General features: G+C 71.6%; 53 protein-coding genes and 2 tRNA genes (2 of these 55 only partly in view). 28 read left to right on the top strand and 27 right to left on the bottom strand.

The genetic code is table 11. The features are described 5' to 3' along the window. On the bottom strand, nt 1-1,030 hold the 5' portion of the coding sequence (locus ACZ5AJ_RS09405) for a sensor histidine kinase (RefSeq protein ID WP_464133318.1). The gene continues 614 nt to the left of window position 1, outside the view; 1,030 of the gene's 1,644 nt are visible here — the first part of the coding sequence; the start codon lies at nt 1,028-1,030; the stop codon falls past the left edge of the window. After that, nucleotides 1,027-1,770, bottom strand: coding sequence for a response regulator transcription factor (locus tag ACZ5AJ_RS09410; RefSeq protein WP_464133320.1), 744 nt, complete (start codon nt 1,768-1,770; stop codon nt 1,027-1,029). Before ACZ5AJ_RS09410 ends, ACZ5AJ_RS09405 begins: the two co-directional genes overlap by 4 nt. Before the next feature lie 225 nt (nt 1,771-1,995). On the opposite strand from ACZ5AJ_RS09410, the gene ACZ5AJ_RS09415 reads away from it, so the two are divergent. Both ACZ5AJ_RS09415 and ACZ5AJ_RS09420 read left to right on the top strand, forming a co-directional pair. Beyond that, on the top strand, nt 1,996-2,232 hold the full coding sequence (locus tag ACZ5AJ_RS09415; protein ID WP_464133323.1) for a hypothetical protein: 237 nt from the start codon (nt 1,996-1,998) through the stop codon (nt 2,230-2,232). 182 nt (nt 2,233-2,414) lie between these two features. Next, nucleotides 2,415-2,687 (top strand): 2Fe-2S iron-sulfur cluster-binding protein, encoded by a 273-nt coding sequence (locus ACZ5AJ_RS09420; protein ID WP_464133325.1) that lies wholly within the window; start codon nt 2,415-2,417, stop codon nt 2,685-2,687. Here the strand turns inward: ACZ5AJ_RS09420 and ACZ5AJ_RS09425 are convergent. Further along, nucleotides 2,633-3,727: an N-acetylglucosamine kinase gene (locus ACZ5AJ_RS09425; RefSeq protein WP_464133328.1), complete on the bottom strand. Its 1,095-nt coding sequence runs from the start codon at nt 3,725-3,727 to the stop codon at nt 2,633-2,635. The genes ACZ5AJ_RS09420 and ACZ5AJ_RS09425 overlap by 55 nt on opposite strands. An 89-nt stretch (nt 3,728-3,816) precedes the next feature. Between ACZ5AJ_RS09425 and ACZ5AJ_RS09430 the strand changes: the two genes are divergently transcribed. From ACZ5AJ_RS09430 to ACZ5AJ_RS09455, 6 genes are read left to right on the top strand one after another with little or no spacing between them, the layout of a single operon-like run. Beyond that, nucleotides 3,817-5,115 (top strand): sugar ABC transporter substrate-binding protein, encoded by a 1,299-nt coding sequence (locus ACZ5AJ_RS09430; protein ID WP_464133330.1) that lies wholly within the window; start codon nt 3,817-3,819, stop codon nt 5,113-5,115. Between the two features lie 11 nt (nt 5,116-5,126). Beyond that, on the top strand, nt 5,127-6,092 hold the full coding sequence (locus tag ACZ5AJ_RS09435) for a carbohydrate ABC transporter permease (RefSeq protein WP_464133334.1): 966 nt from the start codon (nt 5,127-5,129) through the stop codon (nt 6,090-6,092). After that, a complete protein-coding gene (locus tag ACZ5AJ_RS09440) occupies nt 6,089-6,913 on the top strand; it encodes a carbohydrate ABC transporter permease (protein WP_464133337.1) in 825 nt (274 codons plus the stop codon). Before ACZ5AJ_RS09435 ends, ACZ5AJ_RS09440 begins: the two co-directional genes overlap by 4 nt. Continuing rightward, entirely contained in the window at nt 6,910-8,526 is a 1,617-nt protein-coding gene (locus ACZ5AJ_RS09445) for a glycoside hydrolase family 3 N-terminal domain-containing protein (protein WP_464133342.1), read from the top strand. Before ACZ5AJ_RS09440 ends, ACZ5AJ_RS09445 begins: the two co-directional genes overlap by 4 nt. Further along, complete coding sequence (locus tag ACZ5AJ_RS09450) at nt 8,526-9,494, top strand: N-acetylmuramic acid 6-phosphate etherase (protein ID WP_464133344.1); 969 nt, start codon at nt 8,526-8,528, stop codon at nt 9,492-9,494. Before ACZ5AJ_RS09445 ends, ACZ5AJ_RS09450 begins: the two co-directional genes overlap by 1 nt. Then, on the top strand, nt 9,491-10,447 hold the full coding sequence (locus ACZ5AJ_RS09455; protein ID WP_464133350.1) for a MurR/RpiR family transcriptional regulator: 957 nt from the start codon (nt 9,491-9,493) through the stop codon (nt 10,445-10,447). Before ACZ5AJ_RS09450 ends, ACZ5AJ_RS09455 begins: the two co-directional genes overlap by 4 nt. Nucleotides 10,448-10,493: 46 nt before the next feature. Here the strand turns inward: ACZ5AJ_RS09455 and ACZ5AJ_RS09460 are convergent, their stop codons facing one another. The 3 genes from ACZ5AJ_RS09460 to ACZ5AJ_RS09470 all read right to left on the bottom strand — a co-directional run bounded on the left by ACZ5AJ_RS09460 (nt 10,494) and on the right by ACZ5AJ_RS09470 (nt 12,813). After that, nucleotides 10,494-10,751, bottom strand: coding sequence for a hypothetical protein (locus ACZ5AJ_RS09460; RefSeq protein ID WP_464133354.1), 258 nt, complete (start codon nt 10,749-10,751; stop codon nt 10,494-10,496). Nucleotides 10,752-10,894: 143 nt separating this feature from the next. After that, nucleotides 10,895-11,227 (bottom strand): hypothetical protein, encoded by a 333-nt coding sequence (locus tag ACZ5AJ_RS09465; RefSeq protein ID WP_464133358.1) that lies wholly within the window; start codon nt 11,225-11,227, stop codon nt 10,895-10,897. Continuing rightward, complete coding sequence (locus tag ACZ5AJ_RS09470) at nt 11,224-12,813, bottom strand: PspC domain-containing protein (protein WP_464133361.1); 1,590 nt, start codon at nt 12,811-12,813, stop codon at nt 11,224-11,226. Before ACZ5AJ_RS09470 ends, ACZ5AJ_RS09465 begins: the two co-directional genes overlap by 4 nt. Before the next feature lie 147 nt (nt 12,814-12,960). Here ACZ5AJ_RS09470 and ACZ5AJ_RS09475 point away from each other — a divergent pair, with 147 nt between their 5' ends. Beyond that, nucleotides 12,961-14,421, top strand: a complete 1,461-nt coding sequence (locus tag ACZ5AJ_RS09475) for an ATP-binding protein (RefSeq protein WP_464133364.1) — start codon at nt 12,961-12,963, stop codon at nt 14,419-14,421. Beyond that, complete coding sequence (locus ACZ5AJ_RS09480) at nt 14,418-15,155, top strand: LuxR C-terminal-related transcriptional regulator (RefSeq protein ID WP_464133368.1); 738 nt, start codon at nt 14,418-14,420, stop codon at nt 15,153-15,155. The genes ACZ5AJ_RS09475 and ACZ5AJ_RS09480 overlap by 4 nt, the downstream gene beginning before the upstream one ends. Here ACZ5AJ_RS09480 and ACZ5AJ_RS09485 read toward each other — a convergent pair. Genes ACZ5AJ_RS09485 through ACZ5AJ_RS09500 form a run of 4 tightly spaced genes read right to left on the bottom strand, consistent with a single transcriptional unit; the run spans nt 15,121 to nt 19,191 of the window. Next, nucleotides 15,121-16,992 (bottom strand): ABC transporter ATP-binding protein, encoded by a 1,872-nt coding sequence (locus ACZ5AJ_RS09485; RefSeq protein ID WP_464133370.1) that lies wholly within the window; start codon nt 16,990-16,992, stop codon nt 15,121-15,123. The two genes, ACZ5AJ_RS09480 and ACZ5AJ_RS09485, sit on opposite strands and share 35 nt — an antisense overlap. Continuing rightward, nucleotides 16,992-17,765: an SDR family oxidoreductase gene (locus ACZ5AJ_RS09490; RefSeq protein WP_464133374.1), complete on the bottom strand. Its 774-nt coding sequence runs from the start codon at nt 17,763-17,765 to the stop codon at nt 16,992-16,994. The genes ACZ5AJ_RS09485 and ACZ5AJ_RS09490 overlap by 1 nt, the downstream gene beginning before the upstream one ends. A gap of 38 nt (nt 17,766-17,803) precedes the next feature. Further along, nucleotides 17,804-18,751, bottom strand: coding sequence for a cation diffusion facilitator family transporter (locus ACZ5AJ_RS09495; RefSeq protein ID WP_464133376.1), 948 nt, complete (start codon nt 18,749-18,751; stop codon nt 17,804-17,806). Next, a complete protein-coding gene (locus tag ACZ5AJ_RS09500; RefSeq protein WP_464133379.1) occupies nt 18,748-19,191 on the bottom strand; it encodes an ArsR/SmtB family transcription factor in 444 nt (147 codons plus the stop codon). Before ACZ5AJ_RS09500 ends, ACZ5AJ_RS09495 begins: the two co-directional genes overlap by 4 nt. A gap of 99 nt (nt 19,192-19,290) precedes the next feature. On the opposite strand from ACZ5AJ_RS09500, the gene ACZ5AJ_RS09505 reads away from it, so the two are divergent. From ACZ5AJ_RS09505 to ACZ5AJ_RS09525, 5 genes are all read left to right on the top strand, one after another. Next, complete coding sequence (locus ACZ5AJ_RS09505) at nt 19,291-20,085, top strand: ABC transporter permease (protein WP_464133382.1); 795 nt, start codon at nt 19,291-19,293, stop codon at nt 20,083-20,085. A 22-nt stretch (nt 20,086-20,107) separates the two neighbouring features. Further along, nucleotides 20,108-20,893 carry an ABC transporter permease gene (locus ACZ5AJ_RS09510; protein WP_464138741.1) on the top strand — a complete coding sequence of 262 codons (786 nt, stop codon included), beginning with the start codon at nt 20,108-20,110 and terminating at the stop codon, nt 20,891-20,893. Then, nucleotides 20,890-21,945 (top strand): ABC transporter ATP-binding protein, encoded by a 1,056-nt coding sequence (locus ACZ5AJ_RS09515; protein ID WP_464133385.1) that lies wholly within the window; start codon nt 20,890-20,892, stop codon nt 21,943-21,945. Before ACZ5AJ_RS09510 ends, ACZ5AJ_RS09515 begins: the two co-directional genes overlap by 4 nt. A 250-nt stretch (nt 21,946-22,195) precedes the next feature. Then, nucleotides 22,196-23,530 (top strand): hypothetical protein, encoded by a 1,335-nt coding sequence (locus tag ACZ5AJ_RS09520; protein WP_464133388.1) that lies wholly within the window; start codon nt 22,196-22,198, stop codon nt 23,528-23,530. Nucleotides 23,531-23,681: 151 nt separating this feature from the next. Then, nucleotides 23,682-24,740: a lipoyl protein ligase domain-containing protein gene (locus tag ACZ5AJ_RS09525; protein WP_464138742.1), complete on the top strand. Its 1,059-nt coding sequence runs from the start codon at nt 23,682-23,684 to the stop codon at nt 24,738-24,740. A gap of 32 nt (nt 24,741-24,772) precedes the next feature. On the opposite strand, the gene ACZ5AJ_RS09530 is transcribed toward ACZ5AJ_RS09525, so the two are convergent. Then, on the bottom strand, nt 24,773-25,531 hold the full coding sequence (locus ACZ5AJ_RS09530; RefSeq protein WP_464133391.1) for a metallophosphoesterase family protein: 759 nt from the start codon (nt 25,529-25,531) through the stop codon (nt 24,773-24,775). 109 nt (nt 25,532-25,640) lie between these two features. Between ACZ5AJ_RS09530 and valS the strand changes: the two genes are divergently transcribed. Continuing rightward, entirely contained in the window at nt 25,641-28,316 is a 2,676-nt protein-coding gene (valS, locus tag ACZ5AJ_RS09535; RefSeq protein ID WP_464133395.1) for a valine--tRNA ligase, read from the top strand. 128 nt (nt 28,317-28,444) lie between these two features. Next, nucleotides 28,445-28,924 carry a hypothetical protein gene (locus ACZ5AJ_RS09540; RefSeq protein ID WP_464133398.1) on the top strand — a complete coding sequence of 160 codons (480 nt, stop codon included), beginning with the start codon at nt 28,445-28,447 and terminating at the stop codon, nt 28,922-28,924. A 104-nt stretch (nt 28,925-29,028) separates the two neighbouring features. Here the strand turns inward: ACZ5AJ_RS09540 and ACZ5AJ_RS09545 are convergent, their stop codons facing one another. From ACZ5AJ_RS09545 to ACZ5AJ_RS09565, 5 genes are all read right to left on the bottom strand, one after another. Beyond that, entirely contained in the window at nt 29,029-30,345 is a 1,317-nt protein-coding gene (locus ACZ5AJ_RS09545; protein ID WP_464133401.1) for a WXG100 family type VII secretion target, read from the bottom strand. 192 nt (nt 30,346-30,537) lie between these two features. Continuing rightward, nucleotides 30,538-30,903, bottom strand: coding sequence for a chorismate mutase (locus tag ACZ5AJ_RS09550; RefSeq protein ID WP_464133404.1), 366 nt, complete (start codon nt 30,901-30,903; stop codon nt 30,538-30,540). Further along, nucleotides 30,903-32,246, bottom strand: coding sequence for an ATP-dependent Clp protease ATP-binding subunit ClpX (clpX, locus tag ACZ5AJ_RS09555; RefSeq protein WP_464133407.1), 1,344 nt, complete (start codon nt 32,244-32,246; stop codon nt 30,903-30,905). The genes ACZ5AJ_RS09550 and clpX overlap by 1 nt, the downstream gene beginning before the upstream one ends. 183 nt (nt 32,247-32,429) lie before the next feature. Next, entirely contained in the window at nt 32,430-33,059 is a 630-nt protein-coding gene (locus tag ACZ5AJ_RS09560) for an ATP-dependent Clp protease proteolytic subunit (RefSeq protein ID WP_464138744.1), read from the bottom strand. Between the two features lie 118 nt (nt 33,060-33,177). Next, nucleotides 33,178-33,777, bottom strand: a complete 600-nt coding sequence (locus ACZ5AJ_RS09565; RefSeq protein ID WP_464138745.1) for an ATP-dependent Clp protease proteolytic subunit — start codon at nt 33,775-33,777, stop codon at nt 33,178-33,180. A gap of 444 nt (nt 33,778-34,221) precedes the next feature. On the opposite strand from ACZ5AJ_RS09565, the gene ACZ5AJ_RS09570 reads away from it, so the two are divergent. Further along, nucleotides 34,222-35,076, top strand: a complete 855-nt coding sequence (locus ACZ5AJ_RS09570; protein ID WP_464133409.1) for a C40 family peptidase — start codon at nt 34,222-34,224, stop codon at nt 35,074-35,076. A gap of 391 nt (nt 35,077-35,467) precedes the next feature. Here ACZ5AJ_RS09570 and tig read toward each other — a convergent pair whose 3' ends face one another. After that, entirely contained in the window at nt 35,468-36,832 is a 1,365-nt protein-coding gene (tig, locus tag ACZ5AJ_RS09575) for a trigger factor (RefSeq protein ID WP_464133413.1), read from the bottom strand. 90 nt (nt 36,833-36,922) lie between these two features. Beyond that, nucleotides 36,923-36,996 (bottom strand) — tRNA-Pro (locus ACZ5AJ_RS09580). A gap of 197 nt (nt 36,997-37,193) precedes the next feature. On the opposite strand from ACZ5AJ_RS09580, the gene ACZ5AJ_RS09585 reads away from it, so the two are divergent. Then, nucleotides 37,194-37,267, top strand: a tRNA-Gly gene (locus ACZ5AJ_RS09585). Between the two features lie 108 nt (nt 37,268-37,375). On the opposite strand, the gene ACZ5AJ_RS09590 is transcribed toward ACZ5AJ_RS09585, so the two are convergent. The 4 genes from ACZ5AJ_RS09590 to ACZ5AJ_RS09605 are packed head-to-tail and all read right to left on the bottom strand — an operon-like array spanning nt 37,376 to nt 39,627. Then, nucleotides 37,376-37,822 (bottom strand): hypothetical protein, encoded by a 447-nt coding sequence (locus tag ACZ5AJ_RS09590; RefSeq protein ID WP_464133416.1) that lies wholly within the window; start codon nt 37,820-37,822, stop codon nt 37,376-37,378. 56 nt (nt 37,823-37,878) lie between these two features. Beyond that, nucleotides 37,879-38,346 (bottom strand): VOC family protein, encoded by a 468-nt coding sequence (locus tag ACZ5AJ_RS09595; RefSeq protein WP_464133420.1) that lies wholly within the window; start codon nt 38,344-38,346, stop codon nt 37,879-37,881. 10 nt (nt 38,347-38,356) lie between these two features. Continuing rightward, entirely contained in the window at nt 38,357-38,806 is a 450-nt protein-coding gene (locus ACZ5AJ_RS09600; protein WP_464133423.1) for a helix-turn-helix transcriptional regulator, read from the bottom strand. Further along, nucleotides 38,803-39,627 (bottom strand): N5-glutamine methyltransferase family protein, encoded by an 825-nt coding sequence (locus tag ACZ5AJ_RS09605; RefSeq protein ID WP_464133427.1) that lies wholly within the window; start codon nt 39,625-39,627, stop codon nt 38,803-38,805. Before ACZ5AJ_RS09605 ends, ACZ5AJ_RS09600 begins: the two co-directional genes overlap by 4 nt. 100 nt (nt 39,628-39,727) lie before the next feature. Between ACZ5AJ_RS09605 and ACZ5AJ_RS09610 the strand changes: the two genes are divergently transcribed. The 3 genes from ACZ5AJ_RS09610 to ACZ5AJ_RS09620 are packed head-to-tail and all read left to right on the top strand — an operon-like array spanning nt 39,728 to nt 43,017. After that, nucleotides 39,728-41,278, top strand: coding sequence for a DNA-3-methyladenine glycosylase 2 family protein (locus ACZ5AJ_RS09610; protein WP_464133431.1), 1,551 nt, complete (start codon nt 39,728-39,730; stop codon nt 41,276-41,278). Further along, on the top strand, nt 41,275-41,790 hold the full coding sequence (locus ACZ5AJ_RS09615) for a methylated-DNA--[protein]-cysteine S-methyltransferase (RefSeq protein WP_464133433.1): 516 nt from the start codon (nt 41,275-41,277) through the stop codon (nt 41,788-41,790). The genes ACZ5AJ_RS09610 and ACZ5AJ_RS09615 overlap by 4 nt, the downstream gene beginning before the upstream one ends. A 12-nt stretch (nt 41,791-41,802) precedes the next feature. Continuing rightward, a complete protein-coding gene (locus ACZ5AJ_RS09620) occupies nt 41,803-43,017 on the top strand; it encodes an aminotransferase-like domain-containing protein (RefSeq protein ID WP_464133436.1) in 1,215 nt (404 codons plus the stop codon). 42 nt (nt 43,018-43,059) lie between these two features. Here ACZ5AJ_RS09620 and ACZ5AJ_RS09625 read toward each other — a convergent pair whose 3' ends face one another. The 4 genes from ACZ5AJ_RS09625 to ACZ5AJ_RS09640 are packed head-to-tail and all read right to left on the bottom strand — an operon-like array spanning nt 43,060 to nt 47,365. Beyond that, complete coding sequence (locus ACZ5AJ_RS09625) at nt 43,060-43,791, bottom strand: class I SAM-dependent methyltransferase (RefSeq protein WP_464133438.1); 732 nt, start codon at nt 43,789-43,791, stop codon at nt 43,060-43,062. A 50-nt stretch (nt 43,792-43,841) separates the two neighbouring features. After that, nucleotides 43,842-45,326: a hypothetical protein gene (locus ACZ5AJ_RS09630; protein ID WP_464133441.1), complete on the bottom strand. Its 1,485-nt coding sequence runs from the start codon at nt 45,324-45,326 to the stop codon at nt 43,842-43,844. Beyond that, nucleotides 45,323-45,994, bottom strand: a complete 672-nt coding sequence (locus ACZ5AJ_RS09635) for an ABC transporter ATP-binding protein (protein ID WP_464133443.1) — start codon at nt 45,992-45,994, stop codon at nt 45,323-45,325. Before ACZ5AJ_RS09635 ends, ACZ5AJ_RS09630 begins: the two co-directional genes overlap by 4 nt. Before the next feature lie 54 nt (nt 45,995-46,048). After that, nucleotides 46,049-47,365 carry an MFS transporter gene (locus ACZ5AJ_RS09640; protein ID WP_464133445.1) on the bottom strand — a complete coding sequence of 439 codons (1,317 nt, stop codon included), beginning with the start codon at nt 47,363-47,365 and terminating at the stop codon, nt 46,049-46,051. Nucleotides 47,366-47,434: 69 nt separating this feature from the next. Between ACZ5AJ_RS09640 and ACZ5AJ_RS09645 the strand changes: the two genes are divergently transcribed. Further along, nucleotides 47,435-47,992: an NAD(P)H-binding protein gene (locus tag ACZ5AJ_RS09645; protein ID WP_464133449.1), complete on the top strand. Its 558-nt coding sequence runs from the start codon at nt 47,435-47,437 to the stop codon at nt 47,990-47,992. On the opposite strand, the gene ACZ5AJ_RS09650 is transcribed toward ACZ5AJ_RS09645, so the two are convergent. Further along, nucleotides 47,979-48,626: an SRPBCC domain-containing protein gene (locus ACZ5AJ_RS09650; protein WP_464133451.1), complete on the bottom strand. Its 648-nt coding sequence runs from the start codon at nt 48,624-48,626 to the stop codon at nt 47,979-47,981. The two genes, ACZ5AJ_RS09645 and ACZ5AJ_RS09650, sit on opposite strands and share 14 nt — an antisense overlap. 121 nt (nt 48,627-48,747) lie before the next feature. Between ACZ5AJ_RS09650 and ACZ5AJ_RS09655 the strand changes: the two genes are divergently transcribed. From ACZ5AJ_RS09655 to ACZ5AJ_RS09675, 5 genes are all read left to right on the top strand, one after another. Beyond that, nucleotides 48,748-49,509, top strand: coding sequence for an HAD family hydrolase (locus ACZ5AJ_RS09655; protein WP_464133454.1), 762 nt, complete (start codon nt 48,748-48,750; stop codon nt 49,507-49,509). Further along, nucleotides 49,506-52,076: a glycoside hydrolase family 65 protein gene (locus ACZ5AJ_RS09660; protein WP_464133457.1), complete on the top strand. Its 2,571-nt coding sequence runs from the start codon at nt 49,506-49,508 to the stop codon at nt 52,074-52,076. The genes ACZ5AJ_RS09655 and ACZ5AJ_RS09660 overlap by 4 nt, the downstream gene beginning before the upstream one ends. A 137-nt stretch (nt 52,077-52,213) precedes the next feature. Beyond that, a complete protein-coding gene (locus ACZ5AJ_RS09665; RefSeq protein WP_464133459.1) occupies nt 52,214-53,503 on the top strand; it encodes a YihY/virulence factor BrkB family protein in 1,290 nt (429 codons plus the stop codon). Then, nucleotides 53,500-54,066, top strand: coding sequence for a peptide deformylase (gene def / locus ACZ5AJ_RS09670; protein WP_464133462.1), 567 nt, complete (start codon nt 53,500-53,502; stop codon nt 54,064-54,066). The genes ACZ5AJ_RS09665 and def overlap by 4 nt, the downstream gene beginning before the upstream one ends. 114 nt (nt 54,067-54,180) lie before the next feature. Beyond that, nucleotides 54,181-54,363 carry the beginning of a QcrA and Rieske domain-containing protein gene (locus tag ACZ5AJ_RS09675; RefSeq protein ID WP_464133465.1) on the top strand. Its footprint extends 249 nt past the window's final position, so only the first 183 of its 432 coding nucleotides appear in the window; the start codon lies at nt 54,181-54,183; its stop codon lies beyond the right edge, outside the window.

The following is a 54,363-nucleotide window of genomic DNA, read 5'->3' on the forward strand; positions in this document are numbered from 1 at the left end:
TCTCCGAGTATCCGCGGATCGCGGTGAGCGGGGTGCGCAGCTCGTGGCTGGCGTCGGCGATGAAGCGCCGCATGCGCTCCTCACTGCGATGACGGGTGTCGATGGCGCTCTCGACGTTGTCCAGCAGATGGTTGAGGGCGCGGCCGACCTCCCCCACCTCCGTGCCCGGCGCCGAGTGCTGGGCAGGAACCCGCTCTGCGAGGGTGACCGAACCGTGGTCCAGCGGCGTGACGGCGACGTCCGAGGCGAGCCGGGCGACATCATCGAGCGGACGCAGCGTGCGCCGCACGATGAACGATCCGGCCAGCCCTGTCACGAGGACCGCTCCGAGTCCTGCGACCAGCAGGGTCACGTCCAGACGCATGAGCGTGCTGCTCACCGAGGTCATCGGAAGCCCCGTCATCACTGTCGCCCAGTCCGCGCCATCCGCATCACCGGCGACGTCGGCATCGTCGGCATCGTCGGCATGGGTGCCGGCGTCGGCGCCGTCGGGATCATCTGCGTCGGGGGCGCCGATCTCCCGCGTGAGCACGCGGTACGTGCCGATGGACAGCTGGACGGTGGTCGATCCCTCCCCGTCGTCGAGCGCCTCCTGGAGCACCTCGCGGTCCTCGGCTCCGAGGATCTGCTGGACCCCGTGCTGGTCGCGCCAGGCAGCCGAGACGACGACGCCGTCCTCCACCACGGCCGTCAGCTCGAACTCGCCGCTGTCCGGCGGCTGCTGGGACGGATCCTGCGGATCCTCGAGGACGGTCCCGTCCTCAGGGACCGTGCCGTCGTCGGGGACGGGCTGCTGGAGCATGTCCTCGAACGCGTCGAGGAACTCCTCACGGGAGACCGCACGCTCGGCGGCCCGCTCGAGCTGGCCGTCGAGCTCGGCATGGAGCTGAGTCCGGACGGAGGCATGGGTGACGACGCCGACGGCGATGCACACCACGGCGACCGTCGCGATCAGCAGTCCGACGAGGGTGGTGCGCAGGCTGAGCCGACGTGGGGCACGAGCGCCGTCGGCCGCGGGCGCGCCGCTCATCCGGCCGGCTTGAGCACGTAGCCCGCGCCGCGGACGGTGTGGATCATCGGCTCACGGCCGACGTCGATCCGCTTGCGCAGATAGGAGATGTACAGCTCGACGATGTTGGCCTGCCCGCCGAAGTCGTAGTTCCACACTGCCTCGAGGATCTGCGCCTTCGAGAGCACCCTCTGCGGGTTCTCCATCAGGTACTGCAGCAGCTGGTACTGCGTCGCCGTCAGCGCGATGTCCTCACCGCCCCGCGTGACCTCGTGGGTGTCCAGGTTCATCACCAGATCGCCGACGACCAGTTCGTTGCTGCCCTGCGCGACGACGCCGGAGCGCTGCACCAGACGGTGCAGCCGCAGCAGCACCTCCTCGATGGCGAACGGCTTGGTCACGTAGTCATCGGCACCGGCGGCGAGGCCCCCGATGCGGTCCGACGGCGCATCCATCGCCGTGAGCATGAGAGCGGGGATCTCGGGATGCAGCGCACGGATCCGGCGGAGCACCTCGGCCCCGTCCAGGCCGGGGAGCATGCGGTCCAGGACCAGCACATCGGGCCGCGTCTCCCGCGCCACCCGCACAGCCTCCAGGCCGTCGCCGCTGATCGCGACGTCCCAGCCGATCATCTGCAGGGGGAAGCGCAGGAGGTCCGCGATCGTCGGCTCGTCCTCCACGACGAGCACGCGCACCGGCGAGCCGTCGGGGTGCTCGAGGCGCGGCAGCGCGGCGAGGGCGGAATGAGCGGTGTCCGGCACAGGTCCTCCTGAGAACGCCCGGGGTGGGCTGATGCTCCGAGCGTAGACCGCGTCCGTCTCCCCGTCACCGGGGCCAGCGCCCTTCACAGGGACCCGGATCCGCGCGCACAGGGGATGCACAGGGGCAGCGACTTCGATGGATCCCGGACGTCGACCCAAGGACCGGTCGAGGACCGGACCCCGCCGGGGCCGGCCGCCGCCGGACCACGAGTCCAGGAGGTCTCGATGACGAACGATGACAGCGCGACGACGCGACACAGCTCTCACCGCGGCGCCGTCCGCCCCGCCGCCGCCACCCTCGGCGCAGCGGCGATGCTGGTGCTCTCCTTCGGGCCCTCAGCCCTCGCCCTCCAGCCCTCGAGCAGCTCCTCCGCAGCAGGTCAGAACCAGATCTCGGTGTCGACCACCACGACGACGACGCACACCTCGTCCAGCTCGGAGCGGGACCGGGAGGACTCCTGACCCGCTGATCGGCTGCTGACATGACGGACCGGCCGCGCCATCACGGGGCGCTCCCGGACAGCCCGGCGTCCGGCATGACGGTCGTCACCCGAAGGTCCCGTCCCGATCGTGAGATCCTGGAGAGACCGCCGCCGTGGAAAACTCCCGGTACGGCCCGTCGTCACGTCCCATGAGGAGCGAGCATGTCGCTGTTCGGAGAGCCCTTCACCGCCAAGTGCCTGAAGTCCGGCATCACCGTCGAGGTCGAAGAGGGTCAGTCCCTCCTGCAGGCTCTGCTCGACGCCGGCGTCTCCATGGACTACTCGTGCGAGGGCGGCGTGTGCGGCACCTGCGTCGTCCCCCTGGTCTCCGGCGAGGTCGAGCACATGGACGAGTTCCTCATGGAGGACGAGCACGAGACTCAGATGACCACGTGCGTGTCGCGAGGCGTCGGCGAGATCGAGATCGACATCTGATCCCCCCGGGGTCCGCCCCCTCCGGCCTCCCCGGCCTGCTCCCTCAGCTGCTGGTCCCTGCGGGCGATCCGCAGGGCCCCCTCCACCGGTGAGCGGGCGGGCAGCACCTCGAGACCCCGCTCCGCGAGCCCCGCACGCACGCGTTCCGACACCGCGAGGTTGTGCTCGAGCACCGACCCGGTCAGCACGACCGGACCCTCCGCTCCTCTGGCCCGCGAGCCACGCACCGCATCGACGGCATCGAGGAGCGCCCCGGCCGCAGCTCGCAGGATGGCCCCCGCGATCGGGTCGTGCTCGCATCGCTGCAGGATCGGCGCGAAGGCTCCCCACTGCGCCGGATCGAGCCCTCTGACAGCGGCGATCAGCGGCTGTCGCGGATCGGCGGCACCGATCCCCAGATGGTCGAGCACCAGAGCGGTCAGAGCGGTCCCCGGACCCCGGTCGTCGATGTCTGCGGCGACGGCGCGCAGCACCTCGCGTCCCATCCACACCGCTGATCCCGTATCCCCCAGCAGCCACCCCATCCCGTCGCAGCGGTCCATGGGCCTGTGCCCGACGAACCGCACGGCGGCCGCACCGGTGCCCGCCATCAGCAGCAGCCCGTCACCGTCGGTGCCGCCCGCGGCGAACGCCGTGGTCTGGTCGTCGACGACCCGCACGTCCTCTCGCGAGACGCCGTGCTCGGCGAGCGCCCCGCGCACGAGGGACTGGACCTCCGCATGGTGGGCAGGACCGGCGCCGGCAATCCCGAGCACGGCGATCACCTGTCCGGGGTCCGCATCGCGCACCCCCTCGAGGACCTCGCGCAGCGTATCGACCAGCGGGAGGATGCCGCTGCGATGGGTGGAGTTCGGGTTGTAGCCGGGCCCCTCTGCACGGGCGATCAGCGGGCCGGGACCGTCGGCACAGGGGTCCGTCGGCGCCTCGTGGAGCCGCACACGGCTGTGCGTCGCGCCGACATCCCCGCCCATCAGCAGCATCCGCCGCGGCGGGTCGCCCGACGGCTCCTCGGCTTCCGAGGGCAGGTGGGTGCGTCCCATAGTGATCATGGTAACTTTTATGTGGACGAATGCAATGGAACTCTTTTTCACGAGTCATCCCGGCGGACCACGATCGAAGGAGATCGCTCATGCTCGACCGTCGCACTCTGCTCACCGCCGGCACCGCCGGCACTCTCGCCCTCACCGCCGCGGCCTGCGGCGACGGCGGGACCACCGATCCCACCGACACCGAGGCCAACGCCGGCAAGACCCTCACCCTCTGGATCATGGAGGGGACCAACGCCGACGCCGACGCATACATCGAAGAGCTCAAGACCGCCTTCACCGACCTCACCGGAGCGGACCTGACCGTCGAGGTGCAGCCCTGGGACGGCGCCCACGACAAGTTCGTGACAGCCATGACCGGCGGCACCGGCCCTGATGTCGCCGAGGTCGGCACGACCTGGACGCCCGAGTTCGCCGACGCCGGAGGACTCTCGGACCTCACCGACGACATCGAGGCGGCCGGCCTGGCCGACGGCCTGGTGCAGGGGCTCGTCGACGCCGGCACCCTGGACGGCGTCACCTACGGCATGCCCTGGTACGCCGGTGTGCGGGCCATCCTCGGGGACGCGGAGATCCTCGAGAGGGCCGGCGTGAACAGGCAGCCGGAGTCCTGGGACGACCTGCTCGCGATGATCGAGGCGATCCAGGAGTCCGACCCGGACACCATCGCCTTCCCGGTCCCCGGCGCCGCCATGTTCTCCATGGTCCCGTTCATCTGGGGCGCGGGCGGCGACATCGCCACCGAGGCCGACGGCCAGTGGACCGCGGCGATCGACCAGCCCGAGGCCGTCGAGGGCCTCTCCTGGTACGTGGGGCTCGCGCAGGACCATGACTCCTCCACCGCCGCCGCCTCGACGTGGACGGAGACCGATGCGCTCGCGTCCTTCGAGCAGGGGCAGATCGCCATGTTCATCACCGGTTCCTGGGTCCCCGCGACCATCCAGCAGGATGTCCCGGAGCTGTACGACAGGCTCGTGGCCTACACCGTCCCGGCCAAGGACTCCCCTGTCGCGGACGCCTTCCTCGGCGGCTCGCACCTGTGCCGCTTCGAGTCCTGCGAGGAGCCCGAGCTCGCCTTCGAGCTGATCCAGCTGATGGCCACAGGGGACTTCGCCACCCGATGGGCCCAGGAGACCAACTACTTCCCGGGCCAGACCGAGGCGCTGCAGACCGTTGTCGACGAGGGCGGGGACCTCATGGCACCGTTCGCGCAGGCCATGGAGGAGGGAGGGAGGTCGGTCCCGGTCACTCCGCTGTGGGGGAAGATCGAGGGCAGGAAGACGATCCCGAACCTGCTCAACAGCATCCTCGCCGAGGGGCAGGACGTGCAGACCGCGTGCGATGCCGCGGCCGCCGAGATGGACGAGATCTTCCAGGACTGAGGGACGGCCGCATGACCTCGCTCGCCCCGCCGACGAGCGGCCTCGCGGAGTCGACGGGCGCCGCACCGCCGTCGGCCTCCCGACGTCGTCGGCGCGCGCTCGCGCCGTGGCTGCTGCTCGCGCCCGGCCTGATCGTCCTCGCCGCCCTGCTCGTCGTCCCCCTGATCCGGGTGGTGAACCTGTCCCTGCAGGACTACGAGCTGCGCAACCTGCTGCGGGGCGAGAGCGACTACGTGGGGCTCGACAACTATGTCGACGTCCTCACCGATCCGTTCCTCTGGGGGACGGTTCTGCCCAACACCGTCGGCTTCGCCATCGTCTGCGTCGTGCTGACGATGGCGGTCGGAGTCGCCGTCGCGCTGTTCCTGCACTCGCTGGGGCGGACCTGGAGGACGATCTGCGTCACGGCGATCATGGTGGCCTGGGCGATTCCCGCGATCACCGGGACCTATGTGTTCGTGTGGCTGTTCGACCCGCTCAACGGCTTCGTCGCGAGCTCGCTGGACCTGCTCGGCGTTCTCGAGGCCGGTCGCTGGAACTGGTGGGACTCCCGGCTGATGTTCTACGCGATCGCGACCATGAACGTCGTATACCACGGCTTCCCGTTCATCGCGGTGACGGTCCTGGCCGGACGGCTCACCGTGCCCGTCGAGCTGTACGAGGCCGCTCGCGTCGACGGCGCGAGCGCCTGGACCTGCTTCACGAGGGTGACCGTCCCGATGCTGCGACCGATCCTCGCGGTCTGCATCATCCTGTCGACGATCTGGGACTTCAAGGTCTTCACGCAGGTGTATCTGATGCCCGGCGGCGACGGCACCAACCGCTCCGTGATGAACCTGGGCGTGTGGTCCTACACCGAATCGTTCTCGCAGGGCGAGTACGGGATGGGATCGACGATCGCCGTGCTGCTGACCGCCGTGCTGCTGGTGATCTCCGTGATCTACATGCGCGTGCTGATGAAGGAGGACGAGCTGTGAGGCCCCCTCGCTCCGCCGCGGTGCTCAAGGGTGCGGGCGTCGCCGTGCTGCTGCTGCTCTCCCTCTTCCCCTTCTACTGGATGATCTCGACCGCGTTCGACCCCTCCGCCTCCTCCCGCGGCGCCTCCCTGCTGCCGGAGGGGTTCACCCTCGACCACTTCCATCGCGTGCTGGTCCGGGCCTCGTTCCTGGACTATGTCCGCAACTCGGCGGTCGTCGCGATCGGAACGGTCCTGATCTCCTCGCTGGTGGCGCTGCTGGCGGCGATCGCCGTGGCCCGGTTCCGCTTTCGGCTGCACACGATGGTCCTGATCCTGGTGCTCATGGTCCAGATGGTTCCGCTCGAGGCCCTCGTGATCCCGCTCTTCCTCCAGGCCAAGACCTTCTCCCTGCTGAACTCCCTGCTGGGCCTGGTGATCGTGTACCTGGCGTTCTCCCTGCCCTTCGCCATCTGGAACCTGCGCGGGTTCGTCGCCGCGGTCCCCAAGGAGCTCGAGGAGGCCGCCTACGTCGACGGGGCGACGCCGCTGCGGATGTTCCGCTCGATCCTCCTGCCGCTGGTCGCCCCCGGTCTCGTGGCGACCTCGGTGTTCTCCTTCATCACCGCCTGGAACGAGTTCATCTTCGCGCTGACCTTCCTGAACGACTCCTCGAAGTACACCGTCGGCATCGGCCTGCGCGGCTTCTTCACGCAGAACTCCGCCGAGTGGGGGCCGATCATGGCGGCGTCGACGATCATCGCCCTTCCCGTCGTGATCTTCTTCGTGCTGGTGCAGCGCAATCTCGCCTCCGGGCTGACAGCAGGGGCGGTGAAGGGATGAGCGCCGACGACCTCTGGGATCCCGACGCCCTGGCCCCGCTGCTGGCGTGCATGGACGGCACCGAGCTGCGGCCGTGGCTCGCCGAGGCGCTCCGCGTCGGCCTCGGGGGGATCGTGCTGTTCGGCCGCAACGTCCCGGACCTCGGGACGACGGCGGCGCTGACGGCGAGCATCCGTGCGGCCTCCGAGGGTCGCGCTCTGATCGCGATCGACGAGGAGGGCGGCCAGGTCACCAGGCTCGAGGCGACCGTCGGCTCCTCGCTCCCGTCGGCCGCGGCGCTCGGGCGGGTCGACGACGAGGTCCTGACCCGCCGGGCGGGGAGGGCCACGGGCGCGCTGCTTTCCGCCGTCGGCATCGACATGGACTTCGCGCCGGTCGCCGACGTCGCGAGCCGCGACGCGAACCCGGTCATCGGCGTCCGCTCCTTCGGCCCCGATCCTCGCCTGGTGGCCCGTCATGCCATCGCCTTCGCCGAGGGTCTCGAGGCCGCGGGGGTCCTCGCCTGCGCGAAGCACTTTCCCGGCCACGGCGACACCGCCCAGGACTCCCACGTGGCCCTGCCCAGCGTCGATCTCGACCGGGACGCCTTCGCCCGGACCCATCTGGCGCCCTTCTTCGACCTCGCGGTCGCCGGAGCGGCGTCGGCCTGGATGAGCGCGCACATCCTCGTGCCCGCACTCGGTGAGGGCCCCGCCTCCCTCTCGTCCTGGGGTCCTGCCCGTGCCCGCTCGCTCGGGTTCGAAGGGCTGATCATCACCGATGCCCTCGACATGGCCGGGGCCTCCGCGGAGATCGGGCTCGGCGAGGCCGCGGTCCGCGCTCTCGAGGCGGGCTCGGACCTGCTGTGCCTGGGGACCTCGATGCGCCGGGACGATCGAGGGATGCTGCGCGAGGCCCACGACGCGATCGTCGCCGCGCTCGATGCCGGACGGCTCGAGCGGGAGCACCTCCGCACGCTCCGTGCACGGCGGGATGCGCTGCTCAGCCCGACCGCCGGGCATCGTCGACCCGCAGCCGCAGCCGCAGCCGCAGCCGCAGCCGCAGCCGCAACCGCAACCGCAGCATCGGAGCCGCTCGAGCGGCTGAGGGCGGTGGGAGCAGAGGCGGCGCAGCGGGCGGTCGCACTCCTCGGTCCCGCGCCGAGAGCTCCGAAGGGCGCGGCGGTCGCGGTGATCGACGCGCGCATCCGGCGGGACCACGCCTCGGGATCCGGTCAGGATCTGCTGTCCCCTGCTCTCGAGCGGAGCGGGCTGCGCTCCGTCGGATTCCCGACCTCGGACGACGAGGAGCCGCCGGTCCTGACCACGGTGATCACCCGCATGGGCCGCGCCGACGAGCGCGAGCTCGCGATCCTCAGGAGGACCGCCGCGCAGACCGACCGCACAGGCCACCTCCTCGTCGTGCACACCGGCGTCCCCGCGCTCGCGCCCGACCGGGTGCCCCGCGCACCGGAGGGCGCGACCCCGGAGGGCGCGACTCCGGAGGGCGCGACCCCGGAGGGCGCCGAGCCTGACCATCCTCTGACCGTCGCCCTCGCACCGGGCGGTGGTCGGGCCATGATGGACGCCGTCGTACAGCTGCTGACGGCCCCGACGCAAGGAGATCGGTCCTGATGACCACATGGCGCGATGTGCTGGACCTGCGCTCTCCGACCGAGGAGCGCAATCCCTCCACCACGGATCTCGACACGCTCGGCTCGTCGGACCTCGTCGCGAGGATCCTCGATGAGGACAGCGCCGTGATCGCCGCCGTGCAGACGCTGTCGGACCGGCTCGGCGCGCTGGTCGACGCCTGCGTCGATGCGATCGCCGCGGGCGGGACCGTCCATTACGTGGGTGCGGGGACGTCGGGGCGGCTCGGCGTGCTGGATGCCGCCGAGCTGCCCCCGACCTTCCATGTCGGCCCCGAGAGCTTCCGGGCGCACATCGCTGGAGGGCTCGAGGCGATGATCGTCGCCGGCGAGGGGGCCGAGGACTCCGAGCAGGCGGGAGCGACGGTCGTCGCGGAGCACTGCCGGGACGGTGACGTCGTCATCGGGCTCGCCGCCTCGGGCCGCACCCCGTACGTCGGCGGGGCACTGGCCGCGGCCCGTGAGCGCTCCCTGGTGACGGGCCTGATCTCGGCGAACCCCCATGCTCCGCTCGCGACGCTCGCGGACCATGCGCTGCTGGCGGACGTCGGCCCCGAGGCGGTCACCGGATCGACGCGCATGAAGGCGGGGACCGCGCAGAAGATCCTCCTGAACGCGCTGTCCACGGCGACCATGGTGAGACTGGGCAAGACCTACTCGAACCTCATGATCGATGTGCGGGCGAGCAACGAGAAGCTGGTCGCTCGCACCGTCCGGATGCTCGTCCAGGCGGGGGCCGAGAGCGCGAGCGCCGCCGAGGCCGCGCTGGAGGCGGCGGACGGCAGCGTGCGGATCGCCCTCATCAGCATCCTCTCGGGGGCGGACGTCGAGACCTCCCGGTCGGCCTCGGACCGCTACCCGTCCGATCCCGGGCGCAGCGGCGATCCCGCCGGGATCCGCACGGCCGTCGCCTCTCTGCGTCAGGCGCCCGCGCAGGGGGCTGGCGGATGAGCGCCGACGGGAGCAGCGGCACCGAGGGGCGCGACGGCTCCGAGGGGAGGGACGCCGAGCCCGACGGCGGCGTGCTCACTCCGCTGAAGGCGGTGCGACGGTCCCTGGCCGGTGCGCTGCGGCGCATCGCCGACACGGTCCTCGCCGATCCCGCCGCGAGCGCCGACATGTCGATCGCGCAGCTCGCCGACGCCTCGGACTCCTCCCCCGCCTCGGTCGTCCGTCTGGCCCGTGACCTCGGCTTCACCGGCTACCGGGAGTTCCGAGCCGCCCTGCGCACGGACCTCGCCTTCGCGCACGGCAAGGAGGCGGGCGAGGCCGCGCGCGAGGAGTTCATGCACCTGAATCGAGACATCGACCCGGCGGACTCGCTCGAGCAGGTGGTGGCGAAGATCGCCTATGCCGACTCCCGCGCCGTCGCCGAGACCGCCCGCGGGATCGACCTCGACGATCTCGCGCACGCCACCCGGACCGTCGCCTCCGCACGCAGGATCGCCGTGTTCGGGGCGGGCGCCTCCGGGATCGCGGCCGTGGACCTGCAGCAGAAGCTCTCGAGGATCGGCCGCTGGGCGACCTCCTACACCAACGCCCATGAGGGTCTGCCCGCCGCGGCGCTGCTCGAGGAGGGGGACGTCGCGATCGGCATCTCCCACGGAGGCGACACGATCGATATCCTCGATGCGCTGCGGATCGCGCGCAGCGGCGGTGCGGCGACCGTCGCGGTCACGAACACTCCGGGCAGTCCCGTCGTGGAGGAGAGCGACGTGCACCTCCTGACGGCTGCGCAGGAGTCGCCCTTCCGGTCGGGGGCGACGGCGTCGCGACTGGCGCAGCTGACCCTCGTGGACATCCTGTTCGTCGCGGTCGCCCAGCGCCATCACGAGAGCGCTGGGGAGGCTCTGGCCCGCACCTACGCGGCCGTCTCCGACCGTCGCCTGGGCAGGCGCCCCTGATCCCCTGCCGCCGTGGCCCGCTCGGTGCCGCCGCCCCGGGCAGCGGCTAGAGCCTCGGCCCCGCGAGGACCCAGCCGGCGAGGACCAGCACGACCACGGCCGCCGCGGAGCCGACGGCGACGACCGGGTTTAGCGTCGGACCGATGATCAGCAGGCCCAGGGCGATCGCCGCAGCGGCGCACAGCATCACGGCGAAGAGCACCGGACGGCCGACGGCGGGCTTCCCCCTGCGATCGCGATGCGCGGCAGAGCCATCGCCGTCGGCCGGTCGACGACCGTCGTCGAGCATCGAGGTGATCATCATGGGTCCTTCCTGCGTCGGATCGGGCGGCACCGCACCCGCCGACCCCGGGCGGAGCGGCCGGTCGGGCAGCGCTCCTTCGTCCATGCTCCCCATGCTCGCCGAGCACACCGCGGACGAGCATCCCGCCACGGGGTGACTGCGCCTCATCCTTTCGTCGTAGTCCGGGCGGTCCGAGCGGGACCGCGCGGGAGCACCGCGACGACCACGAGGATCACGGAGAGGCCGAGCACAGAGGCCGCACCGAGGATCCAGGGCTCCGGGCGGGGCTGCGGCAGCACTGCCGCCGCGGTGATGCCCGCACCCAGCAGGAGCAGGAGGCCCAGGGCGATCGTGCCCATGCGCCGCGGATGCCGCGGTGCTCGGGTCCGCTCCGCCGGGGACCGCTCGGTGATGGCATCCGGTCCCGTCGCCCCCGTCTGCGCCGTCTTCGCCGCCACAGCCGTCTGCGGTGCACCGGTCCGGTCGTCCGCGCTCATCCCTGCTCCTCCCTCGGCGTCCCGTCCGCCTCTTCCACCTGCACCCGACCCACGACCACGGATCCGTAGACCTGGATCACCGGATCCTCGTCCCCTGAGCCGACGTCGATCCATTCCTCTCCCGCGCTCATCGAGACCGACACCGGATCAGGGTCCGCGGGCAGGCGGACGGTCACGTCGCCGACGAGCGGGGAGCAGTGCACCGACAGCGGCATCGCGCTCCCGTCGGAGGCAGGGCGCTGGGCACGCAGCTCCTCGGCCCGCTCCGCGGTAAGCCCGCTGAGATCGATCACCACCGGCCTCGCCCAGGCATCCGGTGCCACCGGACAGGAGACGTACTCGCCGTAGTCCAGCTCAGCAGCGTCGATCACGAGCGGCTGGGCATCGGGATCCTCGGTGAGCCTCAGCCAGGCCGCTCCCATGCCGGCGTTCGCGAGGGCGACGGCCCCGGCGAGCGCGATCACGATGCTGCGCCTGCCCCGCAGCCCCAGCACGACCAGGGAGATCCCGGCGACCACCGCGGCGGCCGCGCAGCCCGCGGCGATCCGCCCGGCCTGCGGCGCGATCCTCGCATCGGAGACGTCCGTCAGCAGCGACGGATCGAGGTTCAGCACCAGGACCGTCAGCGCAAGAGCGGCGAGCATCCCCGCGAGCACCGCGAGCAGCGTGCGAGCGGAGGCCCCGGGCACTCGCGGTCTGCGGCGAGGAGGGCGCAGCGCCCGGACCGGGGCCGACGCGCGCGCCACGCTCCTGGACCCGGGTCGCCCGCCCTGCGACCGCTGCTCCCGCTGCCGCTCGTGCTCGTGCTCGTGCTCGTGCTCGTGCTCGTGCTCGTGCTCACCGAAGGATGACCAGGCCCATGGCGCGCGGCGGCGCTGCTCGAGCAGGAAGCGCTCGAGCTGCTCCTCATCGGCGATCCCCGCCCGCCGTGCGAGCTGGACCACCATGAAGGCGCGCCTGGCCTCGGCGCCGCGGCGCGCGGCGATCGCCGCCACCGCGAGCAGGATCAGTGCCAGACCGAGCAGGACCCCGAGAAACCCGCGCAGGTGGACCGCTTCGATCACGATCCACCACAGGCTCAGCACCGTCACGGGGATCAGGGCCAGGAGCGCGAGCACGTCCGCGACCCGCAGCCGGCCGGCGGCGAGAGCGCTCAGCGGGGTCTCGATGCCCCGGCACCCGTCGTCCGGTCCCGGTCGCCGTCCCGCGAGCACTGCGCCCGGATCCTCTGCTCCGGCGGTCTCGCGCGGCAGTGTGAGGACGGCGATGAGATAGAGAGGGAGGCCAGGGCCGAGGAGCCCCAGCACCGCAGCGAGCACCCGGACCATCAGCGGCGGCAGACCGAGCGGTCGTGCGAAGGCCGCGCAGACGCCCCCGAGCACCCGGTCCCCGGAGCGGCGCAGCGGTGCTCCCAGCAGCACCCGGTCGGAGGGGGATCGTGCACCGGCCGGCCGGGTGGCCGCTCGCAGCGTCCGCTCGGCGGTGTCGTCGGCGCCGCCCGGGGCCGCACCCGAGGCGTCGCCGCCCGCTGCGGCCCGACCGTCCGCCGTGCCGGGGCCGCGCTCCTCATGTCTCGTCGTGGTCATGGAGCCATTCTCGCCCGAGGCCGGTGCGGTGGCGTCCGGCGACATCCCTGGGAGCACCCGGAGAGATCCCGGATCGTTCCCCGGGTGCGTCCCGGATCCTGCGATGGACCAGGCATCACGCCGCGCTCGCACGGCAGAATGCAGAGCATGACCGTCGCTCCAGCCCCGCCCGACGCGCTCCGCCCCTCGGGGTCCTCTTGGACCCGCCGTCGCGACCGCGCCCTGCTCGCCGGGGTGTGCGATGTGCTCGCACGGCAGCTGGATGCACCACCGCGCCTGGTGCGCATCGCCTTCGCGCTGCCGATGCTGCTGATCCCGTCGGCGGTGCTGATGCTCTCGGACGTCTACGTCCTGTGGGTCCAGCATCGCGTGATGCTGCTCCTCGCCGCTCCCGCGGTGCTCGGGTACGTCGCACTGTGGTGGACCCTCCCCGACGACTCCGCCCAGCTGCGGGAGGAGGCGATGCGCGAGGGCATCGCCGCCGTCCGCGGCATGCCCGCCGCACAGGCCGGATCAGTGAGCACCGACCGCTCTCCCACCGCCGCCTCGGTCCCGAGGGGTGGCGGGGAGGCCCGACGCGGACCGGGCTGGCCGGCCGGGCTGCGCTGGGCAGGGCTCGCGGCGCTCGTCGGCACTGCATCGCTGGTCCTCCTGCTCACCGCCGGCATCGACCTCTACGCGACGGCCCGCGGCATCTTCCTGCCCGATGCCTTCCTCGTCCAGCATCTGACCGTCCTGTCCGCTCTGATCGCGGTCATGGCCGCCGCCGTCGCCTTCGGGCTCATGCCGCTCGCCGACCTCGATCGGGCTCGCTGGTCCGGTCTGCCCTCGGGAGTCCCGGTCGGGGCTCTGCTCGCCCTGGGCGCCGGGCTGAGCCTGCTGGTCCTGGGCGCCCTCGCCCTCGCCGCGGCGATCCTCGGCGCCCCGGCGGCGGTGCTCCTCCTGGCCGCGGTCCTCGCGGCGATCGCACTGCTGGCGATTCTTCTGGTGCCGTGGGCCCGACGGCTGTGGCGGGGCCTGCGCGAGGAGGCCGAGCAGCGGGCGGTGATGGCCCACCATCGCGAGACCACAGCCCATCTGCACGACTCCGTGCTCCAGACCCTCGCCGTCCTGCAGCGTCCCGGCGTCGGCGCCGAGGAGGCGCGCCGGCTGGCGCGGACCCAGGAGAGGGAGCTGCGCCGGTGGCTCTACCGCGACGACCTCGACGAGGACGCCGTGCACACCGACCTGCGGACGGCTGTCGAGTCCCTGACCGCGGAGATCGAGGACGAGCACGGCTCGCGGATCAGCACCGTCATCGTCGGCGACGGTCCCCTCGAGGACCGGATGCGTCCGCTGCTGGGCGCCCTGCGGGAGGCGAGCGTCAACGCCTGCCGGCACGGCCGCGTGGACGTCGACGTGTTCGTGGAAGTCCGCGACCACGAGGTCCTGGCGTTCGTGCGCGACCGTGGCCCCGGATTCGACCTCGATGCGGTGCCCTCCGACCGGCTCGGCGTGCGCGAGTCGATCATCGGTCGCATGGAGCGCGCCGGCGGATCCGCCCAGCTGCGTCCCGCCCCCGGCGGCGGCACCGAGGTCGCTCTCGCGCTCCCCAGGAGCCGAGCATGATCGCCGTCGGCGGCGCAGCGGCCGACGACCGGGCTGGGGCGGACGGCCGGGCTGGGGCCGACGGCGATCGCGCGCCCGTGCGAGTGCTGGTCGTGGACGACCATCGGATCTTCGCCGCCGGCGTCGCCGGCGAGATCGCCCGGGCGGACGACGGCATCGCCGTGGTCGGGCAGGCCCATGACGTCGTCTCCGCGATCACCGCCGCACGCGACCTGCTGCCCGAGGTGGTGCTGCTGGACGTCCACCTGCCCGGCGGCGCCGGGGGCGGCGGCGCAGAGGTCGCCCAGGCCCTCGACGGGATGACCACGACCCAGGGCGCACCGGTGCGCTGCCTGGCGCTGTCCGTCTCCGATGCCGAGGAGGACGTGCTGGCGGTCATCCGCGCCGGCGCGCGCGGCTACGTCACGAAGTCGATCACCGCAGAGGAGCTCACCTCCTCGCTCCGCCGGGTGGCCGAGGGGGATGCGGTGTTCTCCCCGCGCCTTGCGGGATTCGTGCTCGATGCCTTCCGCAGCTCCGTGCCGGCCGCGCCGTCGGACCTCGACCTGCTCTCCCCGCGCGAGCAGGAGGTGATGACGCTGATCGCCCGCGGCTACACCTACCGGGAGGCCGCCGCGAGCCTGTTCATCTCCGACCGGACCGTCGAGAGCCACGTCTCGAGCGTCCTGCGCAAGCTGCAGCTGTCGGACCGGCGGGCGCTCATGCGCTGGGCGCGGGACCGTCGGATGATCTGAGCGCCGCCTCCCGGGCGTCCTGCGCGGCGAGCTCGGCGAAGGCCCCGCCGCGGGCGACCAGCTCCTCATAGGTGCCCCGCTCGACGATCCTCCCGCGGGAGAGCACGACGATCTGGTCGGCATCGCGGATGGTGGAGAGCCGGTGGGCGATCGAGACGGTCGTGCGCCCCCGCGCGACCGCATCCAGCGCCCCGGACATGGCGCGCTCGGTGGCCACGTCGAGGGCGGAGGTCGCCTCGTCCAGCAGCAGCACCGGAGGATCCCGCAGGATCGTGCGGGCCAGCGCCAGACGCTGCTTCTCTCCCCCGGAGAATCGATAGCCGCGCTCCCCCACGACCGTCGCATATCCGTCGGGCAGGGCGACGATGTGCTCATGGATCTGCGCGATGCGGCACGCCCGCTCGAGCTCGGTGTCGCTCGCACCGGGTCGGGCGAAGCGCAGGTTCTCGGCGATGGTGGCGTGGAGCAGATAGGTCTCCTGGGTGACCACGCCCAGGCAGTCGGCGAGCGACTCCCGTGCGATCGTGCGCAGATCGTGGCCGTCCAGGGTGATCCGACCGGCGCTCGGCTCGTAGAGCCGGGCCATGAGGTAGCCGGTGCTGGTCTTCCCGGAACCCGTCGTCCCCACGAGGGCCGTGTGCCTCCCCGCGGGGATCACCAGGTCCAGGCCCTGCAGCGAAGGCTCCTCGGCCCCGGGATAGGTGAAGTCGACCGCCTCGAAGCGGACCTCGCCGCGCACCCTCGAGGCGTCCAGCACGATCGCGTCCGGGGCATCCTGGACCGTGATCGGCGCATCCAGGTACTCGAACACCCTGGTGAACAGCGCGAGCGAGGCATTGACCTGGGTCATGACCCGCAGCATCCCGTTGACCTGCGGGAACAGGCTGCTCTGGAGGGAGACGAAGGCGACCAGGGTACCGATGGTGACGCCGCTGCCGCCGAACAGCAGCCGACCGCCGAGGAAGTAGGTCAGAGCGGGGAAGATCGCCATCAGGGTCGTGAACAGGGCCATGTGCCAGCGGCCGGCCATCTCCGAGCGCACCTCGAGGTCCGCGAGGTCCCGCGAGTCCTGCTCGAAGGCGTCGGTCAGCGCACGGGTGCGCCCCATGGTCAGCCCCAGGAGGATCCCCGAGACCGAGAGCGACTCCTGGATGCCGGCCGACAGATCGGCGGCCTTCTCCTGGCGCTGCTTCACGATGACGCGACGGCGCCTTCCCACCCGCCGGTTCATCCACACGGCGAAGGGCATGGCGATCAGGGAGAAGAGGGTCAGTCGCCAGTCCAGCACGATCATCGCGACCAGCGACATGGTGATCCCTGCGGCGGAGGAGACGATCTGCGTCATCACCGAGGTGACCACGGCCTGCATGGAGCCGATGTCGGAGAAGATGCGCGACTGGATCTCGCCGGTCCGGGTGCGGGTGAAGAAGCCCAGACCCATCCGCTGCAGATGCCCGTAGACCGCGACGCGCAGGTCGTGCATGACGGCCTGCCCGACACGGGTCGAGAGCATCGACTGCGTGACGCCGAGGGCGCTGGCGACGACTGTCACGGCGATGAGCCCGCCGACGGACCAGGCCAGCAGGTCGGCGCGCTGACGGGGCAGGGCGACATCGACGATCTCGCGGATCAGGAACGGCGAGACCACACCGGCGGCCGCTCCGAGGGCGATCAGCACCAGCACCCCCAGCAGCGTGCCGCGGTACGGGGTGAACAGGCGCATCACGCGCCGCACGTCGGCTCGCTGGCCGGGGGCGAGCCGCAGATCCTCAGCGCCCCTTCGGCCGCCACCGGGGCCTCCCATGCCGGGGCCCGCCCCGGGGCCCCCGAAGGCCATCAGAGCCCCTGGTGGCGGGCGACCCTGTGGGCGGCGGCCTGGGCGAGCGGGCGCACGGTGACCAGGTCGAGGTTGACGTGGTGGGGAGCGTTCAGCGCGTAGGAGATGACATCGGCGCAGTCCTCGGCCGTCAGCGGGTTCTCGACGCCGTCGTAGACCGCATCGGCCGCAGCCCGGTCGCCGAGCCGCACGAGGGAGAACTCCTCGGTGCGGACCATGCCGGGTGCGATCTCGATGACGCGCACCGGCTCGCCGTTCAGCTCGAGACGCAGAGCATGGGCGAGCATGTGCTCGCCGGCCTTGGCGGCGTTGTAGCCGGACCCTCCGGGATAGGCCTCATGGCCCGCGACGGAGGTCACGAACAGCAGGTCTCCGCGGCCCGAGGTGCGAAGAGCAGGCAGCAGCGCCCGGGTGACGCGGACTGCGCCGAGCACGTTGATGTCGTACATGGTCTGCCACTTGTCCAGATCCGCCTCGGCCGCGGGCTCGACGCCGAGCGCTCCGCCGGCGACATGGACCACGGCGTTGAGACGGTCGCCGAAGAGCTCCGCGCTGCGCACGGCGAGCGCGGCGACGGAGTCGTCGGAGGTGATATCGACCTCGAGGACGTCACAGCCGGTCTCGGCGGCGAGCGCGGCGAGGCGGTCGCCGCGGCGCGCGACGGCGAGGACCCTCCAGCCGTCGGCGACCAGGCGCGCGGCGGTGGCGCGGCCGATGCCGGAGGAGGCGCCGGTGACGACGGCGGTGAGCGGTGCGGGGACGTCGGGAGCCATGGTCCGAGCCTACGTCCGACCGTCGACCCCGGATGACCTCACCAGGCGGACTCGCCCTCGGCGCAGTCGTCGTGGGGCTCGATCTGCAGCGTCGAGTGCTCGAGCTCGTGCTCGCGCTCGAGCACTCCCTGGGCCGCGTGCAGCACCTCATGGGCGTCGGCCGAGGGCGCGATGCGCAGGTGCGCCGTGGCCACGTCCATCCCGGAGGTGAGGGTCCACAGGTGCAGGTCGTGCACCTCGAGCACGCCCTCGACGGACTCGAGGTCGGCCTGGACGCGATCAGGGTCCAGATGGACGGGGGTGTCCTGGGAGAGCACCGCGAGCACCTCGCGCCCGAGGATCACCGCGCGCACGGCGACGAAGACGCCGATCGCGAGCGCGATCGCGGTGTCCCAGAGGACGCTGCCGGTCGCGGAGACCAGCAGGGCCGCAGCGATCACGCCGACGGAGCCGACGGTGTCGGCGAGCACCTCGAGATAGGCGCCCTTGAGGTTCAGGCTCTCGCCGGCACCCTGCCTCAGCAGACCCATCACCACGAGGTTCACGAGCAGCCCGAGGACGCCGACGACGAGCATGGCGCCGACGCCGACCTCGGCGCCCTCGGCGCCCTCGGCGCCCTGACCGATCCTGCCGATCGCCTCGACGACCACCATGGCGGCGACCGCGAGCATGACGAGCACCGCGAGTAGGGAGGCGAGCACCTCGAGGCGGTAGCGGCCGAAGCTGCGCCGCCCGGAGCGGTCGGGCCGGTTGGCGATGACGGTGGCGCCGAGGGCTGCGGAGAGGGTGAGGACGTCGGCGGCCATGTGCCCGGCGTCGGAGAGCAGGGCCAGGGAGCCCGAGACGAGGGCCGCGACCAGCTCGACGACGAAGAACGCTCCGATGAGCACGGCCGCGATCGCGAGCCGGGTGCGATGCCTGCCCCCGGCGGAGAGGACGGCGTGGGCGGAGGCGTGGGAATGCCCGCCGTGCTCGTGCGGGCTCATCGCTCCCCTCCTGTCCCTGCCCGGTCCGACCTCGCCCGGCCCTCAGCGGTCCCGGACCTCTCGGGATGCTCCATCGTCGAGTGGGAGGCGTGGTGGACGGCGAGGTCCAGCAGCATCCTCACGTGCGGGTCGTCCAGGCGGTAGAAGACGCGGCGGCCGTCGCGGCGCGGGGCGACCACTCGGTGGGCGCGCAGCAGCTTGAGCGAGTGCGAGGTCGATGACTCCGACTGCCCGGTGACGGCGGCGAGGTCGTGGACGCACAGCTCCCCGTCGAGGAGCGCGAGCAGCAGCGTGAGACGACGGGGATCGCCCAGCAGGGAGAAGACGTCAGCGGTGTCGGCGATGTCCGCGGGGACCGGGAGGTGCTCGCGCGCCAGGTTCACGCGCCCCGCGTCGACCAGGTCGGTCGCACACTCCTGAACATCTGAAGATGTGTTCATATGTTCAAGCTAGGTCCGCCCGCGGCGAAGGTCAACGCCTTCGCGGACGGAGCACGCGTGACCTTGTGACCGCTGCCGCAGCCCACTAGGCTCGCGCGAGTGCTCGCTTACCGGAGGATCATCGCCGCGTCCTTCCGGCAGTACTCGACCTACCGCATGGCGACCGCCGCGGGAGTGTTCACCAACACCGTCTTCGGGTTCATCCGCGCCTCGATCATGTTCGCGGCGATCGGCACCGCGGGTGGCGAGCTCAGCGGCTACACCGCTCTGCAGGCGGCCACCTATGTGTGGCTCGGGCAGGCGCTCCTGGCCCCCATCGAGGCCTTCGGCACCCGTGAGGTGTCCCAGCGGGTCCATCAGGGCGACATCGCCGTCGACCTGCTGCGTCCCGTCCCCTTCCTCGGGCTCCACTATGCGCAGAAGCTGGGGCGGGCCAGCTTCCTGATCCTCGGCCGCGGGATCCCGCCGCTGGTGGTCGGGGCGCTCGTGACCGGCCTGGCGCTGCCCGAGCACCCTGCCTCCTACCTGCTGGGTGCCGTGTCGATCCTCCTCGCGATCACCGTCGCCTTCCTCGCCGACATGATGGTCAACCTCGCGGCCTTCTGGCTGCTGGAGACGCGCGGCCTGACCGTCGTCTACAACGCGGTGATGAACCTGCTCTCGGGGTTCCTCATCCCCATCGTGTGGTTCCCCGACTGGCTCCTGGCGATCGCCCGGGCCACCCCGTTCCCCTCGATGGTGCAGACGCCGATCGATGCGATCTCCGGGCGCATCCCGCCGACGGAGGCGCTCAGCGCGATCGCGGTCCAGGCCAGCTGGATCGCGGTGCTGCTGGTGGGAGCGACCCTGATGCTCCGCGCCGGAGTGCGCAGCGTGGAGGTGCAGGGTGGCTGAGCGCCCCGTGTCGACATTGAGGATGATCCGCACCCTCTACGGCTCGCGGATCCGGTCCCAGGCGTCCTTCCGCACCAGCTTCGTCACCGACCTGCTGGGCCAGATGCTGGTCGTGGGCACCGAGTTCCTCGAGCTGTGGGTGATTCTCGCTCAGGTGGGGACCCTCGGCGGGATGACCCTTCCGCAGGTCGCGGTCGTCTACGGCCTGGGAGCGCTGGCCTTCGGCCTCGCCGACCTCCTCTTCGGGGAGATCGACGGGCTCTCCGCGCAGATCAGGAGCGGGAGGCTCGAGACGCTGCTGATCCGTCCGGTGCCGATGCTCCTGCAGATCTCGAGCCTGGACCTGTCCCTGCGCCGGCTCGGGCGCATCGCCGTGGGCCTGGCGATGTACGCGACGGCGCTCGGGATCAGCGGGTTCGAGCCGACACCCGCCCGCCTGGTCCTCGCGGTGCTCGCCCCGCTCGCGGGCGCCGCCCTGTTCGGGGCGCTGTTCACGATGGCCGGGGCGATGCAGTTCTGGCTCGTCGACGGGCGCGAGTTCGCCAACGCCTTCACCTACGGCGGCAACTACGTCGCCACCACGCCGGGCGCCGTCTTCTCCCTCCCGATGCGGGTCTTCTTCACCTTCGTCATACCGGCGACCCTGGTCGCCTACGCCCCGACCCTCGCCCTGCTGGACCTGCCCGGACCGGCCCTGCTGCCGCAGTGGTCGGGCTGGATGGGCCTGCCGGCGGCGGTCCTCGCCTGGATCCTCGCCGCGCTGCTGTGGCGCGCGGGGATCCGCCGATACACAGGAGCCGGCGGATGAGCGCCACCCCCACCTCCCCTGATCCCGTCGCACCCGGTCCCCTCGTGCGCGATCCCGCCGTGCCCGGGGCGCCGTCGTCGGCGCCGGCGATCGTCCTCGAGCATCTGCGCCGCGACTACGTGCTGCGCACGAAGGCAGAGGGTGCGCTGCTGCGGCGCGAGCGGCGGATCGTCCGCGCGGTCGACGACATCAGCCTGCGGATCGATCGCGGCGAGTCCGTCGGCTTCGTCGGCGCGAACGGCGCCGGGAAGTCGACGACCATCAAGATGATGACCGGGATCCTGCAGCCGACCTCCGGGTCCGTGCAGGTCCTCGGACGCTCCCCCGTCCCCGAGCGGCGCCATCTCGCGCGCGAGATCGGCGTGGTCTTCGGCCAGCGCTCCCAGCTGTGGTGGGATCTTCCGCTGAGGGACTCCTACCGGATCCTCGCGGCGATGCACCGCATGGGCGACGCCGCTCGCGACGCCCGCCTCGCGCGCCTCTGCGACGGCCTGGACCTCGGCGGCTTCCTGGACCGTCCGGTGCGCCAGCTGTCGCTCGGGCAGCGGATGCGCGGCGAGGTCGCCGCGGCGCTGCTGCACTCCCCCGCCCTGGTGTTCCTCGACGAGCCGACGATCGGGCTGGACATGGTCTCCAAGGAGGGGCTGCGGCGCTTCCTGCGCGAGGACCGGGCCGAGCGCGGCACCACGCTGTTCCTGACCACGCACGACATGGGCGACGTGGAGCGGCTGTGCGAGCGGATCGTCGTGGTGAACTCCGGCACCGTCGCCTACGACGGCGAGCTGGGGACCTTCCGCGACCATCTCAGCGCGCCCCGCGAGCTCGTCGTCGATCTGGCGGCGCCGCATGGCACGCTGCGCCTGCCCGATGGCGCCGAGACCGCGGCCGTGGAGGCCGACGGGATCCGTCATCGCATCCGCTTCCCCGGCTCGCAGCTGACCGTGCCGGCGCTCCTCGCGGCGATCGCCGAGCAGGCCGAGGTGCGCGATCTGGAGCTGCGCGAGCCCGCGATCGAGGACCTCGTGCGCGCGATCTACGCACGGGACCGCTGAGGCCGCGACACGCCGACGCACGGACAGGTCAGGCCTCCCTTACCGGGATGGGGAACAATGTCCCATCACCCGGTTCCGGTACGGCCCGCCTCCGCGCGGCCGTCGTCGCGCGTCGTCGGACCGGCCGCGGCTCCGGCGGGACCGCACGACCCGTCCTCGTCGACGACCGCCGTCCGCTCCGCTGGACCGTCCGCACCGGGTCCCGGACCATCGGGCCCGCCCCGGGCCCACCGGACGAGATCGGAGGATCATGGCCCGCTCCTACGCCAGCGTCGGACAGATGACGACGTACGCCGTCGACCGCTCCGTCACCGCCCCCGACCTCGACATCCATCGCGACGACGAGGCCTATGTCGAGCTGCTGCTGCGGCACATGCTGGAGTTCGTGCTCATGGCGCCCCGCAGCCGCGACGCCTTCCTGCGCGCGTACGTCCACTCCGACGCGACCACCGGATCGATCACCGCCGAGCCCCGCGCCCGCCGTCGGACACCGGCGCTGGTCGCCGAGATCCTCCCCTGGTCGGGACACCGGGACGAGGGAGCCCGGCTCGGCATCGCCCTGCACGTCGGCCGCCCCTTCGGCACGAGCGATCTGGCGCAGCTGCGCCGCAGCCTCGGCGGATGCCCTCACGGCACCATGGTCGCGATCGTCCGCCGTGCCGACCTGGAGACTCAGCAGGAGGTCCTCCGCCGTCTTCCGGACTCCCCGAAGGAGGCCCGCGTCGTCGTCACGACCTGGAAGCATCTGGCACGACGGCTCGCGAAGTCCGACACCGGTCATGCGCACCTGTGGGAGGCGATCGCCGAGATCGGGGAGCATGCCGCCTCGCCCATCGTGCAGTACCCCGTGGATCCGCGTCGGCTGCTCGGCGACGCCGACACCGCCCTCGAGCTGCGCGCCCATCTGGACGTGCTGCTCACCGCCTCCCGCGAGCTGCACGGCCAGGCTCCGCGCTTCTCCTCCCGCCGGGGCCAGCGCGATGCCCTGCTGCAGGTGGGCGGCTCCCGCGGCCGCACGGCCCTCGAGTTCGGCGAAGTCGCCCACGGCACCCCGATCCGCCTCGCCGCACCCGGCGAGGCGCCGATCCCCCTGGGCATCGGCCGGATCACGACCGAGGAGGAGCGCGCCGAGGCCGACGCCCTGCTGTCTGTCATCGGCCGCCGCACCGCCTGGCGCACGGACGCCCATGCCCTGCATGCGCTGCCCGGACGGGATGAGCTGATCGGGATCCCCGCCTCCCCCGAGGTCGAGAACGCTCGCCTCGTGCTCTGGGCTGTCCTGAACCCCGCCCTTCTGAGGGACCACGGCTTCGATCTCGCCCCGGCGCGCCGGCAGCCGGCGCTGACCGCACGCACCCTCGCCCTGCGCCTGACCTACCGCGAGGATCCCGACACCCTCTACCGGATCTGGGTCGGCGGACGTCGCCGCTGGGATGCGCTGATCCCGCGCGTCACCCGCGAGGCCACCGCACACAGGCCCGAGGAGACCTACGCGATCGCCCCGCGCAAGGGGCAGTCCACCGCGGACTTCGTCTGGGAGGTGCACCGGGCCCTGCGCTCCCTGACCATCCCGACTGTGCTGTGAGCAGGCAGGCCGCGGGCCGGCAGGCCGCGAGCAGGCTGTGACCTCCTCGGCACCGCCGTCGGCCTCGGGATGCGCGAGGATGGAGGGCATGAGCATCGACAGGGCCACGGGGTTCGGAGCAGTCGCGGGCGCAGACGGGCAGGACGCGCCCCTGCACGGCGAGTACAAGGTGCGCGGGGGCAAGCTGGTCGCCGTCGACGTCACCGTCGAGGATGCGCGCATCGCCTCCGCCTCGGTGTTCGGGGACTTCTTCCTCGAGCCCGACGACGCCCTGGAGGACATCTCCGCCGCGCTCGTGGGCCAGGCCACCGCGGCGTCCGCCGCCGAGCTGGCCGCTGCGATCACCACCCGGCTCGAGGCGCTCCCCGAGCCCGTCCAGATGATCGGGTTCGACGCCCAGGCCGTCGCGATCGCCGTGCGTCGGGCCCTCGGCCACGCCTCCCGCTGGGAGGACATCACCTTCGACGTGATCGGTCCCGTGGTGCTCCCGCCCGTGCTGCACGTCGCGCTCGACGAGGTGCTCCCCCACGAGGTCGCTGCGGGGCGCCGTCCCCCGCTGCTGCGCATCTGGGACTGGGACTCGCCGCTGGTGGTGATCGGGTCCTACCAGTCGCTGCGCAACGAGATCGACCCGGAGGGCGCCGCCCGCCACGGCATCGACGTGGTCCGCCGCATCACCGGCGGCGGCGCCATGTTCATGGAGCAGGGCAACTGCATCACCTACTCGCTGGTCGTGCCGACCTCCCTCGTCGAGGGGCTCTCCTTCGAGCAGGCCTACGCGTACCTCGACGACTGGGTGATGGGCGCCCTCGCGGAGATCGGCGTGACGGCGCGCTACGTGCCGCTGAACGACATCGCCTCCGAGAAGGGGAAGATCGGGGGCGCCGCGCAGCGCCGCTTCGCGGGCGGTGTGCTGCTGCACCACGTGACCATGTCCTACGACATCGACGCCGACAAGATGGGCGAGGTGCTGCGGATCGGTCGCGAGAAGCTCTCCGACAAGGGGACCCGCAGCGCGAACAAGCGCGTGGACCCCATGCGATCGCAGACGGGCCTGCCGCGCGAGCAGATCATCGAGGGCTTCCTCGAGCATTTCCGGTCCCGCTACGACACCGTCGACTCGCAGTACACCGACGCCGAGATGGACGCCGCCCGCGAGCTCGCCCGCACCAAGTTCAGCACCCCGGAATGGACCGCGCGCGTGCCGTGACCCCGTGCGATCGGCTCACCTGGCCCTCGGGGTCATCTGAGCCCCAGCGCCTCGTGCCTGCCGCGGTAGATGCCGGTGCGCAGCTCGATCGCCCACGCCTCCGCCTCGGGCATGCCGAGATCGCGGGCGACGGCGATCTCCGCCTCGACGTCGTAGGGCACGCGCACCAGCTGCACCCCGAACGGCGCGGGAGCGGTCGCCTCGGGGTCGCCCTCGAGGATCGCGTAGGAGGGCGTCGGCTCGTCGAGCGGGTTGCCGACGCTGCCGATGTTCACCAGCGTCCCCTCGGGCTGCGCCGACAGGTAGACGTCGTGGATGTCGCCATAGACGAGGACGTCGGCTCGCTCTCCGCCGCCGGTGAACGGCGTGGGCGCGAGCATCATCGAGAAGGTCTCGGGATCGGGCTCCCGATGCACGCGCGTGAACTCGTCGATCGGCGAGGCGTGGACGAGACGGACCAGGCGGCCCGACAGCCGCAGGTCGATGCTGCCCGGCAGCGAGGTCAGCCACGAGCGGTCCCCGGCCGTGAGCTCCCTGCGCCACCACGCCTGCCCCTCCGACAGCACCTCGCCGTCGCCTGCGACATACGCCTCCCAGTTCCCGCGCACCATCGCCTCGCAGCGCTCGCGCGTCAGCGCCGTGCATGCGCTCCCGCGCGGCCCCTTCCCGACGACGTCGCCGAGGTTGATCACCCGCTCGATGCCGCGAGCGGCGATGTCGGCGAGGACGGCACGGTAGGCGGTGAGGTTCCCGTGCACGTCGGAGACGAGGGCGAGGCGCTGGAGAGGCATGCCCCCACCGTAGGCCGCAACGCTGCCCGCCCGCGGCTCCCCCGCGCGAGGGCGCTCACACTGGGGACCCTCGCGTTGCGCCGACGGGCATACCTGGAACAATGACCCCATGACCGATACCGCACCGCGCACTGCCCCCGCCATCCCCGATCGTCCCTCCCTCGAGGGCCTGGAGGAGAAGTGGGACAGCGTATGGAGCGAGCAGCAGCTGTACGCCTTCGACCCGGAGACCACGCGCGATCAGGTCTTCTCCGTCGACACCCCGCCGCCCACGGCATCCGGCTCGCTGCATGTGGGGCACGTGTTCGGCTACTCGCAGGCCGACATGATCGTGCGCTACCAGCGCATGCGCGGCAAGAACATCTTCTACCCGCTGGGCTGGGACGACAACGGCCTGCCCACCGAGCGTCGGGTGCAGAACTACTTCGGTGTGCGCTGCGATCCCTCGCTGCCCTACGACCCGGACTTCACGCCCCCGCAGGAGGGCGGGGACAACAAGTCGTCGAAGGCGGCGAACCAGCTGCCCATCTCGCGCCGCAACTTCATCGAGCTGTGCGAGCGCCTCACCGAGATCGACGAGAAGTCCTTCGAGGAGGTCTTCCGGGCGCTCGGCCTGTCGGTCGACTGGAACTACAGCTACCAGACCATCGACGCCCGCTCCCGCGCGACCTCCCAGCGCGCCTTCCTCGAGAACCTCGCCGCCGGCCAGGCGTACCAGGCGGAGGCACCCACGATGTGGGACGTCACCTACCGCACCGCGGTCGCCCAGGCCGAGCAGGAGGATCGTGAGCGCCCGGGCGCCTACCACCGTCTGGGCTTCACGCGGACCGACGGCTCCGGCGAGAAGGTCGTCATCGCGACTACCCGCCCCGAGCTGCTGCCCGCCTGTGTCGCCCTCGTGGCGCATCCCGACGACGAGCGCTACCAGGGCCTCTTCGGCACGACGGTGTCCTCGCCCCTGTTCGGCGTCGAGGTGCCGGTGCTGGCGCATCCGCTCGCACAGCCCGACAAGGGCGCCGGCATCGCCATGATCTGCACCTTCGGCGACGCCAACGACGTCACCTGGTGGCGCGAGCTCGAGCTGCCGACGCGCTCGGTGATCGGCCGCGACGGCCGCTTCATCGCCGAGGCCCCCTGGATCACCTCGGAGGAGGGCCGGGCTCGCTATGCGGAGCTCGCGGGCCTGACCGTCTTCAGCGCCCAGAAGCGCGTGGTGGAGATGGCGATCGAGTCCGGCGACCTCACCGGTGAGATCGAGAAGATCACCCACCCGGTGAAGTTCTACGAGAACGGTGACAAGCCGCTCGAGTTCGTCACCTCCCGCCAGTGGTACCTCACCAACGGCGGCCGGGACCAGTCCGAGGGCGGTCTGCGGGACGAGCTGATCGCCCGAGGCCGGGAGCTGACCTGGCATCCCTCCTACATGGAGGCCCGCTACCGCAACTGGGTCGAGGGTCTCGCCGGCGACTGGCTGATCTCCCGCCAGCGCTTCTTCGGTGTTCCCTTCCCGGTCTGGTACGCCGTCGGCGCCGACGGCGAGACCGACTACGACACGATCCTCACCCCGTCGATCGACCGCCTGCCGATCGATCCGACGATCGACGTGCCCGAGGGCTACTCGGAGGAGCAGCGCGGGCAGGCCGGCGGCTTCGTCGCCGATCCCGACATCCTCGACACCTGGGCGACCTCCTCCCTGACCCCGCAGCTCGCAGGCGGCTGGAACACCGCCTCCGAGGACGGCGGCCTGTTCGAGAAGGTCTATCCCATGGACCTGCGCCCGCAGGGCCACGACATCATCCGCACCTGGCTGTTCTCCACGATCGTCCGCTCGCACCTGCAGCAGGACGCCCTGCCCTGGCATCACGCGTCCATCAACGGCTGGATCCTGGACCCCGACCGCAAGAAGATGTCCAAGTCCAAGGGCAATGTGGTCACCCCGATCGGCCTGCTGCAGCAGCATGGCTCCGATGGCGTCCGCTACTGGGCGGGCCGCGCGCGCCAGGGCGTGGACACCGCCTTCGACGAGGGCCAGATGAAGATCGGTCGTCGTCTGGCGATCAAGATCCTCAACGCCTCGAAGTTCGCCCTCGGCTTCGGCGGGGCGCCTGCGGATCCCGCCGGACGCCTCGCCGCGGACCCATCGGCCGTGACCCATCCGCTGGATCGCGCCCTGCTGGCTCGTCTGGCGGATGTGGTCGACCAGGCCACCGTCGCCTTCGACGACATGGACTACGCCCGCGCGCTCGAGGTCGCCGAGCCCTTCTTCTGGGCCTTCTGCGACGACTACATCGAACTGGTGAAGGAGCGCGCCCACGGCAACGGCGCCGACGGCGAGGCAGGTGCCGCCTCTGCGCGTGCAGCGCTCGCGATCGCGCTCGAGGTGCAGCTGCGTCTGTTCGCACCCGTGATCGTGTTCGCGACCGAGGAAGTCTGGTCGTGGTGGCGCGGCGGCAGCGTGCACACCCAGGCGTGGCCGACCTCCGAGAGCCTGCGCGAGGCCTCCGCCGGGCAGGATGCCGCTCTCCTGGACGTCCTCGCCGACGCCGCGATCGCCGTCCGCCGCATCAAGTCCGATGCCAAGGTCTCGCAGAAGACCCCGGTCCTCTCCGTGAGGATCGTCGCGCCTGCGTCGTCCATCGCCGCACTCGAGGCCGCATCCGGCGATCTCACGGCACTGGGCCGCATCGAGCAGCTGGACCTCGCCGCCGGCGAGGTCGAAGGCATCCTCACCGAGGATGTCGTCCTCGGTGAGCCCCCTGTCAAGACTCCGCGGAACAGGGCCTGACCGATCCGACCCCGCGCCGGTCGGGCCCTCTCCGGTCCGACCGGCTCCGCCGGGCATCGCGGCGCGAGCTCCCGAGGCACCTCCGAGGGGCGGTGGACGAGAGCCCGCTCCGCGCAGAAGGGACTGGCATGCAGCGCACGTACCGCTCCGGTGTCGCGACGATCCTGATGTGGGTGGGTCCGCTCGTCGCCGTCGTGCCGTCGATCGTCTTCGTCATCCTCCCGCTCGCCCTGCTGGCGACCGGGGCAGGTCCGAGCACGCTCCTCATGCTCGTCGTCGTCCCCATCGCCGTGATCGCCGGAGCGCTCCTCTTCCTGTCCGGGCTGCGGAGCACCGTGACCATCGGCGTCGACGCCGTGTCCTGGCGGACCCTGTCCTCCGGAGCTCGGACGTTCCCGTACTCGGCAGTCCGGCAGGTGGAGATCCCGACGGGACGGCGCGGGCCTCGCAGCGTCCGCCTGCACCTCATGGACGGCTCCGTCGCATCCATCGGCTCCCTCACGATGTCAGGCGGGGAGGGCGGGAACACTCCCGACAGGCAGTACCTCCGGGTCGGCTCCGAGATCGCCTCCGCCCACCAGGAGTGGTGGAGGCACCACCAGCGCTGAGACGCGGCCCACGACGAGCGGCCGAGGACGAGCGACTGAGGACGGGCGGCCGACGACGAGCGGCCGGGGACGGAGCGGCTGCCTCCACGGCGCACGAGCGGCGCTCAGAACGGCCAGTTCGCCACTGCCCATTCCCCGGCATCAGCAAGGGCGCCGCTCGCATCGCTGATCGCATCGTCGATGTCGTAGTCACCAGGCGTGAAGGTGTCCACGATGGCATTCGGATGGATCGCCAGAGTGGTGGATCCTCCCAGACCGAGCTCAGCGGCGAGCTGTCCGCCGACGTTCACCGAGATCTCGTCCGTGGAGACTGTCGCGCCCGCGCCCGCTCCGACACCGGCACCGGCCTTCTCACTGATGGACGTCGATCCGGAGAACCAGCCGAGCGGCGAGGTCGACTCGTACGTCTGGGTCACCTGGGCGCCGACGAAGGCATTCGCCCCGCCGCCGACCGTGAATCCGTTGATCTGTCCCTCATCGGTGCGGGTCACATGCTGGTAGGAGTAGGCGTTCGCGTTGGCGCCCACGTAGTAGTCCTGGGAGATGCTGGTGGACGATCCGAGGAGGCCGTCCACCGTCAGATCCTGGGTTCCATAGAGGCCCGCACCTGCACGGGCACCGTACGAGTAGCCGTCGGGCCCGATGGTCCCGCCGCCCTCGAGGTAGGCCTCCATGCCGACGGCAGTGCTCGCGGTGACCCCGGTCCCGAACGGGCCCGAGAGATGGCCGTCGATACCGATCTCCGCGCTGCCGCGGGCACCGAGGGTGCCCGTCACATTGCCGTACGGGTCGGTCGTGACGTTCCCGCCGGCGCTGTAGTTCACCCCCGCATATCCGTCGACGTATCCGAGATCGGTGTCGATCTCGCGTCCGTCCCAGATGCCGTCGTTCCAGGTGAACTGCTCCCCGACAGGGCGATCATCCCCGAAGATCTGACCCCGCCCGCCGTACCCGGCATCCCCGTAGAAGTACTGATCCCCGTTGGCCCCGTCGCCGGACGCCCGGTCCCCGAGCCCTTCGAGCAGCCGGTCGATGCCGATCGGGCCGACCGGCAGCGGAGTCGGCCAGCCGATCAGCGGCCCCCAGGGCATCCGCGGCCAGCAGGTTCCGGGATCCAGCAGGTTCCTGATGATCTCGAAGAAGTCCGCATCGCCGTCCCGGGAGGCGTCGTCCTGCTCCTCGGCGTGCTGACGCAGCTCCTGCCCGCGCAGACGCAGATCGTCGGCGCGGGTGAGGACCGAGCCGCGCACGGAGCCGCTCCACGCGGCCCTGAACGCGTCGGCATCGGGGCCGATCCAGCCGGTCTGCTCGATGAGCGCGGAGGTGGCCTCCACCAGGTCGACGAGCCGCTGCGATCCCCTGGCGCACGCTTCCGCGTGTCCGCGCAGCTGCTCCGTGTCCCCGCCGTAGAACTCTGCCACCGCCGCGCTCCTCTGTCCCTGTCCCACCATCCCTGACGTGAGGTCAACGGTATGGGGCCGCGAGCGATCGGCCCATGGGGAGAACTCCCCATGCGCCGCTCAGCGACAGGCGGCCAACGGCGGGGGATCTCCGATGGGACGGAGGCGTTCAGGACCGATCGCAGGCATGCGGAGTCCCGATGGCCTGGAGGGTCAGGCCCCCTCCGGGCCCTCCTCGCGGATCCTCTCGTGGTGCCGGATCACCTCGATGACGATGAAGCGCAGGAAGGCCTCGGCGAAGGTCGGGTCCAGGCCCGCCTCGTCGGCCAGGGAGCGCAGGCGCTCGATCTGGAGCTGCTCTCGGTCGGGATCGGCAGGAGGCAGCCCGTGGGTGGCCTTGAGGACGCCGACGCGCTGGGTGTGACGGAAGCGCTCGGCGAGCAGATGCACGAGCGCGGCGTCGATGTTGTCGATGCTGCGCCGCTCGTCGAGCAGGAGCTCGCGGGCGCGGGCGACGTCGTCGGCCGTCGGATCGCCGACGGGGGCCGACGGGTCTGCAGGGGCGGCGGAGTCGGCCATCAGGCGGTGCGGTCCTCTCGGGAGGAGTCGGAGTCCTTCTCGGACTCCTTCGACGTGACCATCAGCGGTGCACGGCCCTCGGTGACCACGCCCTCGGTGATGACGACCTTGGCGACGTCCCCGCGCGAGGGGACCTCGAACATGACCGGCTGCAGGGACTCCTCGAGGATGGCCCGCAGCCCTCGGGCACCGGTGCCGCGCTCGATGGCCTTGTCGGCGATGGCCTCGAGGGCGCTGCGCTCGAAGTCGAGCTCCGCGCCATCCAGCTCGAACATCTTCTGATACTGCTTGACCAGGGCGTTCTTCGGCTCGGTGAGGATCTGGATCAGAGCCTCGCGGTCGAGGTTCGCCACGCTCGTGATGACCGGGAGGCGGCCGATGAACTCGGGGATCAGCCCGAACTTCAGCAGGTCCTCCGGGCGGAGCTCGGCATAGATCTGCTCCTGCTCCATCGGGGTGTGCAGCTCCGCACCGAAGCCGATGCCCCGCTTGCCGATGCGCGATCCGATGATGTCCTCGATGCCGGCGAACGCCCCGGCCACGATGAACAGGACATTGGTGGTGTCGATCTGGATGAAGTCCTGATGGGGATGCTTGCGCCCGCCCTGCGGCGGCACCGCTGCGACCGTCCCCTCGAGGATCTTCAGCAGCGCCTGCTGGACGCCCTCGCCGGAGACATCACGGGTGATCGACGGGTTCTCCGCCTTGCGCCCGATCTTGTCCACCTCGTCGATGTAGATGATGCCCCGCTCGGCCTTCTTGACGTCGTAGTCAGCGGCCTGGAGGAGCTTCAGGAGGATGTTCTCCACGTCCTCGCCGACGTAGCCGGCCTCCGTCAGCGCCGTCGCATCGGCCATGGCGAAGGGGACGTCGAGCATCTTCGCGAGAGTCTGCGCGAGATACGTCTTGCCGCAGCCGGTGGGGCCGACGATCATGACGTTCGACTTGGCGACCTCCACATCACCGGACGCCGGCGAGATCTCCTCGACCTCGCCCGCCTTCGCGGGTCGCGCGGCGGACTTCAGCGCCTGCTCCTGCTCCTGGGCGCGCACCCTCTTGTAGTGGTTGTAGACCGCCACCGCGAGGGACCGCTTCGCCGGCTCCTGTCCGACGACGTACTCCTCGAGGAAGTCGAAGATCTCCCGCGGCGTCGGCAGCGGGGCCTGCTTCTCGGCAGCCGGCTGGGCGGCCTGGATCTCCTCGGCGATGATCTCGTTGCACAGCTCGATGCACTCTTCGCAGATGTACACCTGGGGCCCGGAGATCAGGCGCTCCACCTGCTTCTGCGACTTGCCGCAGAAGGAGCACTTGAACACGTCGGCTCCGTCGCTGATGCGGGCCATGTCCGTCCTCTTTCCTTGCCGGTGGTCTTCCTTGCCGGTGGGGTGCGGGACGACCGGAGCCGTCCTCGGTCCGCGGGCCGTCCGCCCTCGGGACCGGGTACCACGGTAGCCCAGGGAGAGGCCTTCCCGCGGCAGGCACGCGGCCCCGGCACCTCGCGGTGCCGGGGCCGCATGACGGGGTCCTCAGCGATCGAGCTGGTGCCGGACGTCCTTGCGGGAGGCCAGGACCTGGTCGACCAGGCCGTAGTCCAGGGCGCCCTGGGCGGTGAGGATCTTGTCGCGCTCGATGTCGCGGCTGATCTCCTCCTTCGACCGACCGGAGTGGTGGGCGAGGGTCTCCTCGAGCCACTCCCGCATGCGCATGATCTCGTTGGCCTGGATCTCCAGGTCCGACGCCTGACCGCCGCCGCCCTGGCCGCCCATCGCAGGCTGGTGGATCAGGATGCGGGCATTGGGCAGCGCGAGGCGCTTGCCGGGAGAGCCCGCGGCCAGCAGCACGGCAGCGGCCGACGCCGCCTGGCCGAGGCACACCGTGGTGATGTCCGGCTTGATGTACTGCATCGTGTCGTAGATGGCGGTCAGCGCGGTGAACGAGCCGCCGGGGCTGTTGATGTACAGCGTGATGTCGCGGTCCGGGTCCTGGGACTCCAGCACCAGCAGCTGGGCCATCACGTCGTCGGCCGAGGCGTCGTCCACCTGCACGCCGAGGAAGATGATGCGGTCCTCGAAGAGCTTGGTGTAGGGGTCCTGGCGCTTGAAGCCGTAGGCGGTGCGCTCCTCGTACTGCGGAAGCACGTAGCGGGAGGTCGGCATCGCGCCGGCCTGGCCGTAGCCGGCCTGCGCGACGGGGGAGAATCGGGGGTCGAAGGTCACGGGGTCTCCTTGCTCAAGGCGTGTCGGATGGTGCGGGCGGTTCCGGGGCGGGCCGGGATCAGCTCTCGGTGCCGCCGCTGCCCGTGACGTCGCCCGCACGGGTGACGATCTTGTCGATGAAGCCGTACTCCAGCGCCTCGTGGGCCGTGAACCAGCGATCGCGGTCGGAGTCCTCGGTGATCTGCTCGACGGTCTTGCCGGTCTGCTCGGCGATCAGCTCGGCCAGCTGCTTCTTCATCGAGAGGATGAGGTCGGCCTGGATCTTGATCTCCGAGGCCGTGCCGCCGAGCCCGCCCAGGGGCTGGTGCATGAGCACGCGCGTGTGCGGGGTCGCGAACCGCTTGCCCTTGCTGCCCGAGGACAGCAGGAACTGCCCCATCGAGGCGGCCATGCCCATGCCCACGGTGACGACGTCCGGCTGGATGTACTGCATCGTGTCGTAGATGGCCATCCCGGCCGTGATCGAGCCGCCGGGGCTGTTGATGTAGAGGAAGATGTCCTTCTCGGGATCCTCGGCGGCCAGCAGCAGCATCTTGGCGCAGATGGCGTTCGCGTTCTCATCGCGGACCTCGGATCCCAGCCACACGATGCGCTCGCGCAGCAGGCGCTGGTAGACGTTGTCGTCCAGCCCCATGGGGGAGTCGCCGGCCGCGCTCATGGGCCGGGGGTCGTTGCTCTGGGAGGTCACGGTGTCTCCTTCGTGGCGGGAATCGGCGATGAGACGACTCTAGGCCGTCCCGGAGGCCCAGCGGCGCGCTGTTCGCCCTGGGCCTATCGGTTCGCTCCGGGCCCATCGGTCCATCCGGGTCCGTCCCGGCCCGCAGTCCCGCCCCTTCCCCGCCCCTTCCCCGTCCCGCCCGGGTCCGACGGACCTCGGACGCTTGACCGATGTGCGCCGGATCCCCCTCTCGGGTCAAGCCGCCCCGGCTTCTGGTCACGAACAGTCGCATTGACGTAAAGGGTCTGCCAAGTCCCCTGCCCGGCTCTCTCAAGCCCCTTATCACCAGGGGCGCCGCCTCCTACGGTTGATGTCAACGGCTCACGAAGCATGACCACCGCAGGACGAATCGACCGAACGGGTCGGAAGGAACGCACCGAACACATGGCTAAGCACAACTCGCACCGCGCGTCCGGCCGCGCCGTCACCCCCGCCGCCTCCGCTCACCGCGCCGCCCGCGGATTCGGCGGCGCCGCAGTCCTCGGCACGGTCCTCGTCGGCACCGCCTTCGCGGGAAGCTCGGCCCAGGCCGCTCCGACCACCGCCACGACCGCGCCCGCCGTCTCCTCCGCCGCGAGCACCGCCGCCACGAACACCGTCGGCGCCGCGAGCACCGCCGCCGAGGCCGCGACGACCGTGTCCTCCAAGGCGCTGAACTCCACCTCGAAGCTGCGCTTCGGCTCCCGCGGCGACGCGGTCTCGGAGCTCCAGACGGCGCTGAACGAGAACGGCGCCAGCCTGGTCGTCGACGGCGTCTTCGGCTCCAAGACCAATGCCGCGGTCCGCTCCTACCAGAGCAGCGCCGGCCTCGCGGTCGACGGCGTGGTCGGGCCGAACACCCGCGCCGCGCTGAACGGCGGCACCTCCGCCTCCGCCGCCTCCAGCTCGAGCAGCTCCTCCACCAGCTCCGGCAGCGCGATCGTCGACCGTGCGCGCTCCGCCATCGGCACCCCCTACGTCTGGGCCGGTTCGTCGCTCAGCGGCTTCGACTGCTCGGGCCTGGTCCAGTACGCCTACGAGGCCGCTGGCATCAGCCTCCCCCACCAGAGCGGTTCGATCGCCAACGGCGGCCGCTGGATCTCCCAGTCCGAGGCGCAGCCCGGCGACATCGTCGCCTACTCGGGCCACGTCGCCATCTACGCCGGCAACGGCAAGATCATCGACGCCTCCCGCTCCAAGAGCCAGGTCGTCGAGCGCTCCATCTGGGGCTCCCCGATCGGGTTCGTCACCTACCGCTGATCCCCGGTCCTCGGATCATCGCAGCCGAGGCCCGTCACGGTCCCACCAGGACCCTGACCCGTCCTCGATCATCTGCACAGAAGCGCCCGGTCTCCTCACCCAGGAGGCCGGGCGCTTCGTCATGCCGAACCGGCAGGCAGGCTCGTTCCTGTGCCCCGCCGCCGGTGATCGATCGGTCTCCCTGCGGCCGAGTCCGCTGCCGTCGGCGGTGCCGCATCTCCGTCATGCCCCGCTCCCCCGCCCTCGACCGCCAGCCCCGCTCAGATGCTCAGCCCGGCGCTGGCGTACTGCCGGACCTCGGCATGGCAGGAACGCCGACGGGCCGCCACCCCCTGAGGGGTGGCGGCCCGTCGCTGACTGCGACCCCGGGGGCTTCAGCCCGGGGCGGGACTCACTTGTCGGAGTCGGAGGCCTCTGCGGACTCGTCCTCAGCGGACTCCTCGGCGTCGGACTCCTCACCGGACTCGTCCTCGTCGGACTCCTCGTCCGCGTCGAGACCGAGATCGAGGACGGCGCCATCCGTGTTCTTGACGGTCACCTCGGCCAGGGCCACATCGAGCGCCTTGGAGCGCTGGACCTCACCGAAGATCTGCTCAAGCTGGCCGGACTGGGCGAGCATCTGCAGCAGCTGGTTCGGCTCGATGCCGTACTGGGCGGAGAGCTGGCTCATGTATCCCATGAGGTCGCCCTGGCCGACCTGGACCTCGCGGGTCGCGTTGATCTCGTCGAGCAGGAACTGCGCACGGATCGCCTTCTCGGTGTCCTCGCGGATCTCCTCGGCGTGAGGATCGTCGGCATCCTTGCCCTCGTTCTCGAGGTGCTGGAGGATCTCGTCCTGGACCAGCTGCTCGGGCACAGCGATCTCGAGCTCGTCGAGGAGCTTCTCGAGGAGAGCGTTGCGGGCGATGGCGACGCGGTTGCCCGCAGCATCGGCCTCCGCCTGGTTGCGCAGGTCCTCCTTGAGCTCGTCGATGGTGTCGAACTCGGACGCGAGCTCTGCGAACTCGTCGTCGGCCTCGGGCAGCTCGCGAACCTTGACGGACTGGGCGGTGACCGTGATGGTCGCCTCCTCGCCCGCGCGGTCGCCGCCGGCCAGCTTCGAGGTGAAGGTGGTGGACTCCCCGGCCGAGAGGCCGATCAGAGCCTCGTCGAGGCCCTCGAGCATGTTGCCCTCGCCGATCTGGTAGGAGACGCCCTCGACGGACTCGATCTCCTCATCCTCGATGGTGGCGGTCATGTCCAGGGACACGAAGTCGCGATCCTCGGCGGGGCGGTCGACGCCGGCCAGGGTGCCGAAGCGCTCGCGCAGCTCGTCCAGGCGGACGTCGACGGCGTCGTCGTCGACGACGGGCTCCTCGATCTCGAGCTCGACGCTCGAGAAGTCGGGCAGCGCGATCTCGGGGCGGACGTCCTGCTCGACCACGAAGACCAGGTCGCCCTCGTCCTTGCCGTCGAGGCCCGGGATCTCGGTGATCTCGACCTCGGGGCGGCCGACCGGCTTCAGCTCGGCCTCGACGGCCGCCTGCTGGTAGAAGTCGGGCATGGCGTCGTTGACGGCCTCCTGCATGATCGCAGGACGGCCGAAGCGCTGCTCGATGATCCGAGCGGGGACCTTGCCCTTGCGGAAGCCCGGGATCTGGACCTGCTCGGCGATCTTCTTGGTGGCGGCCTCGACGGCCGGCTTCAGCTCGTCGAAGGGCACCTCGACGGTGAGCTTCACCCGGGTGGGGCCGAGCTTCTCGGACGCGGTCTTCACTGGTCAGGTCTCCCTGTTGGATGCGGTGGATGGTGGTCTGTTCTCACGGATGCCCGGGGACGCGCGCTGAGCGGCGACCCGTCGGCGGAGTCGGGGTGACAGGATTTGAACCTGCGGCTTCCCGCTCCCAAAGCGGGTGCTCTACCAAGCTGAGCTACACCCCGGAGGGCAACCCATCAGATGCTACCCGGTCAGGAGAACGCGCGCGGCGGGCGTCCGGGCCTGCTGTGAGCAGATACATGCGCCACACTGAGGGCCGCCTGGTGCACCGCGACCCGCAGAATCTGGTTCAATAGGTCTCGGCCGGTTCGCCCGGCCGATTGTCCCGCTGGCCGTCGGAACCGATCGCCATGCAGGTCACGCGGATGTAGCTCAATGGTAGAGCCTCAGTCTTCCAAACTGATTACGCGGGTTCGATTCCCGTCATCCGCTCCAGCTGAGACAGCCGCGGCCCCCAGGGGCCGCGGCTGTCTCGTTCTGCACTGATCCTGCACTGATCCTGCACCGACCGGGTGGTCCTGTGCTCCGCTCGCTGTGCTCTGCTCAGCCGAGCGAGCGCCGCACGAGGTCCGCGATCCTCCCGGCGACTTCGTCGTCGACCTCCGTCACCGCGAACGACGTCGGCCACATCGGGCCGTCGTCGAGCGTCGCCACGGCGTTGAACCCGAAGCTGTGGTAGCGCTCCCCGAACTTCGAGGCGTGGGTGAAGAAGCACAGGACGTCACCGTCGAGCGCCCAGGCGGCCATGCCGTACCAGGTGCGGGGATCGAGCTGAGGTGCGACGAGGGAGATCGTCTCGTGCACGCGGGACAGGGCCGCGCGCTCTCCGTCGGGGAGCGAGGCGATGAGCTCCTCGAGCTTGGCACGATCCGCCTCGCGCTTCCTGGCGCCCTTGCCGAGCGCCTTCTCGGCTCGGATCTCCTCGGCCCGGGCGCGCATCGCCTCCCTCTCGGCGGCGGTGAATGCGCCTGCTGCAGTGCTGTCGTCCATGATCGGTCCTCCAGATGGTGCCGTCGGTGTCTCGGGGGTCGGGGGTGTCGGTTCCGTCAGGCGCGGGCCTGCTGGATGCGCAGCAGGTTGCCCGCGGGGTCCCGCACCGCGCAGTCGCGCACGCCGTAGGACTGGTCGATCGGCTCCTGCACGATCTCCGCGCCCGCGGCTTCGAGCGACGCGAAGGTGGCATCGAGGTCCGAGGCGGCGAGGTTGACCCCGAAGTAGGCGCCCTTGGCGATGACGGACAGGAGCGCGGCGTGCTCGTCGTCCGTCAGCCCGTTGCCCTCGAGCACCGGGTGCAGCACGATCGCCGTGTCCTCCTGACCGACGGGGCCGACGGTGATCCAGCGCATCGGACCACCGCCGACGTCGAGCCGCACCTCGAAGCCGAGCACATCGCGGTAGAAGACGAGGGAGGCCTCGGGATCGGTGTGCGGCAGGAAGCTCGAACGGATGCTCAGGGCGCGGTGCTCCGCAGCGGCGCCGGACGCGGAGCCCGTCGTTGTGTCGTGGATGTCCATGGCCGAGAATCTACGGCCCGGAACGCGGCGGCGCTTCTCGATTCCTGATCTCTGCGGAGCGGTCCGACCTGACGGGTCTGGTGACCTTGCGGGCGATGCAGGCGGGCATGGCGTCGGTGATCTCCGCGCCGCGCTCCCGATAGCGGCTCGGAGAGACGCCGACGAGCTCCTTGAACCGGGTCGAGAAGGTCCCCAGCGACGAGAAGCCGACCTCCATGCAGATATCGGTGACCGTGCGGTCGGTCAGCCGCAGCATCGCCATGGCCCGCTCGATCCTCCGCGTCATGAGGTAGGAGTAGGGGGACTCCCCGAACTCCTCGCGGAAGCGACGGCTGAGGTGGCCTGCGGACATGTGCACCCCGCGGGCGAGCTCCTCGACGTCGAGCGGCGAGGCGTGCTCGCGGTCCATGCGGTCGCGGACCCGCCGCAGCAGCACGAGGTCGGTGCGGGTCTCCGTCATGCCCGCCCCGTCGGCGTTGAGTCCGCTCCCCTGGGCCGGCCGAGCCGGACGACGGCGGTGAGACCGTCGGCTCCCTCGACCACGTCGCCGACGAGGCCGTGGTCCGCCCCGTGCGCGAGCGCGGCGGCGATCTGGCTCCTATGCATCTCCGCCAGGAGCAGCCCGCCCGGCTCCCGGAGCCATCCGACGCTCTGGGAGATCAGGCGGCGGACGACGTCGAGCCCGTCCGCTCCTCCGTCGAGGGCGGCCCGCTCCTCGTGCTCGCGCGCTTCCCTCGGCATCAGGGCGATCTCCGCGGTGGGGACGTACGGCGGGACCGCCGCGATGACGTCGACCCGGCCGGCGAGCGCGGCAGGCAGCGCGGCCAGCAGGTCTCCGCGGTGCAGACCGGCACCCGGGTGCAGGTTCCGCCGTGCCGCGTCGAGAGCTCCGTCGCTGAGGTCGGTCGCGTGGACCTCCAGGTCGGGCTGGCGCCGGACGGCGATCGCGGCGACGGGCGCGACGCCGCAGCACGCCTCGACCAGCACCGGTCCCGCCCCGGGCGCCTGGGCTCGTCGTCGGTCCAGAGCGACGAGGGTCTGCTCGACGAGCAGACGGGTGCGCTGCCGGGGGATGAACGTTCCGGGGCCGACGACGAGCCGCTCCCCCATCAGCTCGACGGAGCCGACGATGCGCTCGAGGAACTCCCCTGCCTCGCGCCGTGAGCACAGGCTGTCGAGGTCGGCGTCGTCGACCGCGGCGTCCTCCAGGGCACGGGCCTCCTCCTCGGCGAAGACGCAGCCTGCGCGACGCAGTCGCGCGACCAGCACAGGAGTGTCCACGCCGACGATTCTGCGGGGCGCATCAGGCAACGGCAAGCATCGTGACCGCGCTGGCCGGATCCCGCTGGCGCGGCAGGCTGCGAGCGAGAACACTGGAGGCATGGACGAGCTCACCGACGACCAGCGGTATGCCGCGATCCGTGCCCGCGACGCGCGGTTCGACGGCGTCTTCTTCACCTGCGTGCGCACGACCGGGATCTTCTGCCGCCCTTCCTGCCCCGCCCGCACCCCCGGCCGTTCCAGCGTGGAGTTCGTCCCGAGCGCCGCCGCCGCGGTCGAGCTCGGCTACCGCGCCTGCAAGCGCTGCGGTCCGCTGGCTCCTCCTGGCACCGACGTCGGCGACCCGGCCGGGTCCCTCGCTCGTCGGGCGCTGGACCTGATCGGAGCGGGTGCCCTGGATCCGGGGCCCGGCGGGGCGCCGCACGTCGCCGACCTCGCTGCCCGCCTGCACGTCTCGGAGCGGACCCTGCATCGCACGCTGCTGGAGCGCACCGGCGCGAGCGCGGTCGCACATGCCCGCATGGCACGTGCCCGCCGCGCCCATGATCTGCTGCGCAGCACCCGGCTGCCGCTCACGGACATCGCCTCCGCCTCAGGGTTCGGCAGCGAGCGCCAGCTGCACGACACGGTCCGCAGGATCTACGGACGCGCTCCGTCGGCGATCCGCGGGCGTGCGGGCTCCCGTCGCCCGAGCCCGACTGCCGACCGGACCGCCGGCCCGACCGCGCACCGGGGAGAGGGTCCGGATGCCGCAGCGGTGCGCGTGGAGCTGGCGGTGCGTCGTCCCTTCGACGCCGACGGCCTGCTCGACTGGTTCGCCCGTCGTGCTGTCGACGGCGCCGAGCGTGTCGAGGGCACCCGGTGGTCCCGTGCTGTGAGGCTGTCACGGGGCCCCGCGCTGCTTCAGGTCGACCTGGGAGTCGAGGGTCCGCTCCCCCTGGATGCGCGTCTCACGGATCTGCGCGATCTCCCGGCGGCCATCGCGCTGGTGCGGCGGATGCTGGACCTGGACGCGGACCCGGTCGGGATCGACGAGGGCCTCGCCACCGCGCTTCCGGCCCTGGAGCCTCTGATCGTCGCGCGCCCCGGGGTGCGCCTGCCGGGGACGACCGGGGTCCGTGAGGCGCTGCTGTGGGCGATCGTCGGACAGCAGATCACGATCGGCCAGACTCGCGAGCAGATCGTCCGCGCCGCGGATCTGATCGAGCTCGAGGATCCCGCAGACATGCTCCTGCCGGAGGATCTGCAGGTCGACGGCCTGCACCGCCTCCCTCCGGATCCGGTTCGCGCGGCGGAGCGGGCCGAGAGCTGGTTCCGCGGCCCGTCGGCCCGGCGGCGCGCTCTCGCCGAGGCGCTGACCTCCCCGCTCTCGGCGGAGGAGTCCTCCGACCGCCGGGCGCTGAGGGATCAGCTCCTGGCGCTCCGCGGCGTCGGCCCCTGGACGGCGGACTACGTGCTCCTGCGCGCGGTCCGCGCAGTGGACGTCGCCCCGCCACGGGACGCGGCACTGCTCGCCGCAGCCCGGGACCTCGGCCTCGCCGAGGACCATGACGGTCTCGCCTCCGCCCTGGCCGCCGCATCGCCCTGGCGCTCCTACGCCGCCCTGCACCTGTGGCACCATGCCGCAGCATCGAGGAAGGACCTCTCATGAACGACCGCACGACGCAGACCGCGCATCGCTGGATCACGACCCCTGTCGGGCGCTACCTGCTGGCTGCCGGCCCCGACGCCCTCCTCGGCGTGTGGCGCGAGGACCAGGCGCACTTCCCCACCGGCTCCCGTCTCGTCACGCTCGGCGAGGAGCGCACGTCGGGCCATCCTGTGCTCGACGCCGCAGAGCGCCAGCTGCAGGAGTACCTCGCCGGGGAACGCACCGCCTTCGACCTGCCGCTGCATCCCGGTGGGACGGCCTTCCAGCGCGAGGTCTGGGCGCAGCTGCGCGAGATCCCGCGCGGACGGACCGTCACCTACGGGGCGATCGCGCGGAGCCTCGGACGGCCGCGCGCCGCGCAGGCCGTGGGGGCGGCTGTCGGCGCGAACCCGATCTCGATCGTGGTGCCCTGCCATCGCGTCCTCGGCGCGGACGGCTCCCTCACCGGCTACGCGGGCGGAACTGCGACCAAACAGGCACTGCTGACCCTCGAGGGCGCTCTGGAGAGATGACACGATAGAGCGATGACCTCGACCCCGACCCCGTCCCATCCGTTCAGCTTCCCCGTCGCGGCCCGCTATGCGGGCATGGAGTCCTCGCCGCTGAAGGACATCTTCGCCCTCGCCGCGAAGGACGGCGTGGTGTCCTTCGCCGGAGGGATCCCGGATCCGGAGCTGTTCGCGCTCGAGGACGTCACCGCCGCCTACGACTGGGTGCTCTCGCACCACGGCAGCCGTGCTCTGCAGTACGGGGTCAGCGAGGGCGAGACCGAGCTGCGGGAGCAGGCGGCGCGACGGCTGTCCCGCTCCGTGCCGACGGACGCCTCGCAGATCCGCATCACCTCCGGGTCCCAGGAGGCGCTGTTCGTGATCGCCGAGGCGCTCCTGGAGCCCGGTGACACGGTGCTGGTGGAGTCCCCCACCTACCTGGCGGCGGTGCAGGCCTTCGGTGTCCACGGCGCGCACATGATCGGCGTGGACACGGACGACGACGGGGTGATCCCGGAGGCGCTCGAGGAGGCTGTCCGCACCCACCACCCGCGGTTCGTGTACCTCATCCCGACCTTCCAGAACCCGACCGGTCGCACGATGCCGATGCTGCGCCGCCAGGCCGTCGCCGACGTGCTGCTGCGCACCGGCGTGCCGCTCGTGGAGGACGATCCCTACGGCGAGCTCACCTTCACCGGCGGCACCTGGGCACCGATCGCCTCGCTCCCGGGGATGGGCGAGCGGACCCTGCTGCTGAACTCCATGAGCAAGCTGATGAGCCCGGGCGTGCGGATCGGATGGATCCGCGCCGAGGGCCCGATCCTGGACACGCTCGCCGTCGCCAAGGCCGCGATCTCCATGCAGTCCTCGGTCGTGGATCAGCTGACGGTCGCCCGCTACCTGGAGGTCGCGGACCTGGGACTGCACGTGAAGAAGGTCTGCGAGGTCTATCGTGAGCGCCGGGACGCGATGGCTGAGGCGATCGCGCCGGTCCTGCCCGAGGGCGCTCATGTGACGCGTCCCGACGGGGGCATGTTCCTGTGGGCCGCGCTCGGCGAGGGGTGGGATGCGCAGGCGATGCTCTCCGACGCGGTCGACGCGGGGGTCGCCTACCTTCCCGGCTGGTCGTTCTTCGCCTCGGATCCCGACCGCTCGACGATGCGTCTGAGCTTCGTCACGCACTCCCCCGCCGTCATCACGGACGCGATCTGCCGGCTCGGCGAGGTCATCGCCCGGCACGAGCCCCGCTGATCGCGCTGATCCCGCTGATCCCGCTGATCCCGCTGAGTAGGGTCAGTCCGGTCGCGTCCAGGACATCGTGACGCGGAATCCCTCCCGTCGATGGACCCGCGCTCCGGGCAGCACGGCTCGGGCGCGCTCGCGCAGCTCCGCGACGCCCATGTCGGGATCCCGCAGCGGCATCTGCACGTCCTCGGCGCCCGAGGCTCCCGGAGTCGCCCGACGGGGGTGCTTCACGAGTCCGATCAGGGGGTTCGTCAGAGCGTTCACGATGTCCCAGGCACCGTCGAGCGCTCCGTGGGGACGCACGAGCGCGACCGCGAGCAGCCTCCCGCCCGGACGCAGCAGACCCGCCGCCTGCACCAGGGCCGGCTCGAGAGCCATGTGGTGCAGGGAGGCGATCATCGTGATGGCGTCGTAGGGACCCGGGCCTGGTTCTCCGGGCCGGTCGTGCTCGAGCTGCTCGGCGGCGATGTCCGCGAGGCTCGCCCGTCGGATGCGCACGCCTGCCGCTCCGCGGAACCGTTCGGCCGAGGAGAGCGCCATGCGCGGGTCCGGGTCGATGCCCTCGATGAGCGCCGACCCGCCGAGCTCCGCCTGCAGCGCGGCGATCAGGCTCCCCCGCCCGCAGCCCACGTCGAGCAGCCGTCGGGAACCGGGAGGAAGCGACCGCAGGATCCAGCGGTGGAAGTGATCGTTGTGGCTCCAGGGGTGTCGGGCGTTCGCCTCCTCGAGCTTCCTGCCCGCCCAGCGCACGGCAGGGTTGGGTGTCGTCCTGATGTCCATCGGGTCTCCTTCCCTCGCCCAGTCCTCGTGCGCGGCCGGTCTGCGGCCGCTCATCTCCTCAGGCGGCGGATCCGGAGGGCCGCCATCGCAGCCAGGATCACGGTCGCCCCGAGGGCGACACCGGTCGCGGCGAGCATCCCTGCCCCTGCCCCGGCGGCCGCCGCCGCACCGGCGGCCAGCAGCGTCAGCAGCAGCGCATCGAGCTGCCAGCCGAGGATCAGGAGCACCGAGAAGTCCCCCTGGACTGTCGGCATCGGAGTCATCAGCGCCAGCGGCAGTGGCCCCTTGGCGGCGTCCCGGACGCGGCCGACGGCGATCAGGGGCACGAGCAGCAGCGCGAGCGGCGGCGCACCGAGCGCGAGGCTCGTCGCCGCCGCGGCCACCGCCAGCAGCAGGATCGGCGCGGTGCTGTGCAGCACCACCTGCCTTCCCGCCGTCTGCCCGAGCAGCGTCGGAGCGCCGAGGGTGTGGACGGCATGGCGGATCCCATCGACGAACGCACCGGATCCCCACCAGAGGAGCGCGGCACCGATGAGCAGCAGGGCGGCGTCGACTCCCGGGCCGAGGCCCGATCCGGCGGATGCGCCGAGTCCGATGCCGCTGGAGCCGGCGAGCACGAGCAGCGCTCCGAGAAGGGAGCGCTGCGGCGTGCGCGACCAGGCGACGACGTCGCGCCGCAGGTAGATCCAGGGCAGCGGTCCGGCACCGACGGCCGGCAGGGCGCGGCCGATGCTCGGCAGGTCGCGCAGCTCGCCGACGACGCCGACGAGATCGGCGGAGAGCGCGATCGTCGTCGTGCGATCCCGGCGCAGCGCCTGCTCCCTGAGGACGCTCCCGCGGACCAGGTCCAGAGCCCGCACCCCTGCCGCCACCGCTGCCACCGCCGCCACCGCCACCGCCACCGCCACCGCCACCGCCAGGGCAGTCGATGCAGCCAGGAGGGGCACCGCGATCGCGCTGCTGCCGAGCAGACCGATCACCACGGCGAGCGCGGTCAGGGCCCCCGCCGCGACCCCTCGTCCAGCAGGACCCAGCAGCTCCCCCGCGAGCCAGCACTGCGCGAGCAGCGCCCCCAGACCGAGGGCGCCGGCCCCGGTGAGCACGGTCTCCATCACGGTCGACGTCCCGGAGACCGCCAGCGCGATCCCGACCGGCAGGACGATGCACAGCGTCAGACCCGCGAGCAGCAGCACGGATCGCAGGAGGGGCCGCCGCAGCGCGATCCGGCGAGGATCGGGACCGGAGGCGAGGGTCGCGGTGAGGAAGGGCGGCAGCACGGCCGGCCCCTGTCGGCCGCCGGCGATGACGAGGACGGCGGCGGCGGCGCAGAGGAGCGCGAGAGCCGTCGCCGGAGCCCGCGGGGACAGCAGCAGCGCGAGGGGCCGCGGGGCCGCGAGCGCCAGTCCGACCGCGCGGACAGCGGGTGCGACCACCACGAGGAGGATCATCACCGCGACGTACAGGTCGTACGCAGAGCTCCTCGTGCTCCTCGGGCTCCACAGACTCCTCGTGCTCCTCGCAGATCCTGCGCTCATCGTGCCTCCCGGATCACCTGTCGGCGGTCCGCGAGGGTGTCGAGCACCTGCGGGCTGTGGGTGGCTGCCAGCACGGAGCACCCTGTATCCGCCCGCCGACGCAGCGCACCGATCACCAGATCGAGGCGGTCCTCGTCCAGCCGCTGCTCCGGCTCGTCCAGGACGAGGACCTCGGCGGGGCGCGCGAGCACCAGCGCGATCGCCAGCAGCTGCGACTGACCGCTGGAGAGCTCATGCGGATAGCGGTCGGCGAGCCGCATGATGTCCAGCTCGTCGAGCAGGCCGTCCGCAGTCGCACGGGCGTCGTCGGCGTCGGCTCCCCAGGTCGCAGCGACGAAGCGGAGATGCTCGCTGACGGTGAGGTCGCGGGCCGTCTGGGGCGGGCCGATCAGCGCGGCGAGCGCGCTGCGGAAGCGCCGGTCCCGGTCGTCGGGCCTGAGTCCTCCGACGCGCACGGTCCCCTGCGTCGGCGCGATGAGCCCGGCGACGGCGCGCAGCAGCGTGGTCTTCCCGCTGCCGTTGGCTCCGGCGATCGCGAGCACCTCGCCGCGCTCGAGACGGACGTCCACCGGTGCCAGCAGCGTGCCCGAGCGCAGGGCGACGCCGACCTGCTCGGCGAGCACCGCGGGGAGCCCGAGGGACCTCGGCGAGGACAGGAGAGGCACCATGGATCCATCTGACCTCACCGCGCTCCGCCCATGGATCCGACGATGGTCTCGATCTCAGCGACGGGAGGCCGGGCTCCCCGCCGTGCGCGTCCCGCCCGACGGGGTCATGCGCGGCAGGACCCGTGCGAGCCAGGCTCCACCGACGAGGCAGAGCGCACCGGTGACGGCGCCGGCCATCGCGACCGGCGCGACCAGGGCGATGCCGCTGACGATCAGTGGCGCGATCATCCGACCGCCGCCCAGCAGCGTGTTCCACCAGGCGAGATAGCCGGTGCGCCCGTGCACCGGGGACACGTCGATCCCGAGCGTCATGCCGATTCCGGAGCCCAGGCCGTTGCCCAGGGCGATCAGCATGCTCGGCACCACCAGCGACACCACAGCAGCGCCGAACGAGCCCTCGCCGACCGTGAGGGCGAGCAGAGCCAGCAGCAGGTATCCGGCCCCCATCACGAGCGCACAGGGGACGGCGACGGCGGCACGGCCGAAGCGGTCCATGAGGGTGCCCGCGGGGAAGACCATGAGGATCTCCACCACGGCGCTCACGCCGAAGACGATCGAGACCCAGCTCGAGTCGAGTCCGAGAGCGGCGCCCAGGAGCGGGACGATCGTCGTGCGGTTCACCCGCGAGATCATCACCGGGGCGAAGCCGAGGCCCACCGACAGCATCCTCGCGAGCACCGCCCTGTCGAGCATCCTGCGCGCATCGCTGCGCCTGCCCCGGCGGATGCTCGCACCGGCGGCCGAGCCTCCGCCCACGGCCTCGCCGTGCGGGAGGAAGACCGCCACCATCACCGTCGCACCCAGGGAGGTCGCGGCGTAGAGCAGGAAGACGAGCGAGTCCTGCCCGAGGCCGAGCACGATCGCACCCAGCAGGGGACCCACCACCTGACCGATGCGGATCATGCCGCCGAAGGTCGTCATGCCTCGCGCTCGCAGAGTCGGCGGCAGCGCGGAGCCGAGATACGACTGGCGACCCAGCGTCCAGACCTGCGAGGCAGAGGCCATGATCGTCAGCAGGGCGATCAGGGTGCCGCGGTGGAGATCCTGGGCGGTGTCCTCGAGACCCGGCGTGATGACCAGGTACGCCGCGATGTTCGCGAGGATCAGGAGGCATCCGGTGACCACGAGAGAGGCGCGTGCGCCGAAGCGGGAGATGACCCTGCCGGCGGGGATGGGCCCCACGAAGGAGGCCGCGCCGAAGATCAGCGAGAGCGCCGCCGCCTGAGGGACCGTGAAGTCCAGCTGCAGGGCGATCAGCGGGATCACCGGCATGAGCGCGGCCTGTCCGGTGAACTCGAGCAGCGTGGGCAGGTACACCGACGGGATCAGCGTGCGCATCACCGCCGCGGCGGAGGGCGGGGAGGACGACACTCGCGGAAGTCTCCCATCCGATAGTGAGCATAGGCAAATACTGTGCGCGGCGGCGGTACGGTATCGCCCATGATCTTCGTGCTCGGCGCCGACGACCCCCTCGGCGAGGCCGTCGTGCGCGAGGCCCTGGCCGCGGGCCTCCCCGTCACCGCGACGACGCCGAGGGCCCTCGGCGCCGGCGCCGAGGGGGTCGCGGGCCCGGCGGACGCCGCCGTCCTCGCGCTGACGCCCTCGCCGGGCCGCGCTCCCTCCACCCGGATGACCGACCTCGCCCTCGCCACCACGGCGGCGCTGCGCTCTGCAGGGATCTCCCGGCTCGTCGCGGCGTCCTCCGCCGCCCTCTCCTCACCGCGGAGTCGGCCGCGCTCCCTGCGCCCCGGCCGTCGGCGCGGGGGCGTCGCCGATGCGGAGCGGCTCGAGAGGGTGCTGGCCGGCAGCGGACTGGACTGGACGGCGCTGCGCGCCGGCGCGACGTCCGACGTCGCCGGTGCAGGGGATCCGCGGATCAGCCCGGCCGTCGGCCGCGCCTCCGCCCTGGTCCCGCGCGAGGATCTGGCGCGGGCGCTGCTCGATCTGGCGGGACGACCGGGAGCATCTCCCCGGGTGCTGGAGATCAGTCGCCGCTGAGGGCGCGCACCGTCTCCTCCTCGCTGCGCCGGACGGTCTCCTCGTCGACGCCGGCTGCCAGCAGCTCCGCCGCCCATCGCACCGCCCAGGCCCGCCGATGCTCGGCGCCCTCCGGACCGTCGATCCAGCGGGTATCGGGCACGGGGACGTCCGTCATGCAGGTGACGCGCCATCCGTCGGTCGCCGACGCGAGCCGCAGCAGCAGGAGCTCCCAGCCGATCGCCGCGGCGCCCGGGCCGAGCGCCTCGAACTCCTCGCGGGACTGCGACAGCTCGTGGACGATCCGCAGGGAGGTGGTGCCGTCGTCCTCGGGGTCGAGCCGCACCTGCAGCGGCTCCTCGCCGTGTCCGCGATCCCAGGCGAGCACGATCCGGTGGGGGGAGGCGGACTCGAGTACCCGGCCGCGGGCCAGCCCGGGCAGCTCGAAGCTCCCGCCCTCGCGGAGCTCCCCGATGACGGGGCCGCACCAGCGTGCGAGGCCTGCGGACGTCGCCAGCAGGGGCCACAGGCGCACCGGCGCGAGGGCGATGTTGGTGGTCAGCGACAGGCGGACGCCCATCTGGGCGCCCCTGTCCTCGATCTGGACTCGTCGTCGCACCGCATCGATCACGGGCAGCGACCGGGTGGGAACCATGGTCTCCTCGCCGGGCTCGTTCCTCTCCGGCCCGGCGCGGCGCGCGAGGTCGGACCCGGGAAGGGTAACCGACGCCGCGCCGTCGACACCATGCGCTCCTGCAGGCATCCGCGCGATTAGCATGGCCAGGGTGAGCGCTGAGCCGAACTCCCACCCGTCCTCCCGCCCCTCGGATCTGCCCGTCCATCTCTTCGACCTCGACGGAGTCGTCACCCCGACCGCTGAGCTGCACATGCGCGCCTGGGACGCGATGTTCTCCGGCTTCCTCGCCTCCCGCGGGGTCCCCGAGCCGTACACGGAGGCGGACTACTTCGCCCATGTCGACGGCAGGCCCCGCTACGACGGGGTGCGGGCGATGCTCGCCTCACGCGGGATCGTCCTGCCCGAGGGCGAGGACTCCGACGGCGGCGATCAGCCGCTCGGCGCGGAGACCGTGCGCGGGCTGGGCAACCGCAAGAACGCCGTCGTCCTCGACCTGATCCGGAAGGGTGTGCGTCCCTATGCCGGCACGGTCGCCTATCTGGACCGTCTGGCCGCCCTCCCGGGGCGGCGCCTGGCCATCGTCTCCTCCTCCCGCAACGCCGAGGAGGTCCTGCGCGGCGCAGGCCTGCGCGACCGCTTCGAGCTCGTGGTCGACGGCAACGTGGCGCGCGATGAGCAGCTGCCCGGCAAGCCCGCGCCGGACACCTTCCTCTTCGCCGCCCGTCGCCTGGGGGCCGAGCCCGCCGAGGCGGTCGTCTACGAGGATGCGGTCCCGGGGGTGAGGGCGGGGGCCGACGGCGCCTTCGGCGCCGTCGTCGGCGTGGACCGGGGGGCGGGCGCCGACGCACTCTCCGCCGCCGGCGCGACCCTGGTGGTCGACGATCTGGAGGAGCTGTCATGACACGCCTGCGCTCGGTGCCCGCCGACCCCATCGACCGGACCCACCTGCCGGTGGACGAGTGGCGCCTGGTGGAGTCCCGTCCCGGCGCGGATCTCGGCCATCTGGAGACCCTGTTCGCGACGGCAAACGGCTACATGGGGATGCGCGGCACTCCCGAGGAGGGCCGCGACGTGCACGCGCACGGCACCTTCCTCAACGGCTTCCACGAGATCTGGCCGATCCACCACGCGGAGTCCGCCTTCGGCTTCGCACGCACCGGGCAGACGATGATCTCCGTGCCGGACTCCTCGGTCATGAAGCTGTACGTCGATGACGAGCCGCTTCTGCTGAGCGTCGCGGATCTGCTGGAGTACGAGCGCTGGATCGACTTCCGCGAGGGCGTGCTGCGCAGGGACCTCGTGTGGCGCACCCCCTCGGGCAAGCGGGTGAGGGTGCGCAGCAGCCGCATGGTCTCCTTCCCGCAGCGGCACCTCGCCCTGATGGACATGGAGGTGACGATGCTCGACGGCGCCGCGCCCGTCGCGATCTCCTCCCAGGTGATCAACCGCGAGGACATGGTCGACGACTTCGGGCACGGGGTCGACGGGCCGATCACGCAGAAGGTGGATCCGCGCAAGACCACCGCCTTCACCCATCGGGTCCTCGAACCGCTGCAGCACTGGCACAGCGAGCGACGGCTGCTGCTGGGATACCGCGTGGCCGCGTCGGGCATGACCCTCGCCGTCGGCGCCGATCACGAGATCGCCTCCGACGCCGAGGTCGAGCACCTCATGGACACGTCCGAGGACCGCGGCCGCAAGGTCGTCCGCGCGAACCTCGAGCCGGGGCAGACGCTGCGGGTGCGCAAGGCGGTCGCCTACCACTCCTCCCGCTCCGTCCCCCATCGAGAGCTGTTCGACCGCTGCCGACGGACGCTGGACCGCGTGCGCGACGAGGGGTTCGAGCATCAGTGGTCCGACCAGGCCGACTACCTCGCCGACTTCTGGGAGCGCTCGGACGTCCGCCTGCCCGGCCGTCCCGTCGAGCAGCAGGCCACCCGCTGGTGCCTGTTCCAGCTCGCGCAGGCCTCGGCCCGCTCGGACCAGTGGGGCATCCCGGCCAAGGGCCTCACCGGCTCCGGCTATGAGGGCCACTACTTCTGGGACACGGAGGTGTACGTCGTCCCCTTCCTGACCTTCACCTCCCCCGCCTGGGCGCGCAACGCGCTGCGCTTCCGCGCGAACATGCTTCCCAAGGCCAGGGAGCGGGCCCGCGAGCTGAACCAGCGCGGAGCCCTGTTCCCCTGGCGCACGATCAACGGCGACGAGGCCTCCGCCTACTACGCCGCCGGCACGGCGCAGTACCACATCGACGCGGACATCGCCTTCGCCTTCGCGCAGTACACGGACGTCACCGGCGACATCGGGTTCGAGCGCCGCGATGGTGTCGAAGTGCTCGTGGAGACCGCGAGGATGTGGGCCGACCTCGGCTTCTGGCGGGTCACGGCCGAGGGCGACGCGAGCTTCCACATCCATGGCGTGACTGGGCCCGATGAGTACACGACCGTCGTCAACAACAACATGTTCACCAACGTCATGGCCCGCTACAACCTGCGCCGAGCGGTGCTCGCGGTCCGCGCCCTGAAGGCTGCGGATCCGGCCCGCTATCGCGGGCTCGTGGTCGAGCTCGAGCTCGATGAGCTGGAGCTCGAGCAGTGGGAGGCCTGCGCCGACGGGATGTTCGTGGCCAAGGACGAGGCGCTGGGCATCCATCTGCAGGAGGACCGCTTCCTCGAGCGGGAGATCTGGGACCTCTCGTCGACGCCGCCGGAGTCCTTCCCGCTGCTGCTCAACTACCACCCCCTGGTGATCTACCGGTTCCAGGTGCTCAAGCAGGCCGACGTCGTGCTCGCCCTGTTCCTGCGCGGCAGCGAGTTCACGGCCGAGGAGAAGCGCGCCGACTTCGAGTACTACGACCCGATCACCACCGGCGACTCCTCGCTCTCCGCCGTCGTGCAGTCGATCATGGCCGCCGAGGTGGGGCACCAGAAGGCTGCGCTGGACTACTTCCGGGCCGGGCTGTTCGTCGATCTCGGGGACCTGCACCACAACACCTCCGACGGCGTGCACATCGCCTCGGCGGGCGGGGTGTGGAACGCGCTCGTCCACGGCTTCGGGGGCATGCGCCAGGACGGCGGTGAGATCTCCTTCGACCCGCGCCTCCCCTCGCTCTGGCCGGAGCTGAGCTTCCCGCTGACGATCCGCGGCTCGCGGATCCGCGTGCGCATCGTGCGCAGGGAGATCTCCTTCGTCCTCGAGAGCGGCGCTCCCGTCGAGGTGACGGTGCGCGGGGTGCGCGTGGGCATCGGCGCCGAGGGATCGGAGGCCGACGGCGTCGCAGGAGCTGCCACCGTGCCGCTCGAGGACCAGGGGCCCGTCCTGGACGACGCGGTGCTCGCCTCGCCCGTCGGTCTCGGGGACGCCCGCCCGGACGGGACGATCGTCACCTCCGTCGTCCCCACGGATCCCGAGGACCCGTGGGAGTATCCGGTGCACACCGATCCCGACGACATCATCGAGGACGCCTGAGCGATCCCGCTGAGGCGCCCTGGGCTCCCGTAGGCTTCCGAGGCGTCCGCCGGGCTGCCGCGCCATCCTCTCCCACCGCCCGGTCCCGTCCTGTCCCGCCCCGCCCCGCCCCGCCCCGCCCCGAGCCGAGGAGTCCCATGCGCCCAGCACATCGGTCCCGGCCCGTCGTGGAGTATGAGAGCCCGCGGCTGAGCATCCTGCACGTGCTCAACCGGGTGCGCATGAGGATGCTCGACATCCAGGTGTGGGACGTCGCCGGGACGATGACCTTCTACGCGGTCCTGTCCCTGTTCCCCGGGGCGGTGGCCGTGGTGTCGATGCTCTCGATGCTCGGCATCGGGCGGGAGTCCGTCGAGGCCGCCGCCACGATGGTGCACGAGGTCTTCCCGACGCTCGATCCCCGTCCGTTCGTCTCCGCCATCCTGGCGGTCTCGACCACCAACGGCGGTCTCCTGGGCCTCGCGCTGGGCACCGCGGGCTCGCTGCTGTCGGCCTCCAACGGGGTCGCGGCCTTCCATCGCGCCCTGCACCGGGTCTACGACACCCGCGAGGGCAGGCCCTTCCTCTGGTTCCGCACCATCGTGTTCGGCGAGACCGTGCTGATCGTCGCCGTGGCGCTGCTGGCCCTGTCGATGCTGGTGATCGGCTCCGACGCCTCGCAGAGGCTCGGGGAGCTCATCGGGATCCCGCGCGTCGCCTTCGTGGCGTGGAACATCGTGAAGTGGCCGATCCTCCTGATCATCCTCATCATCGGGGTCTCCCTCGCCTACTACCTGTTCCCCAACGTGAAGCTCCCGCGCTACCGGCTGATGACCCTCGGGTCGGTGGTGTCGGTCCTGATGCTCTTCGGCTCCGCGCACCTGCTCGGGCAGCTGATGGTCTACGCGACGCGCTTCACCGAGGTGCTCACCGTGCTCAACGGGCTGATCGGGATCCTCCTGCTGCTGTGGCTGGGGAACATCGTGATCATCGGGGGCGCGGCGCTGGACGCCGAGTTCCTGCGCGCCCGGCAGATCGCCAGCGGCCTCGAGGCGTGGCACACGATCGTGCTGGACTCCCATGCCACCCACACCCTGGACTTCCTGGCCGAGGATGCCGCGGAGGCCGAGCGCATCGGTCGCGCCGTCGCGCTCTCGGCGCGCGACGGCGCGCCGCTGCGCCGGGAGCGCTCCGTCTGGATCGTCGACGCCGGCAGCGTCCTCGCCGTCAACCCGCCCCGTCGGCACCGCGTGACCAGCCCGTCCCAGAGCGGCCCGACGAGCTCCGCTGCCGCCGACGATCCGGATCGCACCGCAGACGATGATGCCGACCGAGGTGCCGGAGCGTCTCCTGAGTCCTCCGGGTCCTCGGTCGGCGCGATGCAGGAGGACGTGCCAGACTCTGCGTCGGACCGACCACCAGCCCGCCCAGGAGATCCCCCCGCATGACCGTCCGCCCCATCACCATCATCGGCCACCGCGCTCTCGAGCAGCGCACCCGCCGGGTCCGAGAGGTCACCGACGACATCCGCACCCTGGTGGCGGACATGCTCGAGACCAACGACGCGGCCGACGGGGCCGGGCTCGCCGCCCCGCAGGTCGGGTCGCGCTGGCGGATCTTCGTGTACTCCTGCACGGACGCGCAGGAGCAGCTGCGTCGGGGCGTCGTGATCAACCCGCGCCTCGAGCGCTTCGGACCGCTCGAGCTCGACGAGGAGACCATCGAGGGGTGCCTGTCGGTTCCCGGCGAGGGCTTCCCCACGGCCCGTCATCGGGGGGCGCGCGTGACCGGGATCGACCTCGAGGGCAACCCCGTCGTGGTCGAGGACGAGGGGGGCGTCCTCGCCCGCTGCCTCCAGCATGAGGTGGACCACCTCGAGGGCTCGCTGTACGTCGATCGCCTCTCCCCCGCGCGGCGTCGCGAGGCACGGGACGCGGTGAGCGCCCGCGGCTGGCGCGCCCGCGGGCTGATCTCCTGGGATCCTCGCGAGATGACCGCCGACAAGGTCTGAGACGCCCTCCCGGGCACGCATCAGGGGCGCGCTCCCGGGGAGTGTGAGCCACAGCCCCTCCTGAACTCCTTCCCGACCGGCCCTCCCACCGCGGCGCCGACTATCCTGGGACGCATGCCCCGACCGCGCCTGACTCGTCGCCATGCCCTGATGATCCCCGCCGTGTCCGCCGCGGGGGTGTGCGCCCTGGCCGGGTGCGGACCGGACGACCAGGGGTTCGGCGATGCAGATCCCGTGCCCGCCGAGGACGACGGCGGCATCCCGCTCGACGAGATCCCCGAGAACGCGAGCACGCTG

The sequence above is a fragment of the Brachybacterium zhongshanense genome (assembly GCF_055385755.1).

Coding starts and splice junctions, on each gene's coding strand:
- ACZ5AJ_RS09415 (WP_464133323.1), top strand. CDS start 1,996: ATGACGAACGATGACAGCGCGACGACGCGACACAGCTCTCACCGCGGC.
- ACZ5AJ_RS09420 (WP_464133325.1), top strand. CDS start 2,415: ATGTCGCTGTTCGGAGAGCCCTTCACCGCCAAGTGCCTGAAGTCCGGC.
- ACZ5AJ_RS09425 (WP_464133328.1), bottom strand. CDS start 3,727: ATGGGACGCACCCACCTGCCCTCGGAAGCCGAGGAGCCGTCGGGCGAC.
- ACZ5AJ_RS09430 (WP_464133330.1), top strand. CDS start 3,817: ATGCTCGACCGTCGCACTCTGCTCACCGCCGGCACCGCCGGCACTCTC.
- ACZ5AJ_RS09435 (WP_464133334.1), top strand. CDS start 5,127: ATGACCTCGCTCGCCCCGCCGACGAGCGGCCTCGCGGAGTCGACGGGC.
- ACZ5AJ_RS09445 (WP_464133342.1), top strand. CDS start 6,910: ATGAGCGCCGACGACCTCTGGGATCCCGACGCCCTGGCCCCGCTGCTG.
- ACZ5AJ_RS09450 (WP_464133344.1), top strand. CDS start 8,526: ATGACCACATGGCGCGATGTGCTGGACCTGCGCTCTCCGACCGAGGAG.
- ACZ5AJ_RS09455 (WP_464133350.1), top strand. CDS start 9,491: ATGAGCGCCGACGGGAGCAGCGGCACCGAGGGGCGCGACGGCTCCGAG.
- ACZ5AJ_RS09460 (WP_464133354.1), bottom strand. CDS start 10,751: ATGATGATCACCTCGATGCTCGACGACGGTCGTCGACCGGCCGACGGC.
- ACZ5AJ_RS09465 (WP_464133358.1), bottom strand. CDS start 11,227: ATGAGCGCGGACGACCGGACCGGTGCACCGCAGACGGCTGTGGCGGCG.
- ACZ5AJ_RS09470 (WP_464133361.1), bottom strand. CDS start 12,813: ATGACCACGACGAGACATGAGGAGCGCGGCCCCGGCACGGCGGACGGT.
- ACZ5AJ_RS09475 (WP_464133364.1), top strand. CDS start 12,961: ATGACCGTCGCTCCAGCCCCGCCCGACGCGCTCCGCCCCTCGGGGTCC.
- ACZ5AJ_RS09480 (WP_464133368.1), top strand. CDS start 14,418: ATGATCGCCGTCGGCGGCGCAGCGGCCGACGACCGGGCTGGGGCGGAC.
- ACZ5AJ_RS09485 (WP_464133370.1), bottom strand. CDS start 16,992: ATGGCCTTCGGGGGCCCCGGGGCGGGCCCCGGCATGGGAGGCCCCGGT.
- ACZ5AJ_RS09490 (WP_464133374.1), bottom strand. CDS start 17,765: ATGGCTCCCGACGTCCCCGCACCGCTCACCGCCGTCGTCACCGGCGCC.
- ACZ5AJ_RS09495 (WP_464133376.1), bottom strand. CDS start 18,751: ATGAGCCCGCACGAGCACGGCGGGCATTCCCACGCCTCCGCCCACGCC.
- ACZ5AJ_RS09500 (WP_464133379.1), bottom strand. CDS start 19,191: ATGAACACATCTTCAGATGTTCAGGAGTGTGCGACCGACCTGGTCGAC.
- ACZ5AJ_RS09510 (WP_464138741.1), top strand. CDS start 20,108: ATGATCCGCACCCTCTACGGCTCGCGGATCCGGTCCCAGGCGTCCTTC.
- ACZ5AJ_RS09515 (WP_464133385.1), top strand. CDS start 20,890: ATGAGCGCCACCCCCACCTCCCCTGATCCCGTCGCACCCGGTCCCCTC.
- ACZ5AJ_RS09520 (WP_464133388.1), top strand. CDS start 22,196: ATGGCCCGCTCCTACGCCAGCGTCGGACAGATGACGACGTACGCCGTC.
- ACZ5AJ_RS09530 (WP_464133391.1), bottom strand. CDS start 25,531: ATGCCTCTCCAGCGCCTCGCCCTCGTCTCCGACGTGCACGGGAACCTC.
- valS (WP_464133395.1), top strand. CDS start 25,641: ATGACCGATACCGCACCGCGCACTGCCCCCGCCATCCCCGATCGTCCC.
- ACZ5AJ_RS09540 (WP_464133398.1), top strand. CDS start 28,445: ATGCAGCGCACGTACCGCTCCGGTGTCGCGACGATCCTGATGTGGGTG.
- ACZ5AJ_RS09550 (WP_464133404.1), bottom strand. CDS start 30,903: ATGGCCGACTCCGCCGCCCCTGCAGACCCGTCGGCCCCCGTCGGCGAT.
- clpX (WP_464133407.1), bottom strand. CDS start 32,246: ATGGCCCGCATCAGCGACGGAGCCGACGTGTTCAAGTGCTCCTTCTGC.
- ACZ5AJ_RS09560 (WP_464138744.1), bottom strand. CDS start 33,059: ATGCCGACCTCCCGCTACGTGCTTCCGCAGTACGAGGAGCGCACCGCC.
- ACZ5AJ_RS09565 (WP_464138745.1), bottom strand. CDS start 33,777: ATGAGCGCGGCCGGCGACTCCCCCATGGGGCTGGACGACAACGTCTAC.
- ACZ5AJ_RS09570 (WP_464133409.1), top strand. CDS start 34,222: ATGGCTAAGCACAACTCGCACCGCGCGTCCGGCCGCGCCGTCACCCCC.
- ACZ5AJ_RS09590 (WP_464133416.1), bottom strand. CDS start 37,822: ATGGACGACAGCACTGCAGCAGGCGCATTCACCGCCGCCGAGAGGGAG.
- ACZ5AJ_RS09595 (WP_464133420.1), bottom strand. CDS start 38,346: ATGGACATCCACGACACAACGACGGGCTCCGCGTCCGGCGCCGCTGCG.
- ACZ5AJ_RS09600 (WP_464133423.1), bottom strand. CDS start 38,806: ATGACGGAGACCCGCACCGACCTCGTGCTGCTGCGGCGGGTCCGCGAC.
- ACZ5AJ_RS09610 (WP_464133431.1), top strand. CDS start 39,728: ATGGACGAGCTCACCGACGACCAGCGGTATGCCGCGATCCGTGCCCGC.
- ACZ5AJ_RS09615 (WP_464133433.1), top strand. CDS start 41,275: ATGAACGACCGCACGACGCAGACCGCGCATCGCTGGATCACGACCCCT.
- ACZ5AJ_RS09620 (WP_464133436.1), top strand. CDS start 41,803: ATGACCTCGACCCCGACCCCGTCCCATCCGTTCAGCTTCCCCGTCGCG.
- ACZ5AJ_RS09625 (WP_464133438.1), bottom strand. CDS start 43,791: ATGGACATCAGGACGACACCCAACCCTGCCGTGCGCTGGGCGGGCAGG.
- ACZ5AJ_RS09630 (WP_464133441.1), bottom strand. CDS start 45,326: ATGAGCGCAGGATCTGCGAGGAGCACGAGGAGTCTGTGGAGCCCGAGG.
- ACZ5AJ_RS09635 (WP_464133443.1), bottom strand. CDS start 45,994: ATGGTGCCTCTCCTGTCCTCGCCGAGGTCCCTCGGGCTCCCCGCGGTG.
- ACZ5AJ_RS09645 (WP_464133449.1), top strand. CDS start 47,435: ATGATCTTCGTGCTCGGCGCCGACGACCCCCTCGGCGAGGCCGTCGTG.
- ACZ5AJ_RS09650 (WP_464133451.1), bottom strand. CDS start 48,626: ATGGTTCCCACCCGGTCGCTGCCCGTGATCGATGCGGTGCGACGACGA.
- ACZ5AJ_RS09655 (WP_464133454.1), top strand. CDS start 48,748: ATGGCCAGGGTGAGCGCTGAGCCGAACTCCCACCCGTCCTCCCGCCCC.
- ACZ5AJ_RS09660 (WP_464133457.1), top strand. CDS start 49,506: ATGACACGCCTGCGCTCGGTGCCCGCCGACCCCATCGACCGGACCCAC.
- ACZ5AJ_RS09665 (WP_464133459.1), top strand. CDS start 52,214: ATGCGCCCAGCACATCGGTCCCGGCCCGTCGTGGAGTATGAGAGCCCG.
- def (WP_464133462.1), top strand. CDS start 53,500: ATGACCGTCCGCCCCATCACCATCATCGGCCACCGCGCTCTCGAGCAG.